Source organism: Kitasatospora sp. NRRL B-11411, from assembly GCF_000721345.1.
Taxonomy (GTDB): domain Bacteria; phylum Actinomycetota; class Actinomycetes; order Streptomycetales; family Streptomycetaceae; genus Kitasatospora; species Kitasatospora cineracea.
Genome location: NZ_JOGH01000109.1, coordinates 1 through 42,106 on the forward strand (window position 1 = coordinate 1; position 42,106 = coordinate 42,106).

Annotated in this window: 43 protein-coding genes; 29 read left to right on the plus strand and 14 right to left on the minus strand. The window is 74.4% G+C overall.

Features of this window, described 5'->3' with window-relative positions:
- Window positions 1-806 precede the first annotated feature (806 nt).
- Entirely contained in the window at window positions 807-1,019 is a 213-nt protein-coding gene (locus IH44_RS0131855) for a hypothetical protein (RefSeq protein ID WP_157852527.1), read from the plus strand.
- Window positions 1,020-1,024: 5 nt separating this feature from the next.
- Here IH44_RS0131855 and IH44_RS0131860 read toward each other — a convergent pair whose 3' ends face one another.
- Window positions 1,025-1,795 (minus strand): TetR/AcrR family transcriptional regulator, encoded by a 771-nt coding sequence (locus tag IH44_RS0131860; RefSeq protein WP_030463266.1) that lies wholly within the window; start codon window positions 1,793-1,795, stop codon window positions 1,025-1,027.
- Between the two features lie 370 nt (window positions 1,796-2,165).
- Here IH44_RS0131860 and IH44_RS41745 point away from each other — a divergent pair, with 370 nt between their 5' ends.
- Window positions 2,166-2,681 carry an N-acetyltransferase gene (locus IH44_RS41745; protein WP_051817677.1) on the plus strand — a complete coding sequence of 172 codons (516 nt, stop codon included), beginning with the start codon at window positions 2,166-2,168 and terminating at the stop codon, window positions 2,679-2,681.
- Between the two features lie 7 nt (window positions 2,682-2,688).
- Here the strand turns inward: IH44_RS41745 and IH44_RS0131870 are convergent, their stop codons facing one another.
- Window positions 2,689-3,912, minus strand: a complete 1,224-nt coding sequence (locus IH44_RS0131870) for an MFS transporter (protein WP_030463268.1) — start codon at window positions 3,910-3,912, stop codon at window positions 2,689-2,691.
- Between the two features lie 110 nt (window positions 3,913-4,022).
- On the opposite strand from IH44_RS0131870, the gene IH44_RS0131875 reads away from it, so the two are divergent.
- Window positions 4,023-4,982 (plus strand): LysR family transcriptional regulator, encoded by a 960-nt coding sequence (locus tag IH44_RS0131875; RefSeq protein WP_030463269.1) that lies wholly within the window; start codon window positions 4,023-4,025, stop codon window positions 4,980-4,982.
- 136 nt (window positions 4,983-5,118) lie between these two features.
- Here the strand turns inward: IH44_RS0131875 and IH44_RS0131880 are convergent, their stop codons facing one another.
- Complete coding sequence (locus IH44_RS0131880) at window positions 5,119-5,733, minus strand: YceI family protein (RefSeq protein ID WP_030463270.1); 615 nt, start codon at window positions 5,731-5,733, stop codon at window positions 5,119-5,121.
- A gap of 275 nt (window positions 5,734-6,008) precedes the next feature.
- On the opposite strand from IH44_RS0131880, the gene IH44_RS0131885 reads away from it, so the two are divergent.
- The 4 genes from IH44_RS0131885 (at window position 6,009) to IH44_RS46860 (ending at window position 12,276) form a co-directional block, all read left to right on the plus strand.
- Window positions 6,009-7,073 (plus strand): ATP-binding protein, encoded by a 1,065-nt coding sequence (locus IH44_RS0131885; RefSeq protein ID WP_030463271.1) that lies wholly within the window; start codon window positions 6,009-6,011, stop codon window positions 7,071-7,073.
- Entirely contained in the window at window positions 7,070-8,878 is a 1,809-nt protein-coding gene (locus IH44_RS0131890) for a hypothetical protein (protein WP_030463272.1), read from the plus strand. Before IH44_RS0131885 ends, IH44_RS0131890 begins: the two co-directional genes overlap by 4 nt.
- A gap of 180 nt (window positions 8,879-9,058) precedes the next feature.
- Window positions 9,059-12,118, plus strand: a complete 3,060-nt coding sequence (locus IH44_RS0131895; protein WP_030463273.1) for a DEAD/DEAH box helicase — start codon at window positions 9,059-9,061, stop codon at window positions 12,116-12,118.
- Between the two features lie 5 nt (window positions 12,119-12,123).
- On the plus strand, window positions 12,124-12,276 hold the full coding sequence (locus tag IH44_RS46860) for a hypothetical protein (RefSeq protein WP_157852528.1): 153 nt from the start codon (window positions 12,124-12,126) through the stop codon (window positions 12,274-12,276).
- Window positions 12,277-12,281: 5 nt separating this feature from the next.
- On the opposite strand, the gene IH44_RS0131905 is transcribed toward IH44_RS46860, so the two are convergent.
- Together IH44_RS0131905 and IH44_RS0131910 are read right to left on the minus strand one after the other, a co-directional pair.
- The gene (locus tag IH44_RS0131905) at window positions 12,282-13,118 is read right to left on the minus strand and encodes an alpha/beta fold hydrolase (protein WP_030463274.1); all 837 of its coding nucleotides are present in this window, start codon (window positions 13,116-13,118) and stop codon (window positions 12,282-12,284) included.
- Window positions 13,119-13,172: 54 nt separating this feature from the next.
- Window positions 13,173-13,787 (minus strand): HAD family hydrolase, encoded by a 615-nt coding sequence (locus IH44_RS0131910; protein ID WP_030463275.1) that lies wholly within the window; start codon window positions 13,785-13,787, stop codon window positions 13,173-13,175.
- Window positions 13,788-13,922: 135 nt separating this feature from the next.
- Between IH44_RS0131910 and IH44_RS0131915 the strand changes: the two genes are divergently transcribed.
- The 4 genes from IH44_RS0131915 to IH44_RS0131930 all read left to right on the plus strand — a co-directional run bounded on the left by IH44_RS0131915 (window position 13,923) and on the right by IH44_RS0131930 (window position 16,805).
- Window positions 13,923-15,317 (plus strand): hypothetical protein, encoded by a 1,395-nt coding sequence (locus IH44_RS0131915; protein WP_051817680.1) that lies wholly within the window; start codon window positions 13,923-13,925, stop codon window positions 15,315-15,317.
- Between the two features lie 65 nt (window positions 15,318-15,382).
- Window positions 15,383-15,760, plus strand: coding sequence for a helix-turn-helix domain-containing protein (locus IH44_RS0131920; RefSeq protein WP_035957036.1), 378 nt, complete (start codon window positions 15,383-15,385; stop codon window positions 15,758-15,760).
- Window positions 15,761-15,839: 79 nt separating this feature from the next.
- Complete coding sequence (locus tag IH44_RS0131925) at window positions 15,840-16,379, plus strand: hypothetical protein (protein ID WP_030463278.1); 540 nt, start codon at window positions 15,840-15,842, stop codon at window positions 16,377-16,379.
- A gap of 96 nt (window positions 16,380-16,475) precedes the next feature.
- Complete coding sequence (locus IH44_RS0131930) at window positions 16,476-16,805, plus strand: DUF2516 family protein (RefSeq protein ID WP_030463279.1); 330 nt, start codon at window positions 16,476-16,478, stop codon at window positions 16,803-16,805.
- A 132-nt stretch (window positions 16,806-16,937) separates the two neighbouring features.
- On the opposite strand, the gene IH44_RS0131935 is transcribed toward IH44_RS0131930, so the two are convergent.
- Window positions 16,938-18,425 carry a PP2C family protein-serine/threonine phosphatase gene (locus IH44_RS0131935; protein WP_030463280.1) on the minus strand — a complete coding sequence of 496 codons (1,488 nt, stop codon included), beginning with the start codon at window positions 18,423-18,425 and terminating at the stop codon, window positions 16,938-16,940.
- Between the two features lie 227 nt (window positions 18,426-18,652).
- Between IH44_RS0131935 and IH44_RS0131940 the strand changes: the two genes are divergently transcribed.
- Window positions 18,653-19,198, plus strand: coding sequence for an O-acetyl-ADP-ribose deacetylase (locus IH44_RS0131940; protein ID WP_035957047.1), 546 nt, complete (start codon window positions 18,653-18,655; stop codon window positions 19,196-19,198).
- A gap of 163 nt (window positions 19,199-19,361) precedes the next feature.
- Here the strand turns inward: IH44_RS0131940 and IH44_RS0131945 are convergent, their stop codons facing one another.
- Window positions 19,362-20,186: a methylase gene (locus tag IH44_RS0131945; RefSeq protein WP_030463282.1), complete on the minus strand. Its 825-nt coding sequence runs from the start codon at window positions 20,184-20,186 to the stop codon at window positions 19,362-19,364.
- Window positions 20,187-20,363: 177 nt separating this feature from the next.
- On the opposite strand from IH44_RS0131945, the gene mshA reads away from it, so the two are divergent.
- The 6 genes from mshA to IH44_RS0131970 all read left to right on the plus strand — a co-directional run bounded on the left by mshA (window position 20,364) and on the right by IH44_RS0131970 (window position 24,558).
- Window positions 20,364-21,707: a D-inositol-3-phosphate glycosyltransferase gene (gene mshA, locus IH44_RS0131950; protein ID WP_030463283.1), complete on the plus strand. Its 1,344-nt coding sequence runs from the start codon at window positions 20,364-20,366 to the stop codon at window positions 21,705-21,707.
- Between the two features lie 105 nt (window positions 21,708-21,812).
- A complete protein-coding gene (locus IH44_RS41750; protein WP_030463284.1) occupies window positions 21,813-22,370 on the plus strand; it encodes a YbjN domain-containing protein in 558 nt (185 codons plus the stop codon).
- 31 nt (window positions 22,371-22,401) lie between these two features.
- On the plus strand, window positions 22,402-22,899 hold the full coding sequence (locus IH44_RS43280) for an SLATT domain-containing protein (protein ID WP_051817682.1): 498 nt from the start codon (window positions 22,402-22,404) through the stop codon (window positions 22,897-22,899).
- A gap of 94 nt (window positions 22,900-22,993) precedes the next feature.
- Window positions 22,994-23,176, plus strand: coding sequence for a hypothetical protein (locus IH44_RS46865; protein ID WP_157852529.1), 183 nt, complete (start codon window positions 22,994-22,996; stop codon window positions 23,174-23,176).
- 334 nt (window positions 23,177-23,510) lie between these two features.
- On the plus strand, window positions 23,511-24,362 hold the full coding sequence (locus tag IH44_RS0131965) for a helix-turn-helix transcriptional regulator (RefSeq protein WP_030463286.1): 852 nt from the start codon (window positions 23,511-23,513) through the stop codon (window positions 24,360-24,362).
- Window positions 24,343-24,558, plus strand: coding sequence for a DUF397 domain-containing protein (locus IH44_RS0131970; RefSeq protein WP_030463287.1), 216 nt, complete (start codon window positions 24,343-24,345; stop codon window positions 24,556-24,558). The genes IH44_RS0131965 and IH44_RS0131970 overlap by 20 nt, the downstream gene beginning before the upstream one ends.
- Window positions 24,559-24,655: 97 nt before the next feature.
- Here IH44_RS0131970 and IH44_RS0131975 read toward each other — a convergent pair whose 3' ends face one another.
- Window positions 24,656-25,915 (minus strand): MFS transporter, encoded by a 1,260-nt coding sequence (locus tag IH44_RS0131975; RefSeq protein ID WP_051817684.1) that lies wholly within the window; start codon window positions 25,913-25,915, stop codon window positions 24,656-24,658.
- Window positions 25,916-26,085: 170 nt separating this feature from the next.
- Here IH44_RS0131975 and IH44_RS0131980 point away from each other — a divergent pair, with 170 nt between their 5' ends.
- Together IH44_RS0131980 and IH44_RS0131985 are read left to right on the plus strand one after the other, a co-directional pair.
- Window positions 26,086-26,844 (plus strand): phosphoglyceromutase, encoded by a 759-nt coding sequence (locus IH44_RS0131980; RefSeq protein WP_030463289.1) that lies wholly within the window; start codon window positions 26,086-26,088, stop codon window positions 26,842-26,844.
- Between the two features lie 337 nt (window positions 26,845-27,181).
- Complete coding sequence (locus tag IH44_RS0131985; protein WP_030463290.1) at window positions 27,182-27,772, plus strand: lytic polysaccharide monooxygenase; 591 nt, start codon at window positions 27,182-27,184, stop codon at window positions 27,770-27,772.
- Window positions 27,773-27,859: 87 nt separating this feature from the next.
- On the opposite strand, the gene IH44_RS46870 is transcribed toward IH44_RS0131985, so the two are convergent.
- Together IH44_RS46870 and phoU are read right to left on the minus strand one after the other, a co-directional pair.
- The gene (locus IH44_RS46870) at window positions 27,860-28,039 is read right to left on the minus strand and encodes a hypothetical protein (protein WP_030463291.1); all 180 of its coding nucleotides are present in this window, start codon (window positions 28,037-28,039) and stop codon (window positions 27,860-27,862) included.
- 149 nt (window positions 28,040-28,188) lie between these two features.
- Entirely contained in the window at window positions 28,189-28,863 is a 675-nt protein-coding gene (gene phoU, locus IH44_RS0131995; RefSeq protein ID WP_030463292.1) for a phosphate signaling complex protein PhoU, read from the minus strand.
- Window positions 28,864-29,147: 284 nt separating this feature from the next.
- Here phoU and IH44_RS0132000 point away from each other — a divergent pair, with 284 nt between their 5' ends.
- Both IH44_RS0132000 and IH44_RS0132005 read left to right on the plus strand, forming a co-directional pair.
- Complete coding sequence (locus IH44_RS0132000) at window positions 29,148-30,416, plus strand: cell wall metabolism sensor histidine kinase WalK (RefSeq protein WP_030463293.1); 1,269 nt, start codon at window positions 29,148-29,150, stop codon at window positions 30,414-30,416.
- Window positions 30,413-31,105 (plus strand): response regulator transcription factor, encoded by a 693-nt coding sequence (locus IH44_RS0132005; protein ID WP_030463294.1) that lies wholly within the window; start codon window positions 30,413-30,415, stop codon window positions 31,103-31,105. Before IH44_RS0132000 ends, IH44_RS0132005 begins: the two co-directional genes overlap by 4 nt.
- A gap of 95 nt (window positions 31,106-31,200) precedes the next feature.
- On the opposite strand, the gene IH44_RS0132010 is transcribed toward IH44_RS0132005, so the two are convergent.
- The gene (locus IH44_RS0132010; RefSeq protein ID WP_030463295.1) at window positions 31,201-31,851 is read right to left on the minus strand and encodes a hypothetical protein; all 651 of its coding nucleotides are present in this window, start codon (window positions 31,849-31,851) and stop codon (window positions 31,201-31,203) included.
- A gap of 376 nt (window positions 31,852-32,227) precedes the next feature.
- On the opposite strand from IH44_RS0132010, the gene IH44_RS0132015 reads away from it, so the two are divergent.
- From IH44_RS0132015 to IH44_RS0132045, 7 genes are all read left to right on the plus strand, one after another.
- On the plus strand, window positions 32,228-32,710 hold the full coding sequence (locus IH44_RS0132015; RefSeq protein WP_014136563.1) for a CarD family transcriptional regulator: 483 nt from the start codon (window positions 32,228-32,230) through the stop codon (window positions 32,708-32,710).
- 167 nt (window positions 32,711-32,877) lie between these two features.
- On the plus strand, window positions 32,878-33,693 hold the full coding sequence (gene ispD, locus IH44_RS0132020) for a 2-C-methyl-D-erythritol 4-phosphate cytidylyltransferase (RefSeq protein WP_232795161.1): 816 nt from the start codon (window positions 32,878-32,880) through the stop codon (window positions 33,691-33,693).
- Complete coding sequence (ispF, locus tag IH44_RS0132025; protein WP_030463297.1) at window positions 33,683-34,177, plus strand: 2-C-methyl-D-erythritol 2,4-cyclodiphosphate synthase; 495 nt, start codon at window positions 33,683-33,685, stop codon at window positions 34,175-34,177. The genes ispD and ispF overlap by 11 nt, the downstream gene beginning before the upstream one ends.
- A gap of 43 nt (window positions 34,178-34,220) precedes the next feature.
- On the plus strand, window positions 34,221-34,616 hold the full coding sequence (locus tag IH44_RS0132030) for a PPOX class F420-dependent oxidoreductase (protein ID WP_030463298.1): 396 nt from the start codon (window positions 34,221-34,223) through the stop codon (window positions 34,614-34,616).
- Between the two features lie 65 nt (window positions 34,617-34,681).
- Window positions 34,682-36,076 carry a cysteine--tRNA ligase gene (cysS, locus tag IH44_RS0132035; RefSeq protein WP_030463299.1) on the plus strand — a complete coding sequence of 465 codons (1,395 nt, stop codon included), beginning with the start codon at window positions 34,682-34,684 and terminating at the stop codon, window positions 36,074-36,076.
- Window positions 36,077-36,168: 92 nt separating this feature from the next.
- Window positions 36,169-37,161 (plus strand): 23S rRNA (guanosine(2251)-2'-O)-methyltransferase RlmB, encoded by a 993-nt coding sequence (rlmB, locus tag IH44_RS0132040; RefSeq protein WP_030463300.1) that lies wholly within the window; start codon window positions 36,169-36,171, stop codon window positions 37,159-37,161.
- A gap of 249 nt (window positions 37,162-37,410) precedes the next feature.
- Window positions 37,411-39,060: a DoxX family membrane protein gene (locus tag IH44_RS0132045; protein WP_081967250.1), complete on the plus strand. Its 1,650-nt coding sequence runs from the start codon at window positions 37,411-37,413 to the stop codon at window positions 39,058-39,060.
- 98 nt (window positions 39,061-39,158) lie between these two features.
- Here the strand turns inward: IH44_RS0132045 and IH44_RS0132050 are convergent, their stop codons facing one another.
- From IH44_RS0132050 to IH44_RS0132060, 3 genes are all read right to left on the minus strand, one after another.
- Complete coding sequence (locus IH44_RS0132050) at window positions 39,159-39,908, minus strand: nucleotidyltransferase family protein (protein ID WP_030463302.1); 750 nt, start codon at window positions 39,906-39,908, stop codon at window positions 39,159-39,161.
- 172 nt (window positions 39,909-40,080) lie between these two features.
- Window positions 40,081-40,518 (minus strand): hypothetical protein, encoded by a 438-nt coding sequence (locus tag IH44_RS0132055; RefSeq protein WP_030463303.1) that lies wholly within the window; start codon window positions 40,516-40,518, stop codon window positions 40,081-40,083.
- A 250-nt stretch (window positions 40,519-40,768) separates the two neighbouring features.
- Window positions 40,769-41,866, minus strand: coding sequence for an ABC transporter ATP-binding protein (locus IH44_RS0132060; RefSeq protein ID WP_030463304.1), 1,098 nt, complete (start codon window positions 41,864-41,866; stop codon window positions 40,769-40,771).
- Window positions 41,867-42,106 lie beyond the last annotated feature (240 nt).

Consider the following 42,106-nt stretch of genomic DNA (forward strand, 5'->3'; position numbering starts at 1 on the left):
CCTGCACACCATCCGCCACACCAGCGGTTCCTGGCAGACCGCCGGCGCCATCCCGCTGACCGGCGTCTACGGCAACCACTACGCCGCCAGCATCACCGGCACCCTCTGACCTTCGGCTTCTGACCGACCGACCGGACGGCTCGGCCGCCTCGCCACCACGGCGCGGCGGCCGGGCCGTCCGGCGTTCGGTCCCGGCATTCGGCCTCCGCTCCGCGGCGAGGGCCGACACGTCAACCGGCGGCCCGCCGAATTCACTCCACCGGGCGTCGAACATCCTTGCTGTGGCGTGGAGTTGGCGCAGCACGGGCGCAACTCTGGCGAATGCCGGGTGATCTGGGGGAATTCCGTCGGCCGGGGATCTCCGGAGGGGTGAACGCGAGTGCAATTCGGATACGAATGTTCGAATCTGACGGATCGACAGGTCCCTTGGCGCTGCCTAGCGTTCGGGATGTTCGGGCCAGCGAAATGCCCCGGCGGACGCCATCACATCCCCGGGGCGAGGCCGAAGTCCGTCTGAAAGCTTCGACATGTTCCATTTTACCGGCTGGGCGGGCGCCGCTGTCGCCGTTCCCGCGCTTCTCGTCGTCCTGGTCCTCGCCCGGCTGCTCTTCGCCGGCTCCGACCGCGCCTCGACCGGCCGCCACCGGGCCGGCGTCCGCACCCCGTCGGTACCGGCCCCGGCACCAGCCTCGGCCCCGGCGCCCGGTCCGGCGTCGGCTCAAGCTCCTCCGGCTCCGGTTCCGGTTCCGGTTCCGGTGCTGCGGGGCCCGAACACGCTGCCGCTGTGCTCCCGGTACCGGCGGCCGATGTCCGTCCGCACGCTGCACCGGACGATCATGCCGAGGTTCCCGGTCTTCCACGGCCCCGCCGTCCGGCTCGCCGTCCGTCGGGCCCCGCGCCCCGTCCCCCGCCCGGTCGCGCGTCCCGCCGCCTGCCCGGTCGACCGTCCGAACGCCGTCCCGCGCGTCATGCCGCTGTGGGCCGCGCACGCCGGGGGAGCGGGGGAGGGCGGGGCGTGAGGGGGTTACCTGACGATGCTCTTGCCGATGCTGGGGAGCACGAAGTCCTGGATCAGGCCCTTGGCGTCGCGGACCAGGGGGCGGAAGACCCGGTAGCGGGAGAGGTTGATGAGGCGGCCGACCAGGGGGGTGGAGCGGCGGACGAACTCGCGGGTGCGCTCGGTGTCGGGGGTGCGGTCGAAGACCCAGTAGAGGACGACGACCATCAGGTGCAGCCAGAGCACGTCGGGCAGCAGCTCGACGAGTTCGGCGTCGAGCTTGGGGGCGAGTTCGGAGCCCTGGAGCACGTCGCGGAAGAGTTCGACGGCGGTGGCCCGGGCCGGGTGGGACTCGTTGGAGAAGGGGCTGAGCGAGCTGGTCGGGTCGGCGGCGGTGCGGAAGAACTGGGCCGAGAACTCGTGGTACGGGGCGGCGGTGTCGATCCAGGACTCGATGGCGATCTGCAGGCGTTCGGCGAAGTCGCGGGTGCCGGCCATCCGGATCCGGGCGTCGGCGGCGTGCTCGTAGGTCATCCGGTCGTAGAAGCCCTGGATCAGGAACTCCTTGGCCGAGAAGTAGTAGTACGCGCTGCCGACCGAGACGCCGGCCTCGGTGGCGATCGCGCGCATGGTGGTCTTCTCGTAGCCGCGTTCCCGGAACAGCCGCATCGCGGTCTCCAGGATCAGCGCGCGGGTGGCCTCGCTCTTGTCGGTCTTCGGCTGGGCCCGGCCGCCCGCCAGCTCGCCGGACGCGGGCAGGCCGGTCGCCTGCTCGTCCTTGTCGCTCGCGTTCTCCACGCCACCGGACCCTACCGGGCGCCGATGACTCCCCTGCTGGCCGTTTCCTGCCACCTCGCCCCGCCCGATCCGGTTTCGTCGTGGTCTCCTACGGCCCGAGCCTAGCCCGGACCGGGACAACTCCGGACCGGGAGGGCGAATCGGAAACGGGGGGCGACGCGCCCGGTGCCCCCCGGCACCGGGTCGGTCGTGCAGGCGGGTCGCCGGCCCGTCCGGTGCCGGAGGCCGGCCGGACGGCTCCCTGCCGGCGGCCGGGAGCCAGCGTTTCGAACGCGTTCAAAACACCGTGGACGACTCTAGGGCATCGGTTCGGACACGCTCAACCCCCGGACCGGAAAAGGTCCGGCGGCGGGTGTGCGAGGCTGGCCGCATGCCCGACCCCACCCCGCCCCCGGCCGCCCTGCGCGAGGGCGGCGCCGCGGACGCCGCCGCCGTCGCCGGGCTGTACACCGCCGGCCGCCGCAGCGCGTACGCCGCCCTGCTGCCGGCGGAACTGCTGGACGCCGACGCCGCCGAGCAGGAACTGCTCTGGACGCTGCGGCTGGACGCCGACTACGGGGCGCCCGCCGACACCCCCGTCCTGCTGCTCGCCGAGGACCCGGACGGCACCGCCGTCGGCTTCGCGTACCTGGTGCCGGACGGCGGCGCGGTGCGGCTGGAGCAGCTGCACGTCCGCCCCGACCGGGCCGGCGGCGGGATCGGCACCCTCCTGCTGCGCGCCGCGCTGGACCGCTTCCCGCAGGCGCCCGTCCGGCTGGACGTGCTGGCCGCGAACCGGCGGGCGGTGGCGTTCTACGAGCGGCACGGTGCCCGCCGCCTCGGCCGCGGCACCGCGCACTTCCCGGACGGGTCGCGGCTGCCCGAGTACCGGTACGGCTGGCGCTGACGGGCCGTCAGGCAGCTTGGAGGGAAGGGGAGTTGTCCGGTCGGCGGGCGGCCAGCCGGGCGGCGAGGCCCAGGGCGAGGGCGGCGGCGCAGACGGGCAGCAGGTAGCCGGTGCCGGGGGCGGTGTGCTGGGCGAAGGCGCCGCCGAGGGTCGCGCCGGTGGAGATGCCGACCAGGATCGCGGAGACCGCCAGCGCCATCCCCTCGGTCAACCGGTGGGCGGGCAGCAGGCGTTGGGCCAGCGTCATGCCGCTGACCATGGTCGGCGCGGTGCCCGACCCGGCCGCCAGCAGGGCCGCGCCCAGCAGCGGCACGCCCGCCCCGGACAGGCCCGCCGCCAGCGGCAGCAGCATCAGGGCGGTCATCGCGCCGGTACCCAGCGCCAGCCGGAGCGCCGCCGGGCGGCGCGGCCGGACCGCGCCGAACACCAGCCCCGACACGCAGGACCCGGCCGCCACCAGGGCCAGCAGGCCGCCGCCCGCCGACTGCCGGCCGAGCGCGTCGGTGTAGGCGAGCGTGGTGACCTCCATCGCGCCGAACAGCACCCCGGCGGACAGGAACACCGCGAGCAGCGGCGGCAGGCCCGGCGTCCGGAACAACCCCCGGGTAGCAGAGGGGGTTCGAATGGCCGGGGGTGGTTCGGTGGCGCGCTGGGCGGCGAACAGCAGGGTGCCGACGGTGCCGAGCACCCGGGCGGCGAGCAGCCCGGCCTCGGGGGCGACGGCGGTGCACAGGGCCATGCCGAGCACCGGTCCGGCCATGAAGCACAGCTCGTCCAGCGACTGCTCCAGCGCGTTGGCCCGGTGCAGCACGGCCGGGTCGGCGCGGTGCAGGTGCGCCCAGCGGGCCCGGGCCATGCCGCCCAGGTCGGGGCTGCTGCCGGAGAGCGCCCAGCACAGGAAGAGCGTCCAGGCGGGCGCCCCGGAGCGCACGCACAGCAGCAGCCCCGCCGTCGGCAGCGCGGTGGCCAGCACCGCGGGCACCGCGACCCGGGCCTGGCCGAGCCGGTCGACCAGCCGTCCCAGCAGCGGCAGCAGCGCCGCGCCCGCCAGCACGCCGACCGCGGAGACCGACCCGGCCAGCGCGTAGGAGCCGCGCCGGTCGGCGACCAGCACCACGACGCAGACGCCGTTCATCGCCAGGGCGAGCCGGCCGAGCAGCCCGGACAGCGTGAAGGTCAGGGTGCCGGGGGCGGCGAACACCGGGCGGTAGCGGGCGAGCGGCAGCGACAAGGAGGGGCTCCAGGGTGAGGTGGGGGGCCTCCAGCCTCGGGGCGGGGGAGCGGGGGCGTCCAACACCCGTTCCGCCGGATTCACCGGATCCTGTTGTTAATCTTCCGGGCGTGCCCCGAGACCTCCACCCCCGCCTGCTGCGCAGCTTCGCCGCCGTCGCCGAGACCCTGCACTTCGGCCGCGCCGCCGAGCGGCTGCACCTGGCCCAGCAGGCCGTCAGCCGCGACGTGCAGGCACTGGAACGGGAGTTGGGCTGCGTGCTGCTGCACCGCTCCACCCGCAGCGTCGAGTTGACCGAGGCGGGCGCGGCCCTGCTGCCCAAGGCCCGCCACCTGCTGGAACTGCAGGCCGAGATCGCCGCACTGGGCGACACCCGGGCGCTGCTGGTCGACCTCAACAGCCAGGACTGGGGGCCGGACCACGCCGCCGAACGGGTGCTCACCGCGGCCCGCCGGCGCTGCCCGGAGGTCGAGCTGCTGGCCCGCTACTGCGGCGGACTCGCCGCCGCCGCAAGGGAGTTGGCGGCCCACCGGCTGGACGCCTCGTTCGGCCGGTACGCCGGACTGCCCGCTGCCGACCGGGCCCGGCTGGCGCACCTGCCGGTCCGGCTGGAGCCGATGGCGGTCTTCCTGCCGTCCGGGCACCCGCTGGCCGCGCTGCCCGCCGTCCCGCTGGCCGCGCTCGCCGGGCACCCGGTGGACGTGTTCGCCGGTCAGCCCGCCACCGCCGAGTGGACCGACCTCGGCCTGCGGCTGCTCGCCGCGCACGGTCTGACGGCCGCGCCCGGACGCACCCCGCCGGTCGGGACCGCCGAGTTCGCGCGCTACCTGGCCCGGCACGGCGACCCGGTGCTGACCAGCGCCGGGGCGCAGGACTCGCCGGGCGCGGTGGTCCGGCCGCTGGTCGACCCGGTGCCGCTCAGCCTGGTCGGCCTGGTGCACCGGCCGGGCGGGCGCCACCCGGGGCTGGCCGCGCTGCGCGCCTGCGCGGCCGAACTGGCCGCCGCCGAGGGCTGGTTGAGCCGCCCGCCGGACAGCTGGCTGCCGGCCGAGGACGCGGCGCTGCTGTAGGCCGGACGCGCCGCTGCAGGTCGGGTGCGCTGCTGCAGGCTTGTCCGGCCGAAGCCCCGGGAACGGCGGCGCCCCCGCCGAGGGGGACGGCGGGGGCGGTACCGGGGAGGCCGCGCGGCGGCCGGGGCAGGCGGGTTCAGGAGGCTCGCACGGCGGAGATGTCCAGGGTCAGCTTGACCTTCTCGCCGATCAGCACGCCGCCGGTCTCCAGCGCGGCGTTGTAGGTCAGGCCCCAGGAGGTGCGGTCGACGCTGGTGCCGCCCTCGAAGCCGACCCGGTTGGCGCCGTACACGTCGGTGGCCGAGCCGGTGAACTCGAGGTCGAGGACGACCGGGCGGGTGGTGCCCTTGATGGTCAGGTCGCCGTGCAGGCGGTAGGTGTCGCCGTCGACCTGCTCGGCGGTGGTCGACTTGAAGGTGATCTCCGGGTGCGCGGCGGCGTCGAAGAAGTCGCCGGTGCGCAGGTGCTCGTCGCGCTGGGCCTGGCCGGTGCTGATCGAGGCGACCTTGATGACCAGCTCGGCGGTGGAGGCGGCCGGGTTGGAGCCGTCCAGGTGCAGCTTGCCCTCGTACTCGGCGAACTCGCCGCGGACGTTGGTGACCATCGCGTGCCGGACCGCGAAGCCGATCTTGGAGTGCGCGGCGTCGATGGTGTAGTCGCCGGTCAGGTGGGCCAGGTCCGGGCCCTGGGCGGTGGTGGCGGCCGGGGCGGTGGTGGCGGCGGTGTTCTTGCTGCGGTTGAAGATGCCCATGACTTCTCTCCTCGGGACGGGGGTCGAAGCCATTTGTTGAGGCTTCAACTTGTTCACGTGGTTCACCGTACGCCGATCTGGTTCAACTTTCAACCATGAAGTTGAAAGTTGTCCGAAATTCGACCGGGAGACCGCCGCGCACAGCGTTGTCCCCAGCCTGTGGACAAGGAGCGCCCGCCCGCGCCGCGCCGCGGAAAACCGGGTGCGCCCGCCCGCCCGGCCGTCCACACTGGCCGCCGGAACCCCCCCCGAACCCCACCCTCCTTGGGAGAGCTGTGCAGTCTGCCGTCACCGTGTCGCCGTCCCAGGTCCCCGAGCTGCTGCTCGGCCTCGCCACCGTGCGGCCGGTGTTCCTCTGGGGCGCCCCCGGGATCGGCAAGTCCTCGCTGGTCAACCGGTTCGCCGAGTCGATCGGCCTGGAGTGCGTCTCGCTGCTCGGCACCCAGCTCGCCCCCGAGGACCTGATCGGCGTCCCGCAGATCACCCCCGAGGGCCGCTCCCGGTTCTGCCCGCCCGAGACGATCGCCCGCGACCAGCCGTACTGCCTGTTCCTGGACGAGCTGAACGCCGCCACCCCCGACGTCCAGAAGGCCTTCTACTCGCTGATCCTGGACCGCCGGATCGGGAACTACGAACTGCCGCCCGGCTCGATCGTGATCGGCGCCGGCAACCGGGCCACCGACGGCGCGCTCGCCCGCCCGATGCCGTCCGCGCTGCTCAACCGCCTGGTCCACGTCCACCTGCGGGCCAGCCCCGACGACTGGCTCGGCTGGGCCGCCGGGCACGGCATCCACCCGTGGGTCACCGACCACCTCACCGACCGGCCCGACCACCTGTGGTCCGCCCCGCCCAAGACCGAGGAGCCCTTCTCCACCCCGCGCGCCTGGCACATGCTCTCCGACGCGCTGCACTCCTTCGGCCCCGGCCTCGACGAGGACACCCTCAAGGTGCTCGCCCACGGCCTGCTCACCCCCGCCCACGCCGTCGCCTTCTGCGGCTACGCCAAGATCGTCCGCAACGCGTACGGGCTGGACGCGATCCTGAAGGGCGACGCCTCCTGGCCGCGCCGGGTCGAGGACCGCGACCTGCTCTACTACCTCGCCGACTCCTTCCGCGGCCGCCTGGCCAAGGAGCTGCCCGCCCGCAAGGAACACGCCTCGCCGACCGTCCGCCAGCACGCCTACCGCTCCAAGTCGCTGCTGGTGCAGCTCGCCGAGATCTCCGTCGAGGTCGCCCAGACCGTGATCGCCGACGGCCCCGACGGCAACCCCGTGCTGCCGTCCTGGTTCCTGATCGAAGCCGCCCGCGACCTGCCCCGCCTGGTCGAGGCCCGCCGGTGAGCGGCCACCGCCCCGCCGCCAAGCCCGAGCAGACCGACCCGGTCAGGGCCGCGTTCACCGCCGGACTGGCCAAGGTCCACCACAACCCCGCGCTCGCCGCCGTCCCCGCCGCACTGTGCCGGCAGGACGCGGACCGCTGCCCGCTGCACCCCGCCACCGGCTGGGTCGTCGCCGACTCGCACGGCGTCCTGCACCACCACCGGACCCGCCGCGCCGAACCCGAGGAGTGGGCCTGGGCCCTCGCCCACGCCCTGCTCCACCTCGGCTTCGGCCACCTCCCCGCCGCCCGCGGCCCCCGCGCCCAGCCCGACGCCGCCGACCTCGCCGCCCGCTGCGCCGTCGTCAACCGCTTCCTCGCCACCTTCCCGATCGGCCGCGCCCCCGACGACCTGCCTCCCCACTGGCCCGGCGGCGACGAGGAGGAACTCGCCGCCCGCTGGCGCCGCGACGGCGTCCCCGCCGAGTACCGGGCCTGCGGCACCGGCGGCGACCGCCCCGACCAGCACCTCGAAACCTGGACCGCCCACCAGGACCCGGAGGACCGGACCCTCGCCTTCGCCCACGCCCTCACCCGCACCGTCTCCGCCGCCATGGACGTGGCCGGCGGCCGCCGCGAGACCCACGACGGCGCCCGCCTCCCGCAGCGCCCCTGGGAACGCGCCCTCGGCTGGTTCGTCGCCCACTACCCGCTGCTCGGCGGCCTCGCCGCCGGCCTCACCCTGGTCGCCGACGCCGAACTCGCCCGCGCCCACGGCATCACCGTCGCCGCCGTCAACGCCGAGGCCGGCGAGATCTACCTCAACCCGCTGCGCCGCCACACCGACGAGGAGTGGCGCTTCATCCTCGCCCACGAGATGCTGCACGCCGCCCTCCGCCACGGCGACCGGGCCGGCGGCCGCGACCCGTACCTGTTCAACGTCGCCGCCGACTACGTCGTCAACGGCTGGCTGCTGGAGATGGACGTCGGCGAGATGCCCGAAGGACTGCTGCACGACCCCGCCCTGAAGGGCCTGTCCGCCGAAGAGGTCTACGACCGGATCGCCCGCGACCAGCGCCGCCTGCGCCGCCTCGCCACCCTGCGCGGCAAGGGCCTCGGCGACATCCTCGGCGAACCGCTGCCCCGCGGCGGCCGCGGCTACGTCGACCTCGACGACTTCTACCGGCGCGGCCTGCAGCAGGGCTTCGACCTGCACACCCGCGACCGCGGCCGGCTGCCCGCCGGACTGGTCGACGAGATCCGCGCGCTCTCCCAGCCACCGCTCCGCTGGGACGCGCAACTCGCCCGCTGGTTCGACGAGTTCGTCCCCCGCCCGGAACCGCTCCGCTCCTACGCCCGCCCCTCCCGGCGGCAGTCCGCCAGCCCCGACATCCCGCGCGCCGGACGCCACCACCCGTACCAGGAGACCCCTCGCTGCACCTTCGGCGTGCTGCTCGACACCTCCGCCTCGATGGACCGCACCCTGCTCGGCAAGGCGCTCGGCGCGATCGCCTCCTACGCCGCCGCCCGCGACGTCCCCGCCGCCCGGGTCGTCTACTGCGACGCCGCCCCGCACGACGCGGGCTACCTGCCGGTCGCCGAACTCGCCGGCCGGGTCCGGGTCCGCGGCCGCGGCGGCACCGTCCTGCAACCCGGCGTCGACCTGCTCGCCCGCGCCCCCGACTTCCCCGCCACCGCCCCCCTGCTGATCATCACCGACACCGACTGCGACACCCTCCGCGTCCCCCGCCGCGAACACGCTTACCTCGTCCCGCGCGGCGCGACGCTGCCGTTCACCCCGCGCGGGCCGGTGTTCCACTTCAGCTGAAGGGCGAAGGGCGACGAAACCAGGGGCCCGGGGAACGGCGGGTCGATGCTGCTGGGGGCCGGAGCCCACCGGTGAGTCCGTGCTGCTCCGGGCCCGGGCGGAAACCGGAAGCGGCCCGCAGGGGCTGTCGGTGGGGCGGCCTACCCTGGAAGGTCCGCGCCCGATGCTCCGGAGGCCCCGATGTACGTCCTGCACGCCCAGTGGCGGGCCGACGGGCGGCTCGGGGTGTGGGCGGAGGACGCCGGGGCGTTCCGCGGGCGGGCGGTGGAGGGGGCGCGGCACCCGTTCGCCTGCGCGGCGGGCGAGGTGGCGGGGCTGCTCGCGGCGGTCGGCCCGGGCCCGGCCTGGCTGGCGGAGCGCGGGGACGAACGCTGGCTGACGCTGCGGCTGCCGACGCTCGGCTCGCGGCCGACACCCTCGCCCGACCTCCCGGTGGGCTCCACCGCCAAGGGCCTGGAACTGCGGCCGTGGCGGATCCCGACGCTGCTGTTCGACCGGCCCGAGGCCGCCCAGCTGCTCGGCGAGCTGTTCGACCCGTACTGGCCCGGCAGCACCGTCGAACTGCCCGACGGCCGGACGGCGGAGCTCGCGTACGGGGCGTCGCTGCGCTGGCTGACGGGCGTGCACGACCTGGCCTGGCGGCTGGCCGGGCGGGGCCGGGTGCTGCCCGCGCTGGTCGCCGAGCCCGGCGGGTGGGCGGCCCGCTGGCGGCCCGCGCACGATCCGGCCAGCCGCCGGGAGGCCCGCGCGCTGGCGGCCGGCTGCCCGCCCGCCGCCCGCGCCGAGGACGGCCACGAGCCCACCGGCGGCGCCCTGTTCGGCACCGTGCTGGAGGCGCTCACCGACCACGAGACCCGGGTCGCCCTCGGGCCCGACGCGCCGGCCGCCCCGGGCGGGCCCGACTGGGTCGCCGCGCTGCGCGGCCCCGACGGCCGGCTGCCCGCCCCGCCCGCACCGGAGCAGGTCGCCCGGCTCGCCGCCGCCGCGGCCGGCACCGGCCCCGACGGCAGCCTCCGGCTGGCCTTCCGGCTCGCCGAACCGCTCGGCACCGCCGCCGACGACCCGGACGCCACCGTCGTGGCCGAGACCTGGCGCCTGGACGTGCTGCTCGGCCCGGTCGACCGGCCCTCGCTGCTGCTGCCCGCCGCCGAACTCTGGTCCGCCGGGCCCGGCGCGGCCGCGCTGGCCCGGGCGGTCGACGACCCCGCCGAGGCGTACCTGGCCGAACTCGACCGCGCCGCAAGGCTGTTCCCCGAACTGCGGGCCGCCCTGCACCGCACCCGCCCCACCGGCCTCGACCTCGACCGGGCCGGCGCGCTCGCCTTCCTGCGGGACACCGCCCCGGCGCTCGCCGCCGCCGGGCACGGCGTCCTGCTGCCCGCCTGGTGGCACCGCCGCCCCCGCCTCGGCCTGGCCGCCACCGCGCACGCCGCCCCCGTCCCCGGCTCCGTCCGGCGCGCCGCCCAGGCCGACCGGGACGCCCTGCTGGACTTCCGCTGGCAGCTCGCCGTCGGACAACAGCCGCTCACCCAGCAGGAGTTGGACGAACTCGCGGCCGCTCAGGCGGGCCTGGTCCGGTTCCGCGGCCAGTGGATCGAGGTGGACGCCGCCCAGCTCGCCGCCGCCCTGCGCTTCCTCGCCGCCCGCCGCGACGACCCCCGGCTCGACGCCGCCGCCCTGCTCCGCCTCGCCGCCGACGACGGCGCCGTCGTCGACGGCCTCCCGGTCACCGCCGTGCACGCCGACGGCCCGCTCGGCGACCTGCTGGCCGGCCGCCTCGGCCGCCTCCCCGGCGCGCACCGCACCCCGGCTCCGCCCGGCTTCACCGGCACCCTCCGCCCGTACCAGGAACGCGGGCTGGCCTGGCTGGACGCGCTCGGCCGGCTCGGCCTCGGCGCCGTCCTCGCCGACGACATGGGCCTCGGCAAGACCGTCCAGACCCTCGCCCTGCTCGCCCTCGAACACGCCCGCGGCGCCCGCGGCCCCGTCCTGCTGGTCTGCCCGACCTCGCTGGTCGGCAACTGGCAGCGCGAAGCCGCCCGGTTCGCCCCCCGGCTGCGCGTCCAGCTCCACCACGGCCCCGGCCGCACCCTCCCCGACCCGGCCGCCGACCTGGTGGTCACCAGCTACGGCGTCCTGCAGCGCGACGCCGCCGCGCTGCGCGCCGTGTCCTGGCGCCGGGTCGTCGCCGACGAGGCCCAGCACGTCAAGAACCGCGCCGCCCGCCAGTCCCGCGCCCTGCGCGCGCTGCGCTCCGGCCCGCGGATCGCGCTCACCGGCACCCCCGTCGAGAACCGCCTCGCCGAACTCCACACCGTCCTCGACTTCACCAACCCCGGCCTGTTCGGCACCCCCGAGTCCTTCCGCGAGCACTACGCCGTCCCGATCGAGCAGGCCGGCAACCGGGAGGCCGCCGCGCGGCTCCAGCGGCTCACCGCGCCGTTCCTGCTCCGCCGCCGCAAGGACGACCCCGAGATCGGCCGGCAGCTCCCCGCCAAGCAGGAGTTCACCGTCCGCTGCACCCTCACCCCCGAGCAGGCCGGCCTCTACCAGGCCGTCGTCGCCGACCTGCTCGACCGGCTCGGCGGCATCCGCGGCGTCGAACGCAAGGGCGCGGTGCTGGCCGCCCTCGGCCGACTCAAGCAGGTCTGCAACCACCCCGCCCAACTCCTGCACGACAACTCGCCGTTGGGCGGCCGCTCGGGCAAGGTCGAACGGCTCGTCGAGCTGCTCCGGGAGGCGCTGGCCGAGGGCGACCGGGTCCTGGTCTTCACCCAGTACGCGGAGTTCGGCGCCCTGCTCCAGCCCCACCTGCGCCGCCGCCTCGGCGAACCCGTCCTCTACCTGCACGGCGGGCTCGCCGCGCCGCGCCGCCAGGAACTCGTCGACCGCTTCCAGTCCCCGGACGGGCCGCGGGTGTTCCTGCTCTCCCTGAAGGCCGGTGGCACCGGACTCAACCTCACCGCCGCCAACCAGGTCGTCCACCTCGACCGCTGGTGGAACCCCGCCACCGAGGACCAGGCCACCGACCGCGCCCACCGGATCGGGCAGCGCCGCGCCGTCCAGGTCCGCAAGCTGGTGTGCACCGGCACCGTCGAAGAACGCATCGCCGAACTCATCGACAGCAAACGGGAGTTGGCCGATGCGGTGGTCGGCTCCGGCGAGCACTGGCTGACCGAGCTCCGCACCGAACAACTCCGCGAACTGCTCACCCTCTCCGCCGAAGCCACCGAGGTCTGACCGCCATGGACCACCCCCTCGACCAGTGCCTGGACACCTTCTGGCAGGGCGAGTTCACCCTCCGGGACACGCCCCCCGCCCCGCCCGACCCCGCCCTCCCCGCCGACCTGGCGGACCTGCTCGGCCCGCTCTACCGGCACCTCACCGAGAACGCCTAGAACGCTTAGGGGTGGCCGCCGTCGAGGAAACCGCCCACCAGGGCGGCGAACCCGGCCGGGTCCTCCACCCAGGGCCGGTGCCCCACCTCCGGCAGGACGGCGAGCCGGGCGTCCGGGTGGAGGGCGGCGACCAGGCGGGCCGGGGCGGTGCCGATCATCCCGTCCCGGGCGCCCGCCACCACCAGCACCGGCGCCGCCACCGGCCGCGCCGCGCCCGGGTCCGCGCCCGCGTAGAACGCCTCCCGCATCCAGGGCGCGGCCGGTACCGGCGCCGGGTCGAACGCCTCGGCGCGGGCCGTCCCGTTCCAACTGCCCCAGAAGAACGGCGTGATCCGCCGCACCAGCGCCGCCGGGTCGCCCGCACCGGCGGCCAGCAGGGCGTCCGCCGCGGCCGCGTCCGGGTACCAGGGCTCCGCCGCGCGGGCGGCCCGAAGCGCGGCGATCTCCGCCGGGTCGGGCTCCCGGGCGGCCCGGCCGACCGGGGTGACCAGCACCAACGAGCGTACGCGGTGCGGGAATTCGGCGGCGTAGCGCTGCGCGGTGAGGGCGCCCGCGGAGTGGCCGAGCAGGTCGATGCGCTCCGCGCCGAGGTGCTCCCGGAGAGCCTCCACGTCCGCGGCCTGGGCGCCGAACGCGCAGCTCGCCCGGTCGGCCGGCACCGCCGAGCGGCCGCAGCCCCGCGGGTCGAGCCGCACCAGCCGCCGCCGGGCGTCCAGGCCGCCGAGGGTGCCGAGGTAGCGGGCGTCCATGCCGGGGCCGCCGGGGATCGCCACCAGCGGTGCCCCGTCGCCGAGTTGCTCGTAGTGGAGGGCCGTTCCGTCGTACCCGTGGAAGATCGTCATGGCCCGGATGGTGGCACGCCCCGGCCGGGCCCGGCAGGCGGTTTCACGCAGTGGTCAGAGCAGGCCGTGGCCGCCGAGCACGGCGCTCAGCCCCGGCGCCCCGCGGTGGTGGTGGCCCTGCATGCCGAGCGCCGTCGCGGCCGCGACGTGGCCCGCGGTGTCGTCCACGAACAGGCAGTCCCGGGGCGGGACGCCGGCCCGCTCGGCGGCGGCCAGGAAGATCCGCGGATCGGGCTTGGCGGCGCCCACCCGGGCGGAGTTGACCACCGCGTCGAAGGCGGCGTCGAGCCCGAGCGCGGCCAGGTCGGCCTCCAGCGCGGTGGTGCCGTTGGAGACCAGCACCACCGCGGCGCTCCGGCGCGCCGCCGCGAGCAGGGCCCGCACCCGCGCGTCCACCCGGAACGGCTGCCGCCCCCAGTCCGCGACCGCCGCCCGCGCCACCTCGGCCGACCCGCACCGCGCCGCCAGGTCCTCGGCCACCAGGGCCCGCCACTCTTCGTCCCCGACCTGACCGGTCACGGCGGGCAGCAGTCGCTCCGGCCGGAACGCCGCCGCGGCGACCGTGCCGGGCGCGAGGCCGTGCGCCCGGTCGACGTCCGCCAGGTCCGCCCAGATCCGCAGCACCCCGTCCAGGTCGCACAGCACCGCGCCGATCCGCCGCTCCGCCATCCCGCCCCGCCTTCCCGCTCCCGCCCGGTGTGACCGCTTCTGCCGGTGAAATCCCTTTCCGACGGCGGAAGTTCGCCGCACTCACCCTACTTCTCCGTATGGCAACCGTCCGCGCCGCCGGGCACAATCACCGCCATGCCCTTCCGCTCCCGGCACCCGCGCACCCTGCTCGCCTACGCCGCGCTGCTCGACCACTCGATCGAGCGGATCGCCGAAGTCTCGGCCGACGCGCGGGAGTTCGACCGCGAGGAGATCTACCGGCTCACCGACGTGTGGGACAACAACACCGCGGCCCTCTTCGCGGCCGCCGCCGCCCGCTTCCGCTGGACCCGTGCGCTCCAGGCCCGCTGGGCGCTGCGCTGGATGGCCGACTTCAGCCCCGCCCGGCGGGCCTGGATGGTCGAGCGGACCGCCGCCGCGGGCGTCCCGGTCGAGCGCTTCCTGCCCCGACCCGACCCCGAGCCCGCCGCCCCGGGGCAGTGGCACCGGCTCTACCGCGGCTTCATGACCGCCGAACTCGACGGCACCGGAGCCGAGTTGACGGAAGGTCTGGCCGCCGAGTACGACCTGCCGGCCGCCGGGTTCCGGGGGCTGTTGGTCGAGCGGCGCGGCGCCGACCGGCTGGACGGCTGGTGCGAGTTCGAGCTGCCGCGCCGGTACGCCGGCGGCGGCCCGCGCGCCGCCCGGCTCACCGTGCTCTTCGAGGACCCGGAGGACCTGCGCTTCGACGGCGACCGGGACACCACCGGCCTGTCCCTGGAGGCCGGCCCCGACGGGGTGGTGCTCCGGCTGGGCGCGGCCGGGGTGCTGCGCTGCCGCTCCGTCCGGCTGAACCTCGACGACGACCACTGGGAGGACTCGCCGACCGGCCGCCGGTTCGCCGCCGCGCACCCGGAGCGGCGCGAACGCCACGGCGTCCGGCAGTGGACCCTGCCGATATTTCGCTCCGCCGACGGGCCCGCCGACGCGGGGTGGGTGCTCCGGGCCGCCATGATCGCGGCCCGGAGCGTCCGGTTCGCCGGTTCGGCCGCCGACGCCCCGCTGCGCGCCGTCACTACCGCCCTGGCCGGGGCGGGCCCGCGGATCCTGGCGGCGGGGGCGGTCCGCCGCCGCGCCGACCGGAACGCCGCCTTCGAGGCGCTGGTCGCCGACTGGTTCCGGCGCGGCGGCCCCGACTTCGCCGAGGCCGTCACCGGCTACGTCACCGTCCCGGAGGAGTTCCGCCGGGTCGGCCCCCGGGCCCGCCCCACCGTCCGGGCCCTCCCGGCCCGGCTCGCCCTCGTCCTCTACCGGCTGCCCTCCACCCCGGTCGAGTACAGCCGCCCCGCCTACGCCCACCTCGGCTTCGCCCAGCCCTCCGCCAACGCCCCGGACGCCCCCTGGACGCTCCGTTCCCGGGGCTTCGAGCACCCCGTCGCGCTCGCCTTCACCCTGGACGCCTTCCGGCACACCGCCGTCCCCGAGTCCGCCCCCGACCGCCTCGCCTTCGGTCCGCACCTGACCGCCACCGGCACGTCCGACCCGTACTGAGCGACGCGTTCGCAGGTGCTAGCAGGCTGCTTGCAATTGCAAGCAGCTCGGTGCACACTGCCCGTATGGCGTCACTGAACGTGGGCTCGCTCGGCGAGTACATCCGGGAGCAGCGGCGGAGCGCGCAGTACTCGCTGCGGCAGCTGGCCGAGGTCGCCGGGGTGTCCAATCCGTACCTGAGCCAGATCGAGCGCGGGCTGCGCAAGCCCAGCGCGGAGATCCTCCAGCAGATCGCCAAGGCGCTGCGGATCTCGGCGGAGACGCTGTACGTGCAGGCCGGGATCCTGGAGGAGCGGGACGCGGCGGAGCCGGACGGGCCGGGGCTGCGGGCCGCGATCCTGGCCGATCCGCTGATCAACGAGCGGCAGAAGCAGGCCCTGCTGTCGGTGTACGAGGCGTTCCTGAAGGAGAACCAGGCCGCCCGTCCGCCGGACCCCGCGTGAGCCAGTACCGAACGACCAGACCTGCGTGACCGACGCCCCGCGCCCGACCGCGCGGCGGCACCCGACCGGGAGGACCGACATGCCGATCAGCGACGAGCTCAAGAAGACCCTCACCGACCCGACCCCGCTGTACGCGCTGGCCGGCGCCGGCGACCTCGCCTACGAGAAGCTCCGCGAGGTGCCCGCCCAGATCGAGGCGCTCGCCGCGGACCGCAAGGGCACCCAGGAGAGGGCCGCCGCCGCCCTGCAGGACGCGGGCGCCGCGCTGGCCGACGCGCAGGCGAAGGTCACCGAGGCGGTCAACGCGCTGCCCACCGACGTGAAGGAACTCCAGGCCAAGGCGCAGGAGTTCGCCATGCAGCAGGTCGGCCGGGCGCTGGAGTTCGCGGTGAAGGCCAAGGAGGTCTACGACGAGCTGGCCGTCCGCGGCCGCACCGTGGTCGACGCCGCCAACACCCCGAAGGACGCCCAGCCGGAGCCGGCCGCGGACGCGGAGGCGGACGTGGTGGTCGAGGAGGTCGTGGTCGCCGAGGTCGTGGTGGACGAGGAGCCCGCCGCCCCGAAGCCGTCCGCCAAGAAGGCCCCCCGGGCCCGGAAGGCCGCCGCCGAGCAGGAGTGAGCGGGGCGCGGCGGGGAACGCCGCGCCGCCGAGGGCCGTTGACCGGTGCGGTGGCCGTGCCAGGATGGAAGAAAGAGTGAGGAGCCCGCGGTGCAGATCCTGTACGTCAACCTCCTGAACCCGTTGTGGTGGGTCGCCACGGCGATCATCTGCTTCAAGGTGTTCGCGCTCGCCGACGCGGTGTTCCGCCGGGAGGACGCGTACCGGGCGGCCGACAAGAAGACCAAGGGCTTCTGGGTGATCCTGCTGAGCGTCGCCCTGGTCTGGGACCTGCTGTTCGGCGCCAACCCGATCACCGGCCTGCTGACGCTGGCGGGCCTGGTCGCCGCGATCGTCTACGTGGTGGACGTCCGCCCCGCGATCAAGCTGCTCACCGACGGCCGCGGCGGCGGGCGGAGCAACCAGGGCCCGTACGGCCCCTGGTGACGCCGCGCCGGATCACCGGCGGCGCGCAGCGAACGGAAGAGGGCGGCCCCCGCGCGGGGGCCGCCCTCCGTCGTCCCGGAACCGTCTCCGGAACCGTCCCCGGAGTCGCCTCCGGAACCGTCCCCGGGCCGCTCAGCCCATGATCACCGGCACCGGGTTGCGTTCCAGCAGCAGCACCGCGACGTCGTCGGTGAGCGCGCCGCCGTTCAGCTCCTCGACCTCGGCGATCGCCGAGTCGACCAGCCGGCCGCGGGTCAGCCCGGCGGCCTGGTGGTCGGCGACCAGTTCGATCAGGCCCTCCTGGCCCAGCCGCGGCGAGCCCGCGCCGACCTTGCCCTCGATCAGGCCGTCGGTGTACATCAGCAGCCGCCAGCCGGGGGAGAGTTCGACCCGCAGGGCGGGCCAGACCGAGTGCGTCGCGTCGCAGGGCAGCAGGCCGAGCGCCGGGCCGGCCTGGTCGAGCGGGAGCAGCACCGGCGGGCCGTCCGGGCCGAGCAGCAGCGGCGCGGGGTGCCCGGCCAGGTACAGCTCGGCGGACTCGGGGCCGCCGTCCGCGGTCGGGACGTCCAGCACGACCATGCACAGGGTGGCGAAGATCTCGTCGCTGCGGCGCTCGTGCTCCAGCACGTGCTGGAGGGTGGTGAGCAGGTGCTGGCCGGTCAGCCCGGCGAACACCAGCGTCCGCCACGCTATCCGCAGCGCGACGCCGAGCGCGGCCTCGTCGGGGCCGTGGCCGCAGACGTCGCCGATCACCACGTGCACCCGGCCGTCCTTGGTGCGGACGGCGTCGTAGAAGTCGCCGCCGAGCAGGGCGCGGCGGCGGCCGGGGCGGTAGCGGCGGGTGAAGGCCAGGCCGGCGCCGTCCAGCAGCGGGGTGGGCAGCAGGTGGCGCTGGAGCCGGGCGTTCTCCTGGCCGCGGATCTCGGCCTCGACCAGGCGGCGCTGCGACTCGTCGGCGCGCTTGCGCTCCACCGCGTAGTGCAGGGCGCGGGCCAGCAGCGGGCCGCCGGTGTCCTGCCGGAGCAGGAAGTCCTGGGCGCCGGCGGCGACCGCGGCGGCGCCGAGCTCGGCCCCGGCGGCGTCGGTGAGCACCACCACGGCGGTGCGCGGGGCGCGCAGCAGCAACTCCCGCAGCCCGTCCAGCCCGTCGGGCCCGCCGTCGGTGGGCCCGCCCTCGACGGCGGGGTCGGCGGAGGGCTCGCCGAGGTCGAGCAGGACGCACTGGAAGTCGGTGCCGCGCGGCCCGCGGCGGCCGCTGCCGGGCAGCGGCGGCAGGGCGGCGAGGGCCTCCCGGATGCCGTTCACCCGGTGCAGTTCGGCGTGCCCGCCCAGCTCGGCGGCGAGCGAGTCGAACAGGGTGTGCTCGGGCCCGTCGGCCTCGACCACCAGCACCCGGAAGTCGGCGGCGGGCCGGGCCGGTTCGGGGGCGGCCGGGGTGCTGCGCGGATGCGGTATCGGCGCGGGGCCGACCGTGCGGCCGGCGGCCTGGCCGTTCGGCCCGGCGAGCTGGCCGTTCTGGCCGGGGCGCTGGGCGCTGTGGGCGTGGCGGCCGCGGCTGCGTTCGGCGGTTCCGGCGCTGCTGGTCGCGTCGGGTGCCCGCCCGTCTCCCGTCACGGGCATCGGTCGGTCCTTCCTTTCCCCGACAGACCAACGGCTGGTGTCCGTCCGCAGTGCCCGGGTGGCACCGGGCATCGGGGGGCTTCCCGCGACCATAACGTGATCTCCGAGGATTTCTTCGACTGGGCGGCGCCGATGTGGTTATTGCCACGCGTGTGGTGGCGGCTTTGCCTAGGGTTTTCCCGGGTTTCCGCCGGTGCCGGAACGGAATCGAGGAGAGGGGCGTGGCGGTGACACAGATCACGCTGGTGCAGGGTGACATCACGGAACAGCAGGTGGACGCGGTGGTGAACGCCGCCAACGGCTCACTGCTGGGCGGCGGCGGGGTGGACGGGGCGATCCACCGCCGGGGCGGGCCGGAGATCCTCGCCGAGTGCCGGGCGCTGCGCGCCTCGCACTACGGGAGGGGGCTGCCGACCGGCCGGGCCGTGGCGACCACGGCGGGGCGGCTGCCGGCCCGCTGGGTGGTGCACACCGTCGGCCCGGTGTACCGGGCGGAGGACTACCGGCAGCGCTCGGAGCTGCTGGCCTCGTGCTATCGGGAGTCCCTTCGGGTCGCGGTCGGGCTGGGGGCCCGGACGGTGGCCTTCCCGGCCGTCTCGGCCGGGATCTACGGCTGGCCGCTGGACGATGCCGCTCGGATCGCCCTGACCGCCGTGGTCGAGGAGGCCCCCGACCTGGACGAGGTGCGGTTCGTGCTGTTCGGCGCCGAGGCGTACGCGTCGTTCGAACGCGCCCGGCGGGAGCTGGGGGAGCAGGGGGAGCAGGCGGACTGACGGCTGCCGGAGGGCTGCGGGAGCGGCCGTCCGGACGGTCCCATGGTGGCGTGACGGGGCGTCAACACGCCAGAGGAAATCGATAACTCGTTCGAGTGAGTCGTCGAGCGAACGCTCGAAGCGTCGGTCTCGAAGCGTCGGCGGGGCCGGCCGGTGCGGTGCTTCAGCGCGGCGCCAGCGCGGCCCAGTCCACCGTCAGCTCGCCCTGCCGCCGCCGGGCCGGCGCGTCCCGCAGCGGCCAGTCCGCCGCCAGCGCCGCGCAGGCCGCCGCCCAGCGCTGCCGGGCCCCGAACGCCCCCAGCGGGGCGGCGGCCGCCCAGGCCCGGTCGAAGTCGCGCAGGAAGGAGTGCACCGGGCGCCCCGGCACGTTGTGGTGGATCAGCGCCTTCGGCAGCCGCTCCGCCAGGTCGGACGGCCGCTCCAGGTTGGCCAGCCGGGCCGCGAAGGTCACCGTGCGCGGGCCCTCCGGGCCGAGCGCCACCCAGACGTGCCGCCGGCCCACCTCGTCGCAGGTGCCCTCCACCAGCAGCCCGTCCGGCGCCAGCCGCCCGCACAGCCGGGCCCACACCTCGGCGACCTGGTCCTCGTCGTACTGCCGCAGCACGTTCGCCGCCCGGATCAGCTGGGCCCGCGCCCCGCCGTCCAGCGGCACCTCGAAGCCGCCCCGGCGGAACTCCAGCAGCGGCGGCTCGGCCATCGGCAGCGCCGCGGCGACCCGGGCCGGGTCGATCTCGATCCCCACCACCCGGACGTCCGCCCGCACCGCCCGCAGCCGCGCCGCCAGCTCGACCGCCGTCCACGGCGCCGCGCCGTACCCCAGGTCCACCGCCACCGGCGGGGCCGCCGGCGCCCGCAGCGCCCGGCCCGCGGCGTACGCGATCCACCGGTCCATCCGCCGCAGCCGGTTGGTGTTCGTGGTGCCCCGGGTGATCGTCCCCACCGGCCGGCTCGACCGGCCCCGGGACGACGGGGTGTCGCTTGCGGCCATGGTCACCAAGCGTACGCAGCCGTCCCGGCACCGACGGCACCCGGATCCGCTGGCGGGAATACGACGACGCGCTGCCCCGTTGCCCTGGCTGACGTCCATCCGCCCGCTGCCGCCGGCCGCGGGCGGTGGCACGAGCAGAGCAGACCAGACGGCCGGCGCACAGGGAGGCTCCCGCAGGTGACCCAGCACCTCGTCCGCACGCCCCGCCGGGAGCCGCGCCGGCCCGCGCCCGCCGCCCCCGCGTCCGCCGCCCAGGCCCGGGCCCGCCGGCCGCGCCGGATCGCCATGCTGAGCGTCCACACCTCGCCGCTGCACCAGCCCGGCACGGGGGACGCCGGCGGCATGAACGTGTACATCGTGGAGCTGGCCAAGCGCCTCGCCGAGCTGGACATCGAGGTCGAGGTCTTCACCCGCGCCGTCAGCTCGGACGACGCCCCCACCGTCGAGCTCGCCCCCGGCGTCCTGGTCCGGCACGTCACCGCCGGGCCGTACGAGGGCCTGTTCAAGGAGGACCTGCCGGCCCAGCTGTGCGCCTTCACGCACGGCGTGCTGCGCACCGAGGCCGGGCACCGCCCCGGCTACTACGACCTGGTGCACTCGCACTACTGGCTGTCCGGCCAGGTCGGCTGGCTGGCCGCCGAGCGCTGGGGCGTCCCGCTGGTGCACACCATGCACACCATGGCGAAGGTCAAGAACGCGGCCCTCGCCGAGGGCGACACCCCGGAGCCCGCGGCCCGGGTGATCGGCGAGACCCAGGTGGTCGGCGCCGCCGACCGGCTGATCGCCAACACCGCGGAGGAGGCCGCCGAGCTGGCCCACCACTACGCGGCCCGCCCCGACCAGCTCGCCGTCGTCCACCCCGGCGTCAACCTCGACGTCTTCCGCCCCGACGGCCCCGCCTCCCGGGCCGCCGCCCGGAACCGGCTCGGCCTGCCGCAGGACGCGGCGGTGCTGCTCTTCGCCGGCCGAATACAGCCGCTCAAGGCGCCCGACGTCCTGCTCAAGGCCGTCGCCCGGCTGCTCGACCGCCACCCCGGCCTGCGCGAGCGCCTGGTCGTCCCGGTGGTCGGCGGCCCCTCCGGCACCGGCCTGGCCCGCCCCGAGAGCCTGCACAAGCTCGCCGCCCAGCTCGGCATCGGCGACGTGGTCCGCTTCCACCCGCCGGTCGACCAGCACCGCCTCGCCGACTGGTACCGCGCCGCCACCGCCCTGGTGATGCCCTCGCACAGCGAGTCCTTCGGCCTGGTCGCCCTGGAGGCCCAGGCCTGCGGCACCCCTGTGGTCGCCGCCGCCGTCGGCGGCCTCCCGGTCGCCGTCCGGGACGGCCGCACCGGCACCCTCGTCCCCGGCCACGACCCCGACGCCTGGGCCCGCGCCCTGCACCCCTACGTCACCGACCCGGCCCTCACCCCCGCCCGCGGCGCCGCCGCCGCCCGGCACGCCGCCGCCTTCGGCTGGCTCACCGCGGCCGCCGCCACCGCCGAGGTCTACACGGGAGCCATGGCGGCCGTCCGGGCCTGAGCCCCCGCCGGTCCCCGCCGGTCCCCGCCGGTCCCCGCCGGTCCCCGGCGGGGCGTGACCGGGCAGACACCCGGTCCGTGCCGCCGGGCCGCTAGCGTGGGGCCCATGGCAGCCAAGGACGACGCACTCACCCTCCTGCGCACCGCGCTCGACCAGGCCGGGGTGCCCTGGGAGCCGGCCGCCACCGACCCGTACACCGTGGTCGCCGCGCTGCCCGGCACGCGAAAGCTCTCGACGGCCTGCGCGCTGCGGGTCGGCGACCACACGCTGTCGGTGAACGCCTTCGTGATCCGGCGGCCGGACGAGAACCACGCGGAATTCCATCGGTGGCTGCTGGAGCGCAACACGAGGATGTTCGGGGTCGCGTACGCGGTCGACCGGCTCGGCGACGTCTACCTGGCCGGCCGGCTCCCGCTGGAGGCGGTGACCCCGGACGCGGTGGACCGGCTGCTGGGCAGCGTGCTGGAGAACGCCGACGAGCCGTTCAACACCTTGCTGGAGCTCGGCTTCGCCACCGCGATCCGGCGCGAGTGGGAGTGGCGGACCAAGCGCGGCGAGTCCACCCGCAACCTCGCGGCGTTCGCGCACCTGGCGAGCACGGCCGCCCCCGCGGCGGACGGGACCGCCCCTGCGGCGGACGGGACCCCTCCCGCCGGAGCCTGAGCCCGGTATCCTCCCGGCCGGGGAGGAAACCATGGACACCGAATTCGCCGGAACCACCGAATCCGCCGCCGCACAACGGAAGTTGGCCTGGCTGGAGACCGAACTCGCGGCGGAGCTGAAGGAACGCCGACGCCGCCGCGACTGGGACCGGCGGCGGGCGCTCACCCTGCAACTGGCCACCGTCAGCCTGTCCGCGCTGGTCACCGTGCTGCTCGGCCTGAAGGTCGGCGAACCCGCGGCCAGCCGACTGGCCGACCTCGCGCTGGTGGCCGGCGCGCTGGTCACGGTGCTGGCCGCCTGGGCGGCGTTCTTCGGGTACCGCACGCTGTGGATCCAACGCGCCGACACCGTGCACCGGCTGAACTCGCTGCGCCGCCGCCTCGGCCTGCTGAAGGCCGAGTACGGCGACGCGGTGCCGGAGACGGCCCGGCTGACCCCGCTGATCGACGAGTACCAGGCGATCCTGGAGGACGACCACGACTCCTGGGTCCGGCTGCGGCAGAGCGAGGCGGGCGGCGCGGCCGGCTGACCGGTCGTCAGGCGCTGGACGGTCCGGGGTGGTGGACTTCGCTCCAGACGATCTCGCGGGCGACGCCGTTGTTGCGGAAGGCGGGGGAGTAGCTGTGTCCCCAGCGGTCGCCGAGGGCGAGTGCGGCGGCACCAGCACCAGGGCGCCCCGCCCGTCCAGCCCGGAGAACTCGCCGAGCCGCCCGGTCGCCGTGTCGACCAGCAACTCGCCCCGCCCCGGAGACCAGGACACCGGACCGGCCTCGGCGAACTCCCCGCCCCGCACGGCCCGCACGTAGGGCGCGCCCGCCCAGACCAGGGTCGCCAACTCGCCCGCCACCTCCGGAGCGACACCGCCCAACTGCACCAGGTGCGCGCCGGTGGCCGTCCGCTCCACCCCCAGCGAGGGCAGCCTGACCCCGGCCGAGCCCAGGGCCTCCCGGAGGCCGTCGCGCACCTTGTGCGCGAAAGCCCGGTCCTGCCTCTCCATCCGGTCCAGCAGGGAGTTCCCCATCGCGGCCACCACCCGTTCCCTCACTCGCAATTGTCACGTTCTGTGCCCCAAGGGTTGCGGACCGGCACTAGCCTGGGAAGCGGAGACATACTGACAAGCGATCTGCGTAGAGGTGAGCCATGGTCAGCCCTTCGCCACTCGACCCGACGCGGTCCCCGGCCGCGTTCTACGGAGCCGAGCTGCGGCGGTTGCGGGAGAAGGCCGGGCTCTCCCAACAGGAGCTGGCCGACCTGGTCTTCATCTCGGGGACGTACGTCAGCCAGCTGGAGAAGGCCACCCGGCGTCCGCAGGAAGATCTGTCACGCCAACTGGACACGGCACTTGAGGGCGACGGCCACCTCGAACGACTGCACTCGCTGGTCCGGGCCACCCGGAGGAGGCAGTTCGCCGACTACTTCGTGGAAGCGGCGGAACACGAGCTCCAAGCGAGGTCGATCCTGGAGTACGCGCCCCTCGTGGTGCCCGGGCTGCTCCAGACCCGGAGGTATGCGGAGGCGGTGATCCTGGCCGCTCAACCGCTCCTAGACGAGGAGAAGTTGGAGGAGCGCCTGACAGACCGACTGGAGCGGCAGGTGGTCATCGGTGACCCCGACAGGCTCCTGTTCTGGGCAGTCCTTGACGAGGCGGTGCTCAGGCGGGTGGTCGGCAGTAGGGAGATCATGGCCGAGCAGCTACGGCACATTGCAGGGTTGATCACCAACCGGAAGATCATCGTTCAGGTCATGGAGTTCGATGCTGGGGCGCATGCGTTGCTCGGAGGCATGATCAGCCTGATGACCTTCGACGATGCGCCGCCCCTGGCATACACGGAGACCATGCACGTCGGCCATTTGATGGACGAAACCGCTTTGGTCGAAGAATGCCGCCTGGCCTACGATTTTGTGCGGACGGCGGCGTTGTCGCAGGAGGAGTCCCTGGTCCGGATCATGAAGGCTGTGGAGGAACACGAGGATGCGAGCCACTCCCAATGAGCCTGTCTCGCCGAGGCACTGGCGAAAGAGCAGCTACTCCAACGGCAACGGCGGTTCGTGCGTCGAGGTGGATGACGCCAACTTCGGCCACGTCCGGGACTCCAAGGACCCGTACGGCCCGCACCTGGAGTTCGCCCCGGCCGCCTGGGCTGCTTTCGTGAACGCCGCCGTGGCCGGCGAGTTCGGCGAGATCTGACCCTGCGTCACCCCATGCCGAACGAGGCCCCCTCCCGCGCGGGAGGGGGCCTCTGCGCAATCCGTTTGTTCAGCGGGTGTTCCGGCCGGTCGGGGCGTCAGGCCGCCGTCTCGACCGGGGTCGGGAGGGCCGGTTCGTCGGCCGTCGGGGGTTCGGGGCGGTGGCGGCCGAGGAGGACGAAGGCGGCGGCGGCCAGGGTGCCGGCGGCCGCGCAGCCGCCCCACAGGGCCCAGCTGCCCGCGTACTGGAGCAGCAGGCCGCCGCCCAGCGGTCCGGCGAAGGAGGCCAGTGACCAGGAGAGCGAGTAGACGCCCTGGTAGCGGCCGCGGGCCCGGGCGGGGGAGTGTTCGGCGACCAGCGCCATCATGGTGGGCGCGGTGACGATCTCGCCGACCGTCCAGATCGCCACCGTCAGCGCGTACAGCGCGGCGGACGAGCCGGCCAGCGCGGTCAGGCCGAAGCCCCAGCCGGTCAGCAGTGCGCCCGCGACCAGCAGGGCGGTCCGGTCGCGGCCCTCCATCAGCCGGGTGAGCGGGAGTTGGAGCAGCACGATGAGCACCCCGTTCAGGCTGATCACCAGGCCGAACTGGGCGGCCGAGAGGCCGTGCCGGCCCATGTCGACCGGCAGCGTGGTGGAGCCCTGCTGGACGACCAGGGCCAGCAGCAGGTTCACCGCGACCACGGCCATGAACGGGCCGTCCCGGAACACCGTGCCCAGTCCGACCCGGGGCGCGTCCGCGGCCGGGGCGGCCTTCGGCTCGGGGTGGGTCTCCGGGACCTTCACGAACACCACCACCGCGCACAGCAGGGTGGTCACCGCGTCCAGCAGGAACAGCGTCAGGTAGCCGTGCACGGCGATCAGTCCGGCCACCGCGGCGGAGGCGCCGAAGCCGATGTTGATCGCCCAGTAGTTCAGCGCGTACGCCCGGACCCGGTCCGCGGCCGGCACCAGGTCGGCGATCATCGCGCTCACCGCCGGGCGGGACGCGTTGCTCGCCAGGCCGACCAGGAAGGCCACCGCGGCGATCGCCACCGGGCCGTCGGTGAACCCGAGCACCGCGGTGAACAGCGCCGTCGCCAGCTGCGCGGCCAGCAGCGTCGGACGGCGCCCCAGCCGGTCGGTCAGCACGCCCGCGCCGATCGAGGCCACCGCCGAGCCGAGCCCGAACAGCGAGGCCACCAGGCCCGCGTACGCGGCCGAGTAGCCGCGCTCGTGGGTGAGGTACATCGCCAGGAAGGTGACCACGAAGCCGCCGAGGCGGTTCACCAGGGTGGACGTCCACAGCCACCAGAACTGGCGCGGGAGCCCGCCGCCCGCTCTGCGTGCTTCGGCGGCCAGACGGGCGGCGAGGGGCATGGTGCGGCTCCCGGGCGGTACGGCCCCGGACGGCCGCGGGCAGGGTGGGGCGGCCGCCGGAGGGCAGGGTGGAACGACAGGATCGGTAAGAACCGAAGAGGATGCGCGAACATTACCTCCGGAATGGACGGCCAAGCGATCGGATTTGGCCCTCGACTAGGCTTGGCCCCATGGCTGACACGACCTATCGCTTGATCCTGCTCCGCCACGGCGAGAGCCAGTGGAACCAGAAGAACCTGTTCACCGGTTGGGTCGACGTCGACCTCAACGAGAAGGGCGAGAAGGAGGCCGCCCGCGGCGGCGAACTCCTGCTCGCCGAGGGCCTGCTGCCGGACGTGCTGCACACCTCGCTGCTGCGCCGCGCCATCCGCACCTCGCAGATCGCCCTCGACAAGGCCGACCGCCACTGGATCCCGGTCCGCCGCAGCTGGCGCCTGAACGAGCGCCACTACGGCGCCCTGCAGGGCAAGGACAAGGCCCAGACCCTGGCCGAGTTCGGCGAGGAGCAGTTCCAGCTCTGGCGCCGCTCCTACGACACCCCGCCGCCGGCCCTCGCCGACGACGCCGAGTACTCCCAGGCCGGCGACGCCCGCTACGCCGAGATCCCGTCCGAGCTGCGCCCGAACACCGAGTGCCTCAAGGACGTCGTCGACCGGATGCTCCCCTACTGGTACGACGCCATCGTGCCGGACCTCGCGGCGGGCAACACCGTCCTGGTCACCGCCCACGGCAACAGCCTGCGCGCCCTGGTCAAGCACCTCGACGGCATCTCCGACGAGGCCATCGCCGGCCTCAACATCCCCACCGGCATCCCGCTCGTCTACGAGCTCGACGCCGACTTCAAGCCGGTCACCCCCGGTGGCCGCTACCTCGACCCGGAGGCTGCCGCGGCCGCCATCGAGGCCGTGAAGAACCAGGGCAAGAAGTAACACACCCCTTCCCGCCCTCACCCCCTCTCAGCCCCCTGCCCGGCGCAACGACGCCCCGGCCCAGGGGGCTGTCCCGTTCCCGCGCCGCCGCCGCGCTCCCCTCCTGGCGTTGCCGGCCGCCGGCCGCCGGCCGCTTACTGAGTCGATGGAACGTCAACTCACCTTCGGCAAAGCCTCGTTAAGGTTCCTGAATGGTTCAGACCATTGACGGGGGGAAGGTGTGGCTTCTAGCGTGGGAGCACTGTCGGCGCGGGCATGACAATCTTGGTCGCCCCCCACGCGGCCCCTTTCGCGTGTCCGCGGTCGTGTACTCCATCCACCCCCACGGAGGAGCACCATGCGCAAGCGCAACATCCTCGCGGTCGGCTTCGCGGCCGCCGCAGCGGTCCTGGCCACCGCGATCCCGGCCAGTTCGCACGGGTACATCACCACGCCGCCCAGCCGGGCGGGGCTGTGCGGTGCCGGTGTGGTGAAGAAGTGCGGGCAGATCCAGTGGGAGCCGCAGAGCGTCGAGGGCCCCAAGGGCTTCCCGGCCTCCGGGCCCGCCGACGGCACGCTGTGTGCCGGGGCGGACTCCCGCTGGGCGCCGCTGGACGACCCGCGCGGCGGGGCCTGGCCGACCACCAAGGTGACCGCCGGGCAGCAGCTCACGCTGACCTGGAGCATCGAGGCGCGGCACGCCACCACGTCGTTCCGGTACTTCCTCACCAAGCCGGGCTACGACGCCACCACCAAGATCACCAGGTCGAACCTGAACCTGACCCCGTTCCTGACCGTCCCGATGGGCGGCAAGCAGCCCCCGGCCACGCTCAGCCACACCGCGACGCTGCCCTCCGGGCTGACCGGCCACCAGGTGATCCTGGCGGTCTGGGACATCGCGGACACCGGCAACGCCTTCTACCAGTGCATGGACGTCAACTTCTCCTGACGTCCGGACGGACAAGGCAGGGCAGTGCAGGGCAGGACGGCCGGGCACCCCCGCGGGAGGGGTGCCCGGCCGTCCGCCGTGCCGGGCTCAGTGGCCGCCGCAGCAGCCGCCGGTCGCGCCGCCGCACTGGCAGGGCGCGCCGGACTGGCAGCCGCAGCCGCAGCCGGGACCGCAGCCGCAGCCGGCGGCCAGCACCGGCAGCAGCTTCGCCGCGGCCGGGGCGGCCGGGTGCGGCGGGGGAGTGGTCGGGGTGCCGGTCGTCTTCATCGGGCTGCCTCCTCGTCCGGGCGGAGCCGGGCGAGCCGAAGCAGCCGCCCGTCCCTTCGAGTGAAACCCGGCGGTTGACGGCACGTCAACGGGCGCGCGGAGGCTGGCGGTTCGGCCTCCGTGCGCCCCCCGACGGGTGCGGCGGCGGGCTACTCGGCGGGCTCCGCGGTGGCGATGAAGTCGTCCACGTGCTCGCCGGTGACCAGGTACACCACGCGCTTGGCGACCGAGACCGCGTGGTCCGCGAAGCGCTCGTAGTAGCGGCCGACCAGGGTGACGTCCACCGCGGTCTCGATGCCGTGGTGCCAGCGGTCGTCCAGCAGGTGCGAGAACAGCTCGCGGTGCAGGGCGTCGATGGCGTCGTCGTCGGCCTCCAGCTCCAGCGCCTTGTCGACGTCCTTGGTGGCGATCACCAGTCCGGCCTTGGCGACCAGGCGCTGGGCGAGCTGCCCCATCTCCAGCACGATCGGGTGCAGGTCGTTCGGGACGGCGGTCTCCGGGTAGCGCAGCCGCGCGACCTTGGCGACGTGCCGGGCCAGGTCGCCGCAGCGCTCCAGGTCGGCGCTCATCCGCAGCGAGGTGACCACGATGCGCAGGTCGGTGGCGACCGGCTGCTGGCGGGCCAGCAGGTCGATCGCGCGGTTCTCCAGGTCGTGGTGCAGGTCGTTGATCTTCTCGTCGGCGGCGATCACGCTCTCCGCCAGGGCCAGGTCCGCGTCCAGCAGGGCGGTGGTGGCCCGGCCCATCGCCGAGCCGACCAGGCGGGCCATCTCGACCAGGCTGTCGCTGATCGAGTCGAGTTCCTCGTGGTACGCGTCGCGCATGCGCTCTTCTCCTCCAGTACCGGTGTCGGTGGCGGTGCCGACCGGACGTCCCGGACCGTCCGCCCGAGGGGCGGGGGTGCGGGCGGCCGCTGCTGGTGGCGCGAATGGTAGCCGCGTCACCGCCCACACGGGCTTGCCCGGCCCAGACTGAGCCGTTCGGGCGACCTCCCACGGCCTCTGCGGTGAATCGGCGGAATCCTGAAGGTGAATTCTCGGCAACGTCAGGCCGATGCCTTGATCGCACCCTTACGGAGTGCGCCCGAGCACCATTTACGCTGACTGGCATGGACGTGAACGTGGCCGCCGCCGCTGCCTGCGCCATAGCCGGGCTCGGCGTCGGCCTCACCGCCTCCATCGCCTTCCGCTGGAGCGAGCGCGAGCAGGCACGCGGCAGGAGCGGCAGGACCGGCAGGACCAACAGGAGCGCGGCGCCGGAACCGGACCAGGAGCCGGCCCTGCCCCCGGGCGTGGACACCGTGCTCTCGGTGCTGCGCTCGTGCGCGATCGTGCTCGGCGAGGGCGACGAGGTGGTCAAGGCCTCCTCCGCGGCCTACGCGATGGGCCTGGTCCGCGGCGGCAAGGTGGCCGTCGACCCGATGCTGTCGCTGGCCCGCTCCACCCGGCGGGACGGCGAGATCCGGCAGATCGAGCTGGAGCTGACCCGCCCCGGCGCCTCGGCCCGCACCGCCGAGCCGCTGGCGGTCTCGGTCCGGGTCGCCCCGCTGGGCTCCCGGCTGGTGCTGGTGCTGGTCGAGGACCGCACCGAGCGCCGCCGGATCGAGGCGATCCGCCGCGACTTCGTGGCGAACGTCTCGCACGAGCTGAAGACCCCGGTCGGCGCGCTCTCGCTGCTCTCCGAGGCCGTCGCGGACGCCTCCGACGACCCGGAGGCGGTGCAGCGCTTCGCCGGCCGGATGCAGGTGGAGGCGACCCGGCTGGCCAGCCTGGTGCAGGAGATCATCGACCTGTCCCGGGTCCAGGACGACCAGCTCAAGGTCGACCCGGAGCCGGTCGCGGTGGACGAGCTGATCGCCGAGGCGATCGACCGCTGCCGGCAGACCGCCGCCGCCAAGCAGATCGTCATCGCGGCGGGCGGCACCACCGACCTGTACCTGGTCGGCAACCGCGGCCAGCTGGCCGCCGCACTCGGCAACCTGGTGGAGAACGCGGTCAACTACAGCCCGCCGCGCACCAGGGTCGCCATCGCCACCCGCCGGATCTCCAGCGCCGCGGCGCTGGGCGAGGCGGACGGCGAGCTGATCGAGATCTCGGTGACCGACCAGGGCATCGGCATCTCGGAGAAGGACCGCGAGCGGATCTTCGAACGCTTCTACCGGGTGGACCCCGCCCGCTCCCGCCTCACCGGTGGCACCGGCCTCGGCCTGTCCATCGTCAAGCACGTCGCCGCCTCGCACCGCGGCACCGTGTCGGTCTGGAGCGTCGAGGGCCAGGGTTCCACCTTCACTCTGCGGCTCCCCGCCGGGCAGGCCCCGGTCGAGGACCCCGAAAACCACGCAGCAACCACACTTCCTGCCCCGGAGGCCCGATCGTGACCCGTGTACTGGTGGTCGAGGACGAGGAGTCGTTCAGCGACGCCCTGTCGTACATGCTCCGCAAGGAGGGCTTCGAGGTGGCGGTCGCCGCCACCGGGCCCGACGCGCTGGAGCAGTTCGAGCGCAACGGAGCGGACCTCGTCCTGCTCGACCTGATGCTGCCCGGCCTGCCCGGCACCGAGGTCTGCCGCCAGCTGCGGGTCCGCTCCAACGTCCCGGTGATCATGGTCACCGCGAAGGACAGCGAGATCGACAAGGTGGTCGGCCTGGAAATAGGAGCCGACGACTACGTCACCAAGCCGTACTCCACCCGCGAGCTGGTGGCCCGGATCCGCGCGGTGCTCCGCCGCCGCGGCGAGGACGGCGGCGCGGACGGCGCGACCGCCCCGGGCGCGCTGGAGGCCGGCCCGGTCCGGATGGACGTCGACCGGCACGTGGTGACGGTGGACGGCGCCAAGGTCGACCTGCCGCTCAAGGAGTTCGACCTGCTGGAGATGCTGCTGCGCAACGCGGGCCGGGTGCTGACCCGGATGCAGCTGATCGACCGGGTCTGGGGCGCGGACTACGTCGGCGACACCAAGACCCTGGACGTCCACGTCAAGCGCCTGCGGGCGAAGATCGAGCCGGACCCGGGCGCCCCGCGCTACCTGGTCACGGTCCGCGGCCTGGGCTACAAGTTCGAGCCGTAGACCGCACCCCCGCAGCACGGGAAGGGCCCCGCCTCGCGGCGGGGCCCTTCCCCTTTGCTACGGACTTCTGCGCTGCGGACTCCGCTGCGGGCGCGTCAGTGGGCCGAGGCCGAACCCGACGGGCTGGCCGGGGCGGAGGCGCTGCCGCTCGCGGTGGCACCGGCCGACGGCGAGCCGCTGGCACCGGCCGCCGGGGCGGAGGCGGACGCACTGGCCGAGGGGGACGGGGCGGCCTTCTTCGGGCCGAAGGCCTCGTAGCTGCCGACGGCCGGCTGCACGTTGGCCTGGGCGGAGACCTCGCCGGCCTTCGCGAAGGTGAAGGTGGTCTTGACGTAGCCGCCGACCGACAGCTGCGAGGAGGAGACCTGGGCGACCGGGCTGCCCTGGGCGCCGAGCAGCACCGACTGGTTGACCTTGAGGTCCACGGTGGAGACGGGGGCGCCGTTCTCGTCGGTCAGCTTGGCGGTGGCGTCACCGATCTTGACCGAGGTGAGCACGTCGTCCGTGGCGCCGGCGTTGGCGATGTTGACGGTGACGGTCGCCGGGCCGGTGTACGCACCGGCGCTGCCCGCCTCGGTGACCACGACGATGTTGTTGAGCTTGACGCCGTCCCCGACGCTCGTCGCCGCGTTGTCCGGCTTGATCTGCAGCGTGCTCGCGTCGTTGCCGGTGGCGCAGGCGGCCAGCGGGAGGATCGCGGCGAGGACGATGGCGGCGACAGCGCCGCGTCGAAGGCTCCGGCTCACGGCGGCGACTTCTCCTTGATGGGGGGAATGATCCAGCGGAAAACGGATCACGGTCGGTGGTCGTGGGCCAGACTACCGACCACACATATCCGGCTCTCACGGGGTGGCCCCGTGTCGCGGTCCGATCACGATCCGGGGCGCCCGGCGCGTCGGGGGCAAAAACTCAAGATCCAATCATGGTTTCGGGGTCGTGACCAGAGGTTTCGCCGCGCGGTCAGACCGCCTCCGACCTGCGGGAAGCCCGGATCGAACATCGGTCGCAGCATGCGACGGGGGTGGTTGTCAAGCCCTGGGACCGGCCCTGACCTGCGAAAACGCCCTTCGGGTCAGCCGAAAAGCGTGTTATTCTGGAAAGCCACGGAAGGGGTCCTGTCACATGACGTTCAAGGTTGGCGACACGGTGGTCTACCCCCATCACGGGGCTGCGCTGATCGAGGCCATCGAAACTCGCCAGATCAAAGGTGTGGACAAGACCTACCTGGTGCTGAAGGTGCAGCAGGGAGATCTGACGCTTCGCGTTCCCGCGGAGAACGCCGAGTTCGTCGGCGTCCGCGACGTGGTGGGCCAGGAAGGCCTGGACCGCGTGTTCGAGGTGCTGCGGGCACCGTACACCGAAGAGCCCACCAACTGGTCTCGCCGGTACAAGGCGAACCTCGAGAAGCTCGCGTCCGGCGATGTGATCAAGGTCGCAGAGGTCGTCCGCGACCTGTGGCGCCGCGAGCGCGAGCGCGGCCTGTCCGCCGGCGAGAAGCGGATGCTGGCCAAGGCCCGGCAGATCCTGGTGAGCGAACTGGCGCTCGCCGAGAACACCAACGAGGACAAGGCCGAGACGCTGCTCGACGAGGTTCTCGCCTCCTGAGCCGCGACGAGCCGCGAGGCCGGTCGAATTCTGATCTCCCAGCCCTGCCAACGGGGTTGAGCCAGGTTTGACGCAGCGCCCGGTGGTGCCCGAACAGGCACCTCGGGCGCTTCGCCATGCCCGGAAGGGGGGTGGCACGGCGGAACGGCGAGCACGGTTCCACTAACGTGCAGTCAGGAAGGGGGCCTGCCCGCTCGCGTCATCCGCGCTCGGCACGGGCCATACCCATCACAACCGAGGAGCCAAACCTGAACGCCTCAGCACAGCTCGCGGCAGCGGTCGTACCGGCCGCCGGGCGCGGCGAGCGACTCGGCCCCGGCGCCCCCAAGGCGCTGCGCGAACTCGGCGGCGTGCCGCTGCTGGTGCACGCCGTCCGGGCGCTGGCCCGCAGCCGGGCGGTCGGCCTGGTGGTGGTGTGCGCCCCGCCGGACGGGGTGGCCGAGGTGGTCTCGCTGCTGGACAGCCACGGCCTGGACGGCAAGGACGTCCGGGTGGTGCCCGGCGGCGCCAGCCGGCAGGAGTCGGTGCGGCTCGGCCTGGCGGCCGTCCCCGCGGGCACCCGGGTGGTGCTGGTGCACGACGCGGCCCGCCCGCTGGTGCCGGTCGAGGTGGTGGACGCGGTGGCCGCCGCCGTCCGGGCCGGGGCCGAGGCGGTGGTGCCCGCGGTGCCGCTGGCCGACACCGTCAAGCGGGTCGAGCCGCAGCCGTCCGGGCCGGAGCCGGTGCTGGACACGCCCGACCGCTCCACCCTGCGCGCCGTGCAGACCCCGCAGGGCTTCGACCTGCCCGCCCTGGTCGCCGCGCACGGGAAGGCGCTCGCCGAGGGCGCCGAGGTGACCGACGACGCCGGGCTGATCGAGCGCTTCGGCGGCCGGGTGGTCGTGGTGCCCGGCCACGAGGAGGCGTTCAAGGTGACCCGCCCGCTGGACCTCGTGCTCGCCGAGGCCGTGCTCGCCCGCCGGAGGGCCACCGATGGCTACTGACCCGATCGTTCCGCGCACCGGCATCGGCATCGACGTGCACGCCTTCGAGGAGGGCCGCCCGCTGCGGGTGGCCGGCCTCGACTGGCCCGGCGAGACCGGCCTGGCCGGGCACTCGGACGCCGACGTGGCGGCGCACGCCGCCTGCGACGCGCTGTTCTCCGCCGCCGGGATCGGCGACCTGGGCGCGCACTTCGGCACCTCCCGCCCCGAGTGGGCGGGCGCGGCCGGGGTGGCGCTGCTGGCCGAGGCGGCCCGGCTGGTCCGGGAGGCCGGCTTCGAGATCGGCAACGTCGCCGTCCAGGTGATCGGCGTCCGCCCGAAGGTCGGCAAGCGCCGGGCCGAGGCCCAGGCCGCGCTGTCGGCGGCGGTCGGCGCCCCGGTCTCGGTCTCCGGCACCACCACCGACGGCCTCGGCCTGACCGGCCGCGCGGAGGGACTCGCCGCGATCGCCACGGCGCTGGTCTACGCCCGGCCCGGCGCCTAGCCTGGCCCTGACGGAACGTCAGGAACCGGTCACTGGAGGAGAGATGGGCGTCGAACTCGCCGACAAGGTGAAGGAACTGCTGGACGCGAAGAGCTACGCCGTGGTGTCCACGGTGCAGCCCGACGGCAGCCCGCAGTCGTCCGTCGTCTGGGTGAAGCGGGACGGGGACGACATCCTGTTCTCCACCGTCCAGGGCCGCCGCAAGCACCTCAACCTGGTGCGGGACCCGCGGATCAGCCTGCTGGTCAACCCGGCGGACAACCCGTACACCTACTTCGAGGCCCGCGGCGAGGTCACCATGACCACCGAGGGCGGCCCGGAGCTGATCGACGAGCTGTCGCGCAAGTACCGCGGCGAGGACTACCGGTTCGACGGTCCGGACGACGTCCGGGTGGTGGTGCGGCTCACCCCGCGCAAGGTGGTCGGCAACAACCTCTGAACGCGGGCACGCCAAAGCGGCGGAAGGTGGCGGGGCACCCCCCGCCGCCCACTACCCTGGTCGCTGTGAGCCTTCGCCTGTACGACACCATGACCCGCCAGGTACGCGACTTCGTCCCGCTGGTGCCGGGCTGTGTCTCGATCTACCTGTGCGGTGCCACGGTCCAGGCACCGCCGCACATCGGGCACATCCGGTCCGGCCTGAACTTCGACGTGATGCAGCGGTGGTTCCGCTACCGCGGCTACGACGTCACCTTCGTGCGCAACGTCACCGACATCGACGACAAGGTGATCGCCAAGGGCCGCGAGCAGTCCACCGAGTGGTGGAAGATCGCGTACGCCAACGAGCGCGCCTTCAACGAGGGTTACACCGCCCTCGGGTGCCTGCCGCCGAGCGCCGAGCCGCGCGCCACCGGCCACGTGCCCGAGATGATCGAGATGATGCGCGGCCTGATCGAGCGCGGCCACGCGTACGCCGCCGACGGCAACGTGTACTTCGCGGTCACCACCTACCCGGAGTACCTGGCGCTCTCCAACCAGGAGCTGGAGAACCTGCGGCAGCCCTCCGGCGACGGCGAGACCGGCAAGCGCGACCCGCGCGACTTCGCCATGTGGAAGGCCGCCAAGCCCGGCGAGCCGAGCTGGGAGACGCCCTGGGGCCGCGGCCGCCCGGGCTGGCACCTGGAGTGCTCGGCGATGGTGCACAAGTACCTCGGCCGGGCCTTCGACATCCACGGTGGCGGGATCGACCTGATCTTCCCGCACCACGAGAACGAGATCGCCCAGTCCAAGGCGTTCGGCGACGAGTTCGCCAACTTCTGGGTGCACAACGCCTGGGTGACGCTGGCCGGCGAGAAGATGTCCAAGTCGCTCGGCAACTCGGTGCTGGTCTCCGAGATGGTCCGGCGCTGGCGGCCGATCGTGCTGCGCTACTACCTGGCCGGCCCGCACTACCGCTCGATGATCGAGTACAGCGAGGAGTCGCTGCGCGAGGCCGAGACCGGCTTCGGCCGGATCGAGGGCTTCATCGAGCGCGCCGTCGAGCGCTGCGGCCCGGTCGACCCGGCACCCGAGGTGCCGCTCGCCTTCGCCGAGGCGATGGACGACGACCTGGGCGTCCCGCAGGCGCTCGCCGTGGTGCACACCGCCGTCCGGCAGGGCAACAGCGCGCTCGGCGCGGACGACAAGGAGTCGACCGCGGCCCGCCTCGCCGAGGTCCGGGCGATGCTCGGCGTGCTCGGCCTCGACCCGCTGGACGAGCAGTGGGCCGACGGCGCCGAGCAGAGCGAGGAGCTCACCGGCGTGGTCGACGCCCTGGTCCGGCTGGTCCTCGACCAGCGCCAGGCCGCCCGCGCCCGCAAGGACTTCGGCACCGCCGACGCGATCCGCGACCAGCTCGGCGCCGCCGGGCTGGCCGTCGAGGACACCCCGTCCGGCCCGCGCTGGACGATCAGCCAGTAACACCAGTAGCCCCCCGGGGCGCGCAGGGGCCGTACCTTTGGAGAGGTGCGGCCCCGACGCACGAAGCAGACGCAGAGACAGGAAGTACAGCCATGGCCGGCAACAGCCAGCGCAGGAACCGCCGCAACGCCGGATCGAAGAAGGGCGCGAGTGTCGGTACCGGCGGCCACAGCCGGAAGGCGCTCCAGGGCAAGGGCCCGACCCCGCCCGGCGAGGCCCGCAAGGGGCACCCCAAGCAGCGCGCCGCCAACGCGGCGCTCAAGCGCGAGCGCGACGCCAAGTCCCGCGCGGGCATGCGCCGCGCCGGCGCCGGCAGCCGCAGCGGGCGCGGCGGAGCGGGCGCCGCCGAGCTGGTGGTGGGCCGCAACTCGGTGGTCGAGGCGCTGCAGGGCGGCGTCCCCGCCACCGCGCTGTACGTGCAGCAGTTCATCGACACCGACGACCGCGTCCGGGACGCCTTCCAGGCCGCCAACGAGCGCGGCATCCCGCTGATGGAGGCCCCGCGCCCGCAGCTGGACCAGATGACCGGCGGCCTCAACCACCAGGGCCTGGTGCTGCAGGTCCCGCCGTACGAGTACGCGCACCCCGAGGACCTGCTGGACGGCGCCGCCGACGCCGGGCAGGACGCGCTGATCATGGCGCTGGACGGCGTCACCGACTCGCGCAACCTGGGCGCCGTGGTCCGCTCCGCCGCCGCGTTCGGCGCGCACGGCGTGGTGATCCCGGAGCGCCGGGCGGCCGGCATGACCGCGGGCGCCTGGAAGACCTCCTCCGGCGCGGCGGCGCGCCTGCCCGTGGCGCGCGCCACCAACCTGACCCGCGCGCTGGAGGCGTACCAGAAGGCCGGCCTGATGGTGGTCGGCCTGGCCGCCGACGGCGAGGCCGAGATCGGCGACCTGGACGCGCTGAACGGCCCCGTGGTGATCGTGGCCGGCTCCGAGGGCAAGGGCCTGTCCCGGCTGGTCTCGGAGACCTGCGACCTGCTGGTGCGGATCCCGATGCCGGGCCAGACCGAGTCGCTGAACGCCGGTGTCGCGGCGGGCATCGTGCTGTACGAGGCCGCCCGGCTGCGCGCCAAGCGCTGACGTCCGGGCCGGGCGCCGGGGGCTGACGCCTGGCTGGGCGCCGGGGGCCGGGGGCTGGCGTCCGGCTGCGCGCCAAGCGCCGGCGTCCGGGCGGGTGGCGGGAACTGACGACCGGTCAGTCCGTCGTTTTCGTGGGGCAACCGGTCGGGTCCGGTCGGGCCCGATCGGTTTTCTCATGATCACTTCAAATCCTCTCCCGGAATCCACCCGGGAGAGTGTCCTCGGGGCCCGTCACCCGGTTAGAGGGGTGTGGACACCAGAACACCACTGCGCCTCGGGCAGCGCCCCTCGGGGATAGACGACGGTCCGGTCCTCAACACGGTCCGGGTTCCGTCCGACCCGTCGAGGCTCAGCAGCACCCAGGCCAGCTTCCGGGTCAGGCTCTCCGCCCCGGTGGCCCCGATGATCGACGCCCCGGCCGGTGCCGCCTTCGGTGACCCGTACGGCCTGCGCAGCGGCGTCACCCCGCAGATCGTGGTGCCCGCCTCGTCGGTGCCCGCGCTGGCCGGGATCACCGCCGCCTCGGTCACCGGCACGGCCCCCCGCCGCAAGGCCCGGGTGGTCACCGCCTGGAGCGGCCGGACCGGGCCCGGCGACACCGCCGCCACCCAGCTGCTGGAAGCCGTCCGGCTGACCACCGTGCCCGCCCCCGCCAAGGGCTTCGCGGAGGACGACACCCAGCAGCTGCAGGCCGTCCCGCGGCAGTACGGCGGCCCGGCCGGCGGCTCCGCCGGCGGTTCCGGCGAGACCCCGCGGGTCGGCGTCCCCGAGCTGCTGGACGAGTCGGTCCGGATCGGCGCCGGACGCAGCTGGCAGCCCGAGGGCGAGCTGCCGGAGGTGCCGTCGCTCGGCGAGGGCGCCTCCAAGCACGCCTGGTACCCCGGCCGCCGGGTCGACCTCGGCCTGGTGCTGCTGCCGCTGCGGGTGCTGCTCGGCTCGCTGTCGGTGTACGCCGGGTTCAGCAAGCTGTGCGACCCGGTGTACTTCGACGGCGGCGAGCGCGGCTCGATGATGCGCTGGCTGTCCTCGCTGCACCCGTGGAAGGTCGCCCAGCCGCTGCTGGACCTCGCCATGGCCCACCCGGTCGGCGCCGGGCTCGCGGTCTCCTTCCTGGAGATCGTGGTCGGCGTGCTGTCCATCCTGGGCCTGTGGCAGCGGCTCGCGGCCGGCACCGCGATGGCGCTGTCCGCGGCGCTGCTGTTCACCGTGAGCTGGAAGGCGGTGCCGGTCTACGACACCCCCGACCTGATCTTCCTCGCGGCCTGGAGCCCGCTGCTGATCGCCGGCGCCCCGTTCGCCTCGCTGGACGGCCGGATCGCCCTGGAGGCGTTCCGCCGGCACGGGCCCGCCGAACCCGGCGCCGTCCGCCGGCGGATGCTGCGCCGCCGCGGCGTGGTCACCGCCGTCGTGGTCGGCCTCACCCTGCTGTCCGGCTCGCTGCTCGGCGCGGCGGTCCGCACCGGCGGCAGCACGGCGCCGGTCCGGCCCCCCACGGACTACGGTTCCCCGGTCTGGCCGAGCAACAGCCCCTCGCCGTCCCCGACGCCCAGCCCGACGCCCAGCCCCACCCCGAGCCAGAGCAAGCCTCCGGCCTCGCCCTCCCCCTCGCCCAGCCGCAGCGGCGGCAAGGCCAAGCCGAGCAGCGGCGCCCAGGGGGGCGGCAGCTCGTCCAGCCCCCGGGCGGGCGCCGGATCCGGCACCTCCGGGTCGGGCAGCGGCACCGGCACCGGTGGTGCCGGGAACGGCGGCTCCGCGGGCGGCACCGGCACCGGCGGCGCGCCCTCGGGCGCCCCGCGCAGCACCCAGCCCTCGCACGGCGTGATCGGCGGGCTGCTGGGCAGCGGGCCGCCGCTGCTGGAGCTCGGCATGAGCCCGCAGCGGTCGGCGGGCACCGCCTGAGACCGGGCCCCGCCCGGCAGCAGCTGACAGGGCCCCTCCGGGACGGTTCTTCCGTCCGGGAGGGGCCCTGCTGGTGTGTTGTGCGCCGACGGGCGCTGCTACTCGCGGATGGTGGCGAGTTCCTTGGCGGCCTCGGTGAGGTCCTTGGCGGTGTCGATGGCGCGCCAGTAGCAGCCCTGCGGGAGCTGGTAGCCGGCCAGGCGGCGGTCGCGGGCCAACTGCGGGAAGGTGGTGCGCTCGTGGTCGCCGACCTCGGGGAGCAGCTCGCGGAAGCCGGGCGCGAAGACGTACAGGCCCGCGTTGATCAGGAACGGGGACGGCGGGGCCTCGATGAAGTCGAGGACGTTGCCGAACCGGTCGGTCTCGACGGCGCCCCACGGGATCCGCGGGCGGGCCAGGGCGAGGGTGGCGACGGCGGCCCGCTCGTGGTGGAAGGCGGCCATCTCGCGGAGGCTGAACCTGGTCCAGATGTCGCCGTTGGTGGCGTACCAGGGCTCCGCGGGGCGCGGCAGGGCGGCGGCCGCGTAGCGCAACCCGCCGCCGCGGCCCAGGGGTTCGTCCTCCACCACGGTCCGGGTGCGCAGCGGCAGGTCGGCCTGCTCCAGCCAGTCCCGCAGGACCTCGGCGAGGTGGCCGCAGGAGATCACCACGTCGGTGACGCCCTCGGCGGCCAGCCACTCCAGCTGGTGCCCGATGATCGGCTTCCCGGTCCCGGGGATCTCCACCAGCGGCTTGGGCCGGTCGTCGGTGTACGGCCGCAGCCGGGAGCCCTGCCCGCCGGCCAGGATCACCGCCTGGGTGACGGCGGGGGCGGTGGCACCCGGGGCGGGGCCGGTGTCTGCTGTCATGCGCGCCACGATAGCGGGACCGCCGCCCCGGCCGGCCGGCGTCCGCGGGCCGACCGGCGTTCGCGCCGGGGTGTCACGCTGCGGAGCCGGGTTTTGATGCGGCCCCTCGTTGCGGGTCCGGTTCCGTTGCGGGGTCGGTTCCGGCGCAAGGCCGGTTCCGTTGCGGGGTCGGTCAGTTGACCACGCCGGCGGCGAACGAGCCGTCGCAGACCGGGCGGGCGAAGGAGCGGGCGCGCTGCACGTCGCCCTGGTACTTCTTCACCGCGGCGCGGCCGAGGTCGCCGGCCAGCGCACTGCAGTACGGGGTCAGCGTCGGGTTCTCGCGCATGGTGCGTTCGAGCAGGTCGAGCGCGGTGCCCGGGTTGTGGTTCTTCAGCTCCTCCATCAGGTCCACCCGGAGGGCGTCCTGCGGGGCCATGCCCTGGGTGTTGGGGGCCGTGGCGGTGCGGCCGATGGTGCCGTCACCGCTGGAGGCCGCCACCACCTGCTGGTCCAGGCCCGTCGGCGGGGCCCACGGGACGCGGGTCACGGCGAGCGTGCCGGTGGTCACCAGGATCACCGGCAGGGTGAGGGCAACGGTCTGGGCGATGCGGCGCACGAGCTGTTTCACGCACAGGAGAGTAGCGCTGCGTGGCGGTGCGGGCGCGCCACGTTACCCCATCGAGTGACGGGTGCCCCGTTTTGTTCCGCCATCGGGTTGACGTGGCGGCCCTCGGAAGGCCCTCGGAGGGCCCCGGGGCGTTCCGGTGGTGTGTGCGGGAACGCCGGAACCCCCTGCCGACCGCCGTGGGCAGGGGGTTCCGTGGAAGAGCGGCTGGACGGGCGCCGCCGTCAGGTGCGGCGCCCCTCCGGTGCTGTCGTCAGCGGCTCAGGCGCACGCCGCCGTCGGCCTCGGTGGTGAAGACGTGCGGCTCGTTGCCGACCGGCACCACGTGGATGGTCTCGCCGCGCTGCGGGATCTCGCGGCTGTGCACGCGGACCACGATGTCCTTGTCCTCGCCGGACACCTGGGTGGTGCCGTACACGAAGCCGTCCGCGCCGAGCTCCTCGACCACGTTGACGGTGACCGCGACGCCCTCGAGGCCGCCGGCCGGGACGACCTGGAAGTGCTCGGGACGGATGCCGACCACGACGTTCTTCGCGCTGCCGGCCTTGGCCAGGTCCTCGCGGGCGATGTTGATGATCGAGCCGCCGAACTTCACGCCGCCGTCGACCAGCGGAACCTCGATCAGGTTCATCGCCGGGGAGCCGATGAAGCCGGCCACGAACAGGTTGCCCGGGCGGTCGTACATCGCGCGCGGGGCGTCGACCTGCTGCAGCAGGCCGTCCTTGAGGACCGCGACGCGGTCACCCATGGTCATGGCCTCGGTCTGGTCGTGGGTGACGTAGACCGTGGTGATGCCCAGGCGGCGCTGCAGCGAGGCGATCTGGGTACGGGTCGAGACGCGGAGCTTGGCGTCCAGGTTCGACAGCGGCTCGTCCATCAGGAAGACCTGCGGCTGGCGGACGATCGCGCGGCCCATGGCGACACGCTGGCGCTGACCGCCGGAGAGCGCCTTCGGCTTGCGGTCCAGGTACTGGGTCAGGTCGAGGATCTTGGCGGCCTCTTCGACCTTGGTGCGGATCTCGGCCTTGTTCACGCCGGCGATCTTCAGGGCGAAGCCCATGTTCTCGGCGACGGTCATGTGCGGGTACAGCGCGTAGTTCTGGAACACCATCGCGATGTCCCGGTCCTTCGGCGGCAGGTGGGTCACGTCGCGGTCGCCGATGCGGATGGCGCCCTCGTTCACGTCCTCCAGGCCGGCCAGCATGCGCAGCGAGGTCGACTTGCCACAGCCGGAGGGGCCGACCAGGACGAGGAACTCGCCGTCCGCGATCTCCAGGTCGAGCTGGTCGACGGAGGGCTTGTCGGCACCCGGGTACACACGGGTGGCCTTGTCGTACGTCACAGAAGCCATGGTGCTTCGCTCCTTCACCGGCAGGAACGTGCCGGACGATCCGAGTAAAGGTGGATGTTCTTCCGCCACCCCGGCCGGCCCGACCGACTGGTCTGAACCACTGGCGCCGAGTGCGACTCCCCGCGACGCTACCTGGCAGTTCATCCTTTTGTCAGCCCTCTGCCGCCCCCGAGTTGGCATCGATCCGGTCACACCCCCGTCCCCGGCTGCCCCCGACCACCCCCGCGCACCCCCCACAAC

Coding starts and splice junctions, on each gene's coding strand:
- IH44_RS0131855 (WP_157852527.1), top strand. CDS start 807: ATGTCCGTCCGCACGCTGCACCGGACGATCATGCCGAGGTTCCCGGTC.
- IH44_RS41745 (WP_051817677.1), top strand. CDS start 2,166: ATGCCCGACCCCACCCCGCCCCCGGCCGCCCTGCGCGAGGGCGGCGCC.
- IH44_RS0131880 (WP_030463270.1), bottom strand. CDS start 5,733: ATGGGCATCTTCAACCGCAGCAAGAACACCGCCGCCACCACCGCCCCG.
- IH44_RS0131895 (WP_030463273.1), top strand. CDS start 9,059: ATGTACGTCCTGCACGCCCAGTGGCGGGCCGACGGGCGGCTCGGGGTG.
- IH44_RS46860 (WP_157852528.1), top strand. CDS start 12,124: ATGGACCACCCCCTCGACCAGTGCCTGGACACCTTCTGGCAGGGCGAG.
- IH44_RS0131905 (WP_030463274.1), bottom strand. CDS start 13,118: ATGACGATCTTCCACGGGTACGACGGAACGGCCCTCCACTACGAGCAA.
- IH44_RS0131910 (WP_030463275.1), bottom strand. CDS start 13,787: ATGGCGGAGCGGCGGATCGGCGCGGTGCTGTGCGACCTGGACGGGGTG.
- IH44_RS0131915 (WP_051817680.1), top strand. CDS start 13,923: ATGCCCTTCCGCTCCCGGCACCCGCGCACCCTGCTCGCCTACGCCGCG.
- IH44_RS0131920 (WP_035957036.1), top strand. CDS start 15,383: ATGGCGTCACTGAACGTGGGCTCGCTCGGCGAGTACATCCGGGAGCAG.
- IH44_RS0131925 (WP_030463278.1), top strand. CDS start 15,840: ATGCCGATCAGCGACGAGCTCAAGAAGACCCTCACCGACCCGACCCCG.
- IH44_RS0131935 (WP_030463280.1), bottom strand. CDS start 18,425: ATGCCCGTGACGGGAGACGGGCGGGCACCCGACGCGACCAGCAGCGCC.
- IH44_RS0131945 (WP_030463282.1), bottom strand. CDS start 20,186: ATGGCCGCAAGCGACACCCCGTCGTCCCGGGGCCGGTCGAGCCGGCCG.
- IH44_RS41750 (WP_030463284.1), top strand. CDS start 21,813: ATGGCAGCCAAGGACGACGCACTCACCCTCCTGCGCACCGCGCTCGAC.
- IH44_RS43280 (WP_051817682.1), top strand. CDS start 22,402: ATGGACACCGAATTCGCCGGAACCACCGAATCCGCCGCCGCACAACGG.
- IH44_RS0131965 (WP_030463286.1), top strand. CDS start 23,511: ATGGTCAGCCCTTCGCCACTCGACCCGACGCGGTCCCCGGCCGCGTTC.
- IH44_RS0131970 (WP_030463287.1), top strand. CDS start 24,343: ATGCGAGCCACTCCCAATGAGCCTGTCTCGCCGAGGCACTGGCGAAAG.
- IH44_RS0131975 (WP_051817684.1), bottom strand. CDS start 25,915: ATGCCCCTCGCCGCCCGTCTGGCCGCCGAAGCACGCAGAGCGGGCGGC.
- IH44_RS0131980 (WP_030463289.1), top strand. CDS start 26,086: ATGGCTGACACGACCTATCGCTTGATCCTGCTCCGCCACGGCGAGAGC.
- IH44_RS0131985 (WP_030463290.1), top strand. CDS start 27,182: ATGCGCAAGCGCAACATCCTCGCGGTCGGCTTCGCGGCCGCCGCAGCG.
- IH44_RS46870 (WP_030463291.1), bottom strand. CDS start 28,039: ATGAAGACGACCGGCACCCCGACCACTCCCCCGCCGCACCCGGCCGCC.
- phoU (WP_030463292.1), bottom strand. CDS start 28,863: ATGCGCGACGCGTACCACGAGGAACTCGACTCGATCAGCGACAGCCTG.
- IH44_RS0132000 (WP_030463293.1), top strand. CDS start 29,148: ATGGACGTGAACGTGGCCGCCGCCGCTGCCTGCGCCATAGCCGGGCTC.
- IH44_RS0132015 (WP_014136563.1), top strand. CDS start 32,228: ATGACGTTCAAGGTTGGCGACACGGTGGTCTACCCCCATCACGGGGCT.
- ispF (WP_030463297.1), top strand. CDS start 33,683: ATGGCTACTGACCCGATCGTTCCGCGCACCGGCATCGGCATCGACGTG.
- IH44_RS0132030 (WP_030463298.1), top strand. CDS start 34,221: ATGGGCGTCGAACTCGCCGACAAGGTGAAGGAACTGCTGGACGCGAAG.
- rlmB (WP_030463300.1), top strand. CDS start 36,169: ATGGCCGGCAACAGCCAGCGCAGGAACCGCCGCAACGCCGGATCGAAG.
- IH44_RS0132050 (WP_030463302.1), bottom strand. CDS start 39,908: ATGACAGCAGACACCGGCCCCGCCCCGGGTGCCACCGCCCCCGCCGTC.
- IH44_RS0132060 (WP_030463304.1), bottom strand. CDS start 41,866: ATGGCTTCTGTGACGTACGACAAGGCCACCCGTGTGTACCCGGGTGCC.